Source organism: Roseobacter sp. AzwK-3b, assembly GCF_000170875.1.
Classification (GTDB): domain Bacteria; phylum Pseudomonadota; class Alphaproteobacteria; order Rhodobacterales; family Rhodobacteraceae; genus Roseovarius; species Roseovarius litoreus.
The window spans coordinates 1-55,718 of record NZ_ABCR01000005.1; the positions used below are offsets into that span (position 1 = coordinate 1).

Sequence of the window (55,718 nt, forward strand, 5' to 3'; positions counted from 1 at the left end):
AGCGGATGATGTTGAGCCGGAGCTTGAGCCGTCGCCGCGCTTCTTTGGGGAGATGCCGGTTCAGACGGCTGTTGATCAGGCCGAACAGGCCGAGGATAATCAGGGTAAGCAGAATGAAGTAGCCGGCGAGGATCGGGTAGGGCACGAAGGGGTTGAACGTCTTGTCCGCGAAGTAATTGGCGTAATAAAGCGCGTCGCCGCGTTGCTGCCAGGCGGGAAAGCCCGAGAAGAAGACCAGTGTCGTGGCGTGAAAGAGAAAGATCGCCTCGTTGGTATAGGCGGGCCATGCAAGGCGCAGCATGGTGGGCCAGATGATCCGGCGAAAGCGCGCCCAGCCGGAAAAACCATAGGCGTCGGCGGCGTCCACATCGCCTTTGGCGATTGAGCGCAGCGCGCCGTAAAAGATCTCGCCGGAATAGGCGGCGGTGTTGAAAAACAGCACGATCAGCGCGCCTGCCCAGGCCGAGGTGAAAGGATCGAAGATCGGGCTCACGGATTTGAGCGACAGAAATGCGAAATAGGCAAAGAAGAACTGGATGAAGAGCGGCGAGCCGCGGAAGATGAAGATGAACCATGTGCTGGCGACACGTATAGCCCGGTTGCGCGCGCCCTTGCCGATGGCCAGCGCGGTTGCCAGAAAGAACCCCGCAAGCAGCGCCAGCGTGCCGAAATAGATGTTCCAAAGCAGGCCTGAGCCGATCAGGGTGACTTGCTCGCAAAGGGTGAAGTCTTCGCGGGGCAGCAGACGTTCGCCGATGCCGAGGCTGCGCAGGCCGTAATCCTGAATGGTCTGCCAGCAGCTCATGCGGCGGCCTTTCGCTGCGCGTCGCCGCCGGTGGTGGCCTGCCCATGAGTTAGTTTCTGCATGAGGCGTTCGAGAAACACCTCGGAAATCCGGGTGAAGCCGAGATAGAACACCAGAAGTGCAAGGAAATACCACACGCGCCAGTCGCCGTGCGGGTAGTCGGTGAAACGTGGATTGGCCGTGCCGCCCAGTTCGCGCGCCCAATAGACGATATCCTCGATTCCCAGCAGGAACAGCAGCGGCGTCGCCTTGATCAGCACCATCCAAAGGTTGCCCAGACCGGGAAGCGCATAGACCCACATCTGCGGCACCAGAATGCGCCAGAAGATCTGGCGCCGCGTCATCCCGTAAGCAGCGGCGGTTTCAAGCTGGGCCTGGGGCACGGCGCGCATGGCGCCGTAGAGCACATTCGCTGCGAAGGCGCCGAACACGATTGCAAAGGTCAGCACCGCCAGCGAGAAGCCGTATATTTCATGGACCCATTGCGGCGCATTGCCGAGCGGCAGCTTGGCCTGGGTGCAGACCACGAAATCATTGCCTTGCCGGATCGGCTGATCCCAATCGGGGCAGAGCAGCTGGTGGCGCATCAATTCGAAGCCCTGATCCAGGGCGATCACGAAGAACATGAAGAAAGCGATATCCGGGACGCCCCGGACGATCGCGATATAGCCCTTGCCCAGCCAGGTGACCGGCCAGATCCGCGACCGTGCCGCCGCCGCTCCGCCGAAGCCGAACAGCAGCGCCGTGGGGGCGGTGATCGCCAGCAGCAAAAGCACAACCCCGAAGGAGATATAGAACTGCATGTGCTTGCCGGTCGTCAGGTAGCACGACAGCCATGTGAGCCCTGACAGCGTTTGGGGGTCTGTGCAGTAGGAAAACATGCCGGTGCATCCTGCAGGGGTCGGCCCCGGTCTGAGGAGCGGGACGAGGGAGGGCCGGGTTCTATGCCCGGCCCATCAGAGGATCAGAAGGTCGAGGAAACCTCCCATTTGGTTATCAACTCGTTCAGGCTGCCATCGTCCTTCATCGACTGGATGGCGGCATCGAACGTGTCGCGCAATTCGGCATCCGATTCCCGGATGCCCATGCCGACGCCACCGCCAAGCGGCACATCGGGGCCGACGATCATCAGCTCGGCATCTTCCTCGGCGATGGGTGTGAGGAACGACTTGTCGGCCAGAACCGCGTCCGCCTCGCCGTTGCGCACGGCGGCGATGGTTTCCTCGGGCGTGGCGAATTCGACCAGCGTGGCGCCCTGCTCGGCGATATAGGCGGCCTGAATCGTGCCGGATTGCGCGGCGATCACACCGGCTGTCAGGTCGATATCTTCCGACATCGCCAGATAGGCCGAGGGATCGGGCGGCGTGTAGTTCTGAGTGAAGTCGATGACTTGATCGCGCTCGTCGGTGATCGACATGCCGGCGATGATCGCATCGTAGTTGCCCGAGACAAGGTTGGGAATGATGCTGTCCCAATCATTTGTGACCCATTGACAGGTCAGCTGAGCGCGATCACACAGCTCGTCCCCCAACTCGCGCTCGAAGCCGTCAACCTGGCCCGCGTCATTGAGAAAGTTCCACGGAGGATAGGCGCCCTCGGTGCCGAGGCGAACGACGTCCTGAGCCATCGCGAGATTGGCCGAAAAGGCCAGTGCTGCAGTGGAAAGGATGATTTTTTTCATATGGTTGCTCCCGTTAATTGATGTTTTACGCGGCCATTGTCGAGTTGAGAAACTGCCGCAGACGTTCGGATTTTGGGGCTTTGAACAGGATGTCGGGTGCGCCTTCTTCCTCGATCAGGCCCTGATGTAAAAAGACAACGTGATCAGAGACATCCGCCGCCATCTTCATGTCATGGGTGACGATCATCATGGTCCGGCCTTCCGAGGCCAGATCCTTGATGACGCGCACCACTTCCTGTTCCAGTTCCGGATCGAGCGCGCTGGTGGGTTCGTCGAAGAGCAGCGCCTCGGGCTCCATGCAGAGCGCGCGGGCAATCGCGGTGCGCTGTTGCTGGCCGCCCGAAAGCTGTGCCGGGTAGGCGTCGCATTTGTCGCTGATGCCCACCTTGTCGAGATAGGCGCGCGCGGCCTTTTCGACGTCGGCACGGTCACGGCCCAGCACGGTCACCGGGGCTTCCATCACGTTCTGCAGGATCGTCATATGTGCCCAGAGATTGAACTGCTGAAAGACCATCGACAGATTCGTGCGGATGCGAAGAACCTGATTGAAATCAGCAGGATGGCGATCAAGGCCCTGACCCGTCCACTTGACCGGTTCGCCCTTGAACAGGATATCGCCCTGCTGGCTGTCCTCGAGCAGGTTGGCGCAGCGCAGGATGGTGGACTTCCCGGATCCCGAGGATCCGATCAGCGAGACGACGTTGCCGCGGTGGGCGGTGATATCAACGCCCTTGATCACTTCAAGCGCCCCATAGGCCTTGTGAAGGTTGCGGATTTCTATGACAGGCGTGTCTTTGGTCAAATGCTGGGTCCGTCGGTTGGGCCACGTGATTGCGAAAGTAGAAAGAAAAAACTGCATGTTGCAACTTGCAAAACGAAAGATATGCCCGATTGGGCACCGTTTTGACGTTTGGTCATGCCGCTTCGGGCGGTAGCGGCGAGCGATTGGGCGGGATGAGGGCGGTTCGTACGAATATGCAGGCGATTTCGTACGAGTCTGGAATTAGCCTTTCAGCCGATCCAATCGCCACGGCGCACGGATCATCGGCGGCCACCGTTGGGGGGCGGTTCGGCTTCGCCTCGCCTTCGGTCAGGGGCGTTGATCGACCCGTCGGCGTGCCAAGGCGCTGTCGCGGTCGTTCACACCCAGAAGGTTGGCCACGAGCCGCACCAGGGCGTCTTCGTTCTGATCGCGCGCCCCGTCGGCCAGAGCGACTTCCCACAGCGCCTCGATCACGCCGACACGCTCGTCATAGGGAACGGCGTCCTTGATGGCGCGGGTGAAGCGCACGGTGTCGGGCGCTTCGGACTCCAGTTGTTCGGCCTCGGCGCGCAGGGCGGCGGCGGCGGATTTGTCCAGATGATACCGGGCCGAAATGATCCGGTCGATGCGGATGATCTCGGAGGCGGCGTAATGGCTGTCGGACCGCGCCAGACGCACCAGAAGGGCGGTCAGGGCGCGGCGCGCGTCGGCGTCGTCAAGCGGTTCGGGTTCGGGTTGGACGAGCTTTTTGAGAAGATCTGCGAACATGGGGGGAATATAGGCTTTCGTGTCGGGGGCGAAAAGGGCTATCGGGTTTCGTTGAGCGCACGGTCGCGGGCGGCGTCGCTGTCGGCCTCGGACAGGCCCAGTGCCTCTTGTGCGGTCTGGATGACGGCGATTTCCTCGTCCTGCCCGACATCGTCGGACAGAACCACCTCCCACAGGGCCTCGAGCGCGTCGATGCGCGCCTCATGCGGCACGGCTTCGCGGATGAGATGCGCCAGCGCCCCGGTATCGGGAAACGCATGTTCCAGCTTTTCGCAGGTGGCGCGCATCTTGGCCGCCTCGATCGGGCCGATTGCATTGACGCGGGACAGCAACCGGTCGATGCGGCGGATTTCCTCGAACCGGTAGAGGTGATCGGATTTCGCGACGCGGACCATCAGCGCGCCGAGCGCCAGCTTGGCGTCCGGTTCCGGCAGGGGTTGCGGCTTGGGGGCGAGCAAGGCGGCCAGCAATCGGTTCAAGATGTCACTCCCCGTAGCCCTCGACGATCACCAGATCGCCGGTCGAGACCGGGTCGCGCAGCGCTTTGGCGGCCTGGTACCCTGGTGAGTCGTAGCAGGCCAATGCGGCGGCATAGCTGGGAAATTCAATCACCACGGTGCGGGCGCGGACCTGCCCCTCGCGGGTGTCGCAGGGGCCGCCACGCACCAGAAAGCGCGCGCCGTATTCTGCGAAGGGCGCGGCATTGGCGGCTTTGTAGTCCTCGTAAGCTTGCGGGTCCTCCACATCGACATGCGCGACCCAATATCCTTTCGGCATGACCTATCCCTTTGTTGTCAAAACGCCATGGGCGCAGTTTGATAGAGGATATCGTCCAAGGCAATCCCGCCCGGATCGTCATTCGTGACGGTGATCGCGGCGATATCGGCCATACCGTCGCTGCGCCGAAAGCCCAGCTCGGTGATGCCGGTCTCCAGCCTGCGGCGGACCTGTCCGATCAGCGCGCCGTCGCGCCGGTAAAAGGCGAGGGTGAGTGTGCCTTGTGGTTGCGCGGCGCCAAGCGGGGCGGCGTAATCGCTGTGAATGCGCAGGCCGATGGCGCGCTGGCCGTGATCGAAGAGAAGTGCCACCGATCCTTCGCCGCGCGCGGCGAGCGCGGGAAACCCGGCGGGGCCAAGTGGAAAGAGCGCGTTGGAGCCAAATCCGCGGTGATGCGCAACCGAAAGCGCGGCGCCCGGCAGGCCCGCGGCGATCGCCAGCGGCGCTGTCGGGAGACCCTGCAAGACGTCATGCGGCTCGCCTGTGACCTGCTGGCCTGCAAGCCGTTCGCCCAGCCAAACAAGGCCTTCGCGCATGGGGGCATCCAGCCGGATGCCCGGCTCGGCGCGGCGCGGCAGGGTCTCGAAATCAAGTTTGGCGTCAAGCTCGACTTCGAGCAGGGCATATGCCGCGTTTATCAGGGCCGCATCTGCCCGGGCAGGGCCGGCCAGCGCATGCGCCAGCGCCAGCATGGCGAGAAAACTGGCAATATTGCGTTTGTTTCGGAATGGCCTCAGAACGGACACAATTGCTCCCAAGAAATTGCGATATCCGGGGACAATCTAAACGCGACTGTCACCGGGTGACATGGCAATATAGCTTGCGGAGCGATTTCATGCAGAATTTTGAGGAGTTCGACTGGCTTACCGGGTCAGAGGACGAGCACCTTGCCATGGCCTGGCAGGCGGACCCCGCGCAGCTGCGCGATCTGGCGCGGCGCTATGATTGGTCGATGTATCCCGAAGCTGTCATGGGATGGGTCATGGCGCAGGCCTGCATTGATCTGGGATCGGCGCTCACGGCGTTCTTCAATGGCGACCCCGAGCGCTTCAACTATATTCCGAAGCGGCAGGTTACCAAGGAATATCAGCCTGTTGCGGTGTTGCTGGATAATATCGTGCGCCGGGTGAACAGCGGGTTTTACCTGGTAGATCCGGGCCGGGACGTGGCCAGCCGCAAGACGCTGGCGAAATGGCTGACCTATCAGGAGGCGGATCGGCTGGAGGGGCGGCAGGGCCGCTATGTGCTGGACGAGAAAATCCTGAGCACGCTTCTTGACGATACGCTGCGGCTTGACCGCGTGACCGAGACCGCCAGCTACAATTCCGATCCGAGCCTGTGGCGCGATCTTTTGAGCCCGGTGATGGATCTTGGCGTGCCACGCCGATTCTTGCGGTTCAAATCTGGGGATCGGTGAGGGGGCGCGTGTCCGCGCGCCTCGAAGGAAAGGTCAGACGGCCTTGCGCCCCTTGGCTGGCGAATAGCCGAAACGCGCCCGAAAGCTTTTGGTGAACACCACCGGAGAGGTAAAGCCCGACGCCACGGCGATTTCGGTCACGCTGAGATCGGTTTCGCGCATCAGGCTGCGCGCATGATCCAGACGCAGATCGCGGAAATAGCGGTAGGGCGTTTGATGCAGGTATTTGACGAAGAGGCGTTCCATCTGTCGGCGCGAACAGCCTGCGGCCTCGGCCAGGTCATCCATGCTCACGGGTGTTTCGATATTGGCCTGCATCGCCTTGATCGCGCGCACAAGCAGCGGGTTGCGGCTGTCGAGTGCATTGCTGATCGAGGCGCGCTGCGGGGCGCGTTGGGCGCGGCGTTGCGTGTGCAGGCACATATCGGCGACCACATCGGCAAAGCTTCGGCCGTAATCGGCTTCGATCCGGTCGAGCATCATGTCGGCCGCACCGACCCCACCGCCGCAGGTGAAGATCGGGCCATCCACTTCGCAGGTATTGGCAGTCACCTCGACGCCGGGAAATGTCTCGCGGAAGGCGGGTTGGTTTTCCCAATGGAGCGTCGCGCGCCTGCCCTCGAGCAGGCCGGCCTGTGCGAGTGCTATGGCGCCGGTGCAGATGCCGCCGATACGCCCTCCGAAGCGCGCGTGCTGGCGCAAGAGAGCCAGCAGATCCCGGCTGACGCGTTTTGGGCGCACGGTGCCGCCGCAGACCACGATATCGGTCTCGCGGGGCAGGGGGGCGAGCGGTTGATCGACATTCACGGACATGCCGCAGGAACTGACCACGGGGCTGCCATCGGCGGACATCACCGTCCAGCGATAGAGCGGTTGTTGGGCCAGCTGGTTGGCGATGCGCAGCGGATCGATCGCGGCGCTGAAGGCCAGAAGCGTGAAATCCGGCAGAAGGTGAAAGGCGAAATGCCGAACGCCTGTGGTGGGCTTGACCGCAAAGAACGCGGCCCCTTACGGAATGATGGGCGCGCGGGCGGCGAAGGTGTCATTCTCCAGGCAGGACATGGCAGCATTCCGGGGTCCAATGCAGGATATGTTTGCTTCCGGGGCGCAGATCGAGGCTGGCCAGCTCGTGATGGCTTTTCTGGACCTTCAATTCGGTGCCGCTGTCGGTTTCGAGAAAGATGACGGCAGAGGCGCCGACGAATTCCTCACCTACCACACGTGCGGCGATGCCGGGCACGCCCGAGGCGACGGGGCTGATCGCCATGTTTTCGGCGCTGACGATGAAGCTTACGGTGTCGCCCTTGGCCCTTGAGGGCGCGGCGGTCGAGCCGATGGTGAAGCGGCCATGCGCGGTTTCGACCGTCCATGTCTTGTCCGATGTGTCGGCCAGCGTGCCGCTGAAGATATTGGCCGATCCGAGGAATTCCGCGACGAAGCGGTTGCGCGGGGCATGGTAGATCTCTTGCGGGGTGCCGATCTGTTCGATCTTGCCGCGGCTCATGATCACGACGCGGTCGGCCATGGAAAACGCCTCGGACATGGAATGGGTGACATAGACGAAGGTGATGCCCAGTTCCTTTTGCAGATTGGACAGCACAGCCTGCATCCGTACCTTGAGATGGGCATCCAGCGCCGAGAGCGGTTCATCCAGCAGCAGGATCTTGGGTTCGGTCACAAGCGCACGGGCCAGAGCGACGCGCTGGCGCTGGCCGCCGGAAAGCTGGGCGATGTTGCGGTCCGCGAATTCCAGGATCTGCATCCTGTCCAGCCATTTGCGGGCGCGGGTGACGCGCTCGGCCTTGGCGACGCCGCGCATCTTGAGGCTGAATTCGACGTTTTCCTGCACCGTCAGCAACGGAAAGAGCGCCAGGCTTTGCCAGACCATCGGCGTGTCGCGTTCCCATGTGGCCTTGCCGTTCACGCGCACCCCATCAAGATAGATATTGCCTTCGGTGGGGTCCTCGAGACCGGCCAGCATCCGCAAGGTCGTGGTCTTGCCGCAGCCTGACGAGCCCATGATCGCGAGAAACTCGCCGCGTCCGATCTCGAAATCGGCCCGCTCGACGGCGGTGAAGTCGCCGAATTTCTTGACCACGCCTTCAAGCTTCACGATGGCGTCGGATTGGATGATGGAACGCATGTTCATGGCCTGTCCTTTGAAGAATTGCGCAACAGCATCTGCGCCAGGATGATGAGGGTGATCGAGCTGAGAAACGCCAGCGATCCGATCGCGTTGATACGCGGGCTGACCTGGCCCTGCAGAAAGCCGAGGATCTTCACGGGCAGCGTTTCGTTGAGACCGGAAACGAACCAGGCCACGGCGAATTCATCGAAGGACACAGCCATCGTGATGAAGAGTGCGGCAAGGATCGCGGGCTTGGTGAAGGGGATGATGACATGGCGCAACGTGGCCCATTCATTGCCGCCGAGATTCCACGACGCCGCTTCGAGGTCGCGGTCCATCTGCGACAGGCGCAGGCGGATGATCGCCATGGCGAAGGGGCTGCACATCACGCCATGCGCGATGATGACGGAAACGGTGCTGCCCGAAAGGTTGACCCGCGACAGAAAGGCCAGCATCGCAAGCCCCATGATGACCACCGGGATCGTGGGCGGCAGAAGGGCGAGGGCGAGATAGACCTTCTTGCCGAGAAAGTTGTAGCGAAAATCGGTATAGGCGCCACCGAAGCCCAGCACAGTGGCGATCACCGCCACGATCAGGCCGACGATCACGGTATTGAAGAACCCGGCCCAGACGAAGGGATCTTCCCAGATCAGCCGATACCACTCGGTCGAGACGTCCCCGAGTGGGAGCGAGGGAAAACGATCCGAGTTGAGTGAAAAGACGAAGCTTCCAAGGATCGGCGCGAAAATGAAGAGCACGCAGACCAGAATATAAAGCTTGAGACCTGCATTGATGAGACGGTTTCGGTTGCCAGTCATTTTCCACGCTCCTTGTAGGCAAAGCTGATGGCGGCGAAGGCGACTGTCAGCAAAGTGACGATCATCATGAGGGCCACCACGGCGGCCCGCGGCCATTGCTGGCCGGATTTGGTGATGTCGGTAATCATGATCGACAGGGTCGGCGGGTTGCCTCCGCCCAGATAGAGCGGGCTTACGAAATCGCCGAAGGACAGGATGAAGGCGAAGAGTGCGGCGATGACCAGCCCCACCCGCGCCGAGGGCACGATCACCGACAGCACCGTGCGCAGCCGTCCGCAGCGCAGGTTATGCGCCGCCTCGACCAGATCGCGGTTCACGAAATTCAGGCTGAAGACCTGCAGCAGGATGACCAGCGGCAGGCACAGCGTCACCATGCCGACCAGCGTGCCGAAGGTGGTGTTGAGCATGGCGAAGGGTCCGATCCCCAGCGTTCCGAGTGCGGCATTGATGATGCCCGCATCCGACAAAAAGACCTGCAGCGCGTAGACGCGCACAAGGTAGCTGGTGAAAAACGGGATGATGAGCACGAAGATCACCCATTGCTTGGCCCGCTCCGACAGCTTGAAGGAAATCGCATAGGCGGCGGGAAAGGCGATGGCGCTTGTCAGCACGGCGCTTGCCGTGGCCAGAAGCGCCGAGCGCGTATAGGCGTCCCAGAAGGTGTTCCGTGTCAGGATGCGCTCCCAGTTGCCGAAATTCAGATCCGGCGTCATCTGGAAATTGCGCACGCTCCAGAAGCTGATGGCGATCAGGAACAGCAGCGGAAAGGCGAAGAAGGCCAGTTGCCAGATCAGCAGCGGCAAGGACAACACGAGCGAAAACAGGCTGGGGCGGGATCGGGTCATGTGTTCGGGCTTTCACTGGGGCAGGAACGAGGCCGCCGGACGCCGCGAGACGGGCGCCCGGCATCACTCGGATCAGGCGCCCTTGTAGTCGGACCAGAAGTCGTTCCAGTCCTCGAGGCTTTGTTGCACGGGCAGTTGGCGATACTGGATGCGACCCTCGCGAATCATGTCCATGGCGTTGCGGGCACCCAGAACCATGTTCTGGCGCTTGGCTTCGGCGAGGTTGTCGGCGTTGAGCACCTCCCAGCCCTTCTTGTTGGGCACCAATGCGGGATAGGCGGCCATGTCGGCTGATTTCGCCTGTCCCTCGGCCGAGGTGATCCACTGGATCCATTTGCGGGCCATCTCGTAATTGGCCGTGCCCTTGCCGATCGAGAAGGACTCGGTCCACTGTAGCCCGCCTTCTTCTGGGATGGTGGTGCGGACCTTGGCGCCGTTCTTTTCCAGCACGCCGGTGATCCAGTCGCCGATCCCGGCAAAGGCCAGCATCTGCCCGTCATTGAGCGACGAGAACGTGCCGCCATAATCGAAGAACCCGCCGACCTGACCGCGCATGGCCATCGTGGCCTCTTGCAGCTTGTCCCAGCCGGCGTCGTCGATGTCATAGGCAGAGCCATTGCCGGCGGCGAGGCTCATTTGCCCGAGATTGGGCAGATGCCAGTCGAAATGGCCGACCTTGCCGGTCACGCGCGGATCGGAGAAGACCGAATAGCTGGCGGCGTCCTTTTCGCTGAGAACATCGGTATTATGCGCGACACCCAGAAAGCCGAAGCGGGTGATGACCGAATAGAGCGTGTCACCCTGCCAATGGCCGGGGAATTTCTGAAATTCGGGGAAGAAATCGTCAAAGGCGTAATCGGCGGCATCGAGCGGCTCGATATAGCCTGCGGCATTGAGCTGCTGCACATATTCTGCGTCCGACAGGATCACGTCATAGGTGCCGGGCGGGGACTGGGCGATGAGGCCCAGCATGTTGTCGCCGCCGGTATAGTATTTGGGCGTGAACTTGACGATGTTGGCCTCTTCAAACGCGCCGACGATGTCGGGTTCGGCATGGCCATACCATGCCAGCATTGACAGGTTGACGGTCTGGGCCGCGGCGCGGATCGACAGGAACGGCGTGGCAAGTGCGGCTCCGGCGGTCATCTGCAGAATTCGGCGGCGGCTATGTGTGGCAGAGGGGCGTGTCATGGGGTGGTCTCCGTGTTGGTCTTTGTTTTGGTCTTGATTGGCTGGGCCGGTCACTCTGCGGCGACGCGGGCCTTGGTGCGAAACTCGGTCTGAAGAGCCGCGACGATGCCGCGCGTGCAGACATCGAGCAGGATGTCGCCTTTTTCGGCGCTGGCGTTCCTTGGTGAAGAGAGCGTGCCACTCGCCGGGGTCCATTCGGGATGCGGGGGGTAGACATCATAGGGTGGAAAGCTGGCGGGGGCGTGATCGACAGCGCGTTCCAGCGACACCAGATCGGGATAAAGGCGCAGCATCAGCGAGGTTTCCAGCACCCCGCCATGTTCGATGTCCCAGCCCAGGAAGCCTTCGGGATAAAGCCGGTCGATGGCGGGCTGATCGACGAAATCCCAATAGGACAGCACCACCACCTTGGTGTCGTGAATGCCCGACCAGCCCAATTCGCGAAGCGCAAGATCGATCCCTTCGGCAATGAACCACGAGTTTTCGAAATGTCCGTTGACGATGCAGATCTGGCGGTTGCCGTGCCGCGCGAATTCGCGGATCACGTCGCGCAGCGCATGCACAAGGCTCATGCCATCCAGGCTTGTGGTGCCGGGGAAGAAATTGCCGCCGCCGCATTTCTGCTGGGATTTGTAGCCATAGGTGAAGGGCGGGGCCACGAGGCCGCCGACCTCAAGCGCCACGCGGCGGGCGAATTCCGTGGGCAGCAGCACATCGACATGCATCGGCATGTGGTGGCCGTGCTGTTCCATCGAGCCGAAGGGAATGAGAATCGGGACATTTCCCTGACGGACGCGTCTCTGATAGTCCGGCCAAGGTAATTCTGCCGCAAAAACGGTATCTTGGGCCATTTGGTCCTCATGTCTTGAAGGTATGGGGACCGTAGAACAGCTTGCTCTATGCGCAAAATTCATAGTACCAATGTATGAATAAGGATTCTTAATCATGCGCCATTTCGTCAATCTTCAAACCGACCTGATCCGCACCTTCGTGACCGTGGTGGATTTGGGGAACTATACCGAAACCGGCCAGGTTCTTGGCCGAACGCAGCCTGCAATCTCTCTGCAAATCAAGAGGTTGGAGGATCTGGTGGGGGCCAAGCTCTTGCAGCACAAGGGTAAGGTGCTGGAGTTGACGCCGCAGGGGCATGCATTGATCGGCTATGCGCGCGAGATGCTGCGCCTGAATGATCGGGCGGTGGCCAATCTGCAGGAGGCCAAATTCATGGGCACTCTGCGGGTCGGCCTGCCTACGGATTACGCGATTGGATATTTCCAGCGCCTGATCGCGGATTTTGCGCGGGCGCATCCCGATGTGAGCCTTGATATCCGCTGCGACTGGAGCCGGAACATCCTGAGCCAGCTGCATGTGGACGAGCTGGACCTGGCCATCGCCATCACCGACACGATGCCGGCGCCTTACGTGTCGCTTTACTGGTCCGAGCGGCCCTTCTGGGTCTGCGGGCGGGAGTATCAGTTCAGCCCCGACAAGCCGGTGCAGGTGCTGGCCCATCCCAAGGGCTGTTTCTATCGCAAGCGGATGATCGACGCGCTGAATACCGAAGGGCGGGAATGGCGGATCTGCTTCGAAAGCCCTGGCATCTCCGCGCTTCAGAATGCGGTTCTTGATGGTATGGGGGTCACGGCGCTCACGAAAAAGACGTTGTTGCCGGGGATGAGGGTGCTGACGCCCAAAGAAGGGTTTCCGCCGCTGGCGAACCTGCATGTCGGCTTGTTCTACAAGCATATCAAGGCATCGGATGCGGCGCTCAAGCTGATCGAGCAGATCACCGAGGGCGTCAGCGCATTCCGCAAGCCGACACTGGCGCGCGGATGACATGCATTTCCAAATCTAATTCTCAGATCAGAACTATTAATTTTATTTCAAAATGCTTTGCTGTTAGCGGATTGGATATCCACCACATCAAGGAGATCCTCGAATGCTTGACGACATGCTCCACGTGACCGAATGGCACAATGGAGAAAAGGAATTTTCGCCTTTTTCCGACAACGAAATGGCGCGCAGGCAGAATGAACTGCGCGACTGGATGGCCAAGAACGACGTCGATGCGGTGCTGCTCACGTCTTATCACTGCATTACATATTACTCAGGCTGGCTGTATTGCTATTTCGGTCGCAAATACGGAATGGTGATCGACCAGAAGACTGCCACCACCGTTTCGGCGGGCATCGATGGCGGTCAACCCTGGCGCCGGAGCTTTGGCAACAACGTCACCTATACCGATTGGCGGCGCGACAATTTCTATCGTGCAGTGCAGGGGCTTACCCAGGGCGCGCGGCGTGTGGGCATCGAGTTCGACCATGTCTCGCTGGAATATCGCGATCTGTTGCAGGATGCGCTGCCGGGTGTGGACTTCGTCGATGTCAGCCAGCCGTCGATGTGGATGCGCACGATCAAATCAGACGAGGAGATCAAGCTGATCCGCGAAGGCGCACGGGTGGCGGATGTCGGCGGTTATGCCGTGGCCGCCGCCGTGCAAGCGGGCGTGCCGGAGCATGAGGTCGCCATCGCGGGCACCAATGCGATGATCCGCGAGATCGCCAAATCCTTCCCCTTTGTCGAGTTGATGGACACCTGGACCTGGTTCCAGTCAGGTATCAATACCGACGGTGCGCATAACCCGGTGACGAACCGCGTGGTGCAATCGGGCGATATCCTCAGCCTCAACACCTTTCCGATGATCTTCGGCTATTACACCGCGCTGGAGCGCACGCTGTTTTGCGACTCGGTGGATGATGCGAGCTTGGATGTCTGGGAAAAGAACGTGGCAGTGCATCGTCGCGGACTCGAGCTTATGAAGCCGGGTGCGCGCTGCATGGATATCGCGATCGAACTGAACGAGATGTATCGCGAATGGGACCTGCTGAAATACCGCTCGTTCGGCTATGGCCACAGCTTTGGCGTGCTCAGTCACTATTACGGGCGCGAGGCCGGGGTCGAACTGCGCGAGGATATCGACACGGTGCTCAAGCCCGGCATGGTCGTGTCCATGGAGCCGATGGTCATGATCCCCGAAGGGGCGCCCGGTGCGGGCGGCTACCGCGAGCATGATATCCTCGTGATCGGCGAGGATGGGGCGGAGAACATCACCGGGTTTCCCTTCGGCCCCGAGCACAACATCGTCGGCTCCAACTGATCGCGCGAGATGCGCGGCGGACTTTCGGTGATGATTGCGGCGGCCAGCGTTTTTCTGACGCTGGCCGCCATTGCCTGTGCGCCGCCCGGGGGCGGGGTGACGTGCCACGAGATTTTTCGCTCCATTTGGAATTAGGGTCCGGACCTACGAAGGGACGGACCATGAAGCGAACGCGCTATACAGAAGAAAAGATCATCGGCATTTTGACCGAGCATGAGGCCGGCGCGAACTGCGCTGATCTGTGCCGCGGTCCCTTTCCTGTGGCGGCGCGCCGGTGATGGGCGGGGGCCTCCGGCGGGGATATTTGAGGCCAGAAGAAGCGCCGGGATGCGAGATTAGAGACGCATGAGCCATTTGCGCAGGTGACACCGCAGGACGCGCGCCGAGGTCGTCTTGTGCTGCTCCTGCGTGGTCTGCCTGTGATGTCGGCTTGGATGGAGATCTGGCGGAGTTTGCGAAGCGGGCTCGAGGTCAGACCCTGTGGCGCGCGGGGCAGACAGGTGTCAGCGCGACTCATCCTCGGGTCGGGCGTCAGGGTCGGGTTGGCCGATGCCCTTGAAGATGAATTTGAACGGCGTGATCCACAAGACACCGAGGCCCACATAGATCGCGAACTCCAGCCAGAGCGGAGGGCGGTCGAAGAGATCGACGAGGTTGACGGCTGCCACGATATAGAGCGGCAAGCCGATCAGCAGGATCACCAGAGACCAGCGCTTGCGCGCCTTGTAGCTCAGCTGCATGTGCCCTCCGCTTCGGGGGTGGATCGGATCAATCGGCGAACGGGTCGGTCACGAGGATCGTGTCTTCGCGCTCGGGTGACGTGGAAAGTAGGGCAACGGGGCAGTCGATCAACTCTTCGACGCGGCGCACGTATTTGATCGCGTTGGCGGGCAGGTCGGCCCAGCTGCGCGCGCCTTCGGTCGACTCGCTCCAGCCGGGCATTTCCTCGTAGATGGGGCGGCAGCGGGCCTGCTGATCGGCGGCTGTCGGAAGGTAGTCCATCCGCTGGCCGTCAAGCTCGTAGGCGACGCAGATCTTGAGCGTCTCGAACCCGTCGAGCACATCGAGCTTGGTCAGGGAAATGCCGTTGACGCCGCTTGTCGCGCAGGTCTGACGCACGAGGGCCGCATCGAACCAGCCGCAGCGGCGCTTGCGGCCGGTGACCGTGCCGAATTCATGCCCGCGCGTGCCGAGCCGCGTGCCGTCTTCGTCTTCAAGTTCGGTCGGGAAGGGGCCTTCGCCGACGCGGGTGGTATAGGCTTTGACGATGCCCAGCACGTAATCGATCGATCCCGGTCCCAGCCCGACGCCGGTGGCGGCCTGTCCCGCGATCACATTCGAGGAGGTGACGAAAGGGTAGGTGCCGAAATCGATATCCAGAAGCGCGCCCTGAGCGCCTTCGAAGAGGATGCGCTGACCGGCCTTGCGCCGCTCTCCCAGCACCTTCCAGACGGGCGCCGCGAAAGGCAGGACCTGTGGTGCGATCTCCTTGAGCTGCGCGATCAGGGCGTCGCGGTCCACCGGGGCGATGCCAAGGCCGCGGCGCAGCGGATCGTGGTGCTGCAGCGCCCGGTCGACCCGCGCCACCAGCGTCGCCTCGTCCGACAGATCGGCCACCCGCACCGAACGCCGGCCCACCTTGTCCTCATAGGCCGGCCCGATCCCGCGACCGGTCGTGCCGATCTTGGTGCCTTTGTAGGCGGCTTCCTCGCGGGCGCGATCCAATTCGCCATGGATGGGCAGGATCAGCGGCGTATTCTCCGCGATCATCAGTGTTTCGGGCGAGATCTCGACGCCCTGGTCGCGGATCGACGCGATCTCTTTCACCAGGTGCCACGGATCGAGCACCACGCCATTGCCGATCACGCTCAGCTTGCCGCCCCGCACCACACCCGAGGGCAGCGCGTTGAGCTTGTAGACCTTGCCATCGATCACCAGCGTGTGCCCGGCATTGTGCCCGCCCTGAAAGCGGACGATCACATCGGCGCGCTGGCTGAGCCAGTCGACGATCTTGCCTTTTCCCTCGTCGCCCCACTGGGCGCCCACGACGACGACATTTGCCATGATGATCCTCTCGGTGATGGTCTTCGGACGAAACCCGCGCCGGTATAGCGGGCTGCGCGGCTGCGTGAAACAGCAAATTGACACCGTCTGGCGGGTGTGGGCCGATTGTCGGGTTGCGGGGTGCGCCCGAATTGCATAGATAGCCCGTCAGACGCCACTACCCGTATCCGACAAAGGCCGCCCTCAATGGAAAACGTCGTCCTCACTGTGCATCTCCTTCTGGCCCTCGCCCTGATCGGCGTGGTGCTGCTGCAGCGCTCCGAAGGCGGGGGGCTTGGCATGGGCGGTGGCGGCGGTGGCGCCATGACAGGCCGGGCCGCGGCCACGGCTCTGGGCAAGGTCACCTGGATCCTGGCGATCGCCTTCATCATCACGTCGCTGACGCTTACTGTTCTGGCTGCGCAAAAGGCGGGGGGATCGTCCGTGCTCGACCGGATCACCGACGCGCCGCTGCGCGAAGAGCCGGCCGATCCTGTTCTGCCCGGCACGGGCGGCGATCTGTTGCCGCCGTCTGCGGACGATACTGCGCCGCTCACGCCGACAGCTGACTGACCACAATGGCTTGATGAATGGCCGACAGCCGCAGCAGCATCTTGCGGTGAGCTTGCGCATGTCGCGAGAATCCATTATACGTCGAGTCCCGTGATGCCATGGCCGAATCCGGCTGGACAGGGCTCTGAACTGGCCTGATATCAGGCTGACACTCACGGGGGATCGCCAGCGCATGGCACGGTATATTTTCATCACGGGCGGCGTCGTTTCCTCACTCGGCAAGGGGCTGGCCTCGGCGGCACTGGGCGCGCTGTTGCAGGCGCGCGGCTTCTCTGTCCGCCTGCGCAAGCTCGATCCCTATCTCAACGTCGATCCCGGCACGATGTCGCCCTTTGAGCATGGCGAGGTGTTCGTCACCGATGACGGGGCGGAAACCGATCTCGATCTGGGCCATTACGAACGCTTCACGGGTGTGCCTGCCAGGATGAGCGACTCGGTCAGCTCGGGGCGCATCTACTCCAACGTGCTCGAGAAAGAGCGCCGCGGCGATTACCTGGGCAAGACGATCCAGGTCGTGCCGCATGTGACCAACGAGATCAAGGACTGGCTCGCCATCGGCGATGACGAGGTCGATTTCATGCTCTGCGAGATCGGCGGCACGGTGGGCGACATCGAGGGGCTGCCCTTCTTCGAGGCGATCCGTCAGTTCGGCCATGACCGTCCGCGTGGCAATTGCATCTACATGCATCTGACGCTGTTGCCCTATCTTGCCGCCAGTGGCGAGCTCAAGACCAAGCCGACCCAGCATTCGGTCAAGGAGCTGCAATCCATCGGCATCGCGCCCGATATCCTTGTCTGCCGCTCCGAGCAGCCCATTCCCGACAAGGAACGCGAGAAGATCGCGCTGTTTTGCAATGTGCGCAAATCCGACGTGATCCCGGCCTATGACCTCGGCTCGATCTACGAGGCCCCGCTTGCCTATCATCACGAGGGGCTCGATCAGGCGGTGCTCGACGCGTTCCAGATTTCTCCCGCGCCCAAGCCCGACCTCAGCAAATGGCTCGATGTGGTGGACCGCATCCACCATACCGACGGCGAGGTGACGGTGGCCATCGTCGGCAAATACACCCAGCTCGAGGATGCCTACAAATCCATCAAGGAGGCGCTGACCCATGGCGGCATGGCCAACCGCGTCAAGGTGCGGGTGCAATGGGTCGATGCCGAGATCTTCGATACAGAGGATCCCGCCCCCCATCTCGAGGGCTTCCATGCGATTCTCGTGCCTGGCGGCTTCGGCGAGCGCGGCACCGAAGGCAAGATCAAGGCGGCGCAATTCGCCCGCGAGCGCAAGATCCCCTATCTCGGCATCTGCCTCGGCATGCAGATGGCGGTGATCGAGGCGGCGCGCAATCTCGCCGGATTGACCGATGCCGGCTCCGAGGAATTCGACCACGAAGCCGGAAAGAAACGCTTCACACCCGTCGTCTATCACCTCAAGGAATGGGTGCAGGGCAACGAAAAGGTCAAGCGCAACGTCTCGGACGACAAGGGCGGCACCATGCGTCTTGGCGCCTATGATGCCACCTTGAAAGAAGGCAGCCGCGTGGCCGGGGTCTATGGCACCACCGCGATCGACGAGCGTCACCGCCACCGCTACGAGGTGGATATCAAGTATCGCGAAAAACTCGAAGCGGTCGGCCTGTGCTTTTCCGGCATGTCACCCGATGGCCGCCTGCCCGAGATCGTGGAATGGTCGGATCACCCCTGGTTCATCGGCGTGCAGTTCCACCCCGAGCTGAAATCCAAACCCTTCGCGCCGCATCCGCTGTTCGCCGATTTCATCCGCGCCGCGCTGGAAACCTCGCGACTGGTCTGACCCCGGCCGATCGGCGCGGCGCAATCGGCGCTTCTTCTGGCCTCAAATATCCCCGCCGGAGGCCCCCGCCTCACATCGGCACCACGCCGCAGGATTACAGCAGGTGGCCGGATTTCGCCGCCTTGGTGGCCAGATAGGCGCGGTTATGGCTGTTCTCGCCCACCTTCAGGGGCACGCGTTCGGCCACGGTGACGCCGCAGTGCTCCATCATGGCGATCTTGCCGGGATTGTTGGTCAGCAGTCGGACCGACGAAAAGCCCATCCGCTTGAGAATGTCGGCGCCGATGCGGAAATCGCGCTCGTCATCCTCGAAGCCCAGCCGGTGATTGGCTTCGACCGTGTCAAAGCCCTGATCCTGCAGGCTATAGGCGCGCATCTTGTTGGCAAGGCCGATGCCGCGCCCTTCCTGATTGAGATAGAGCAGCACGCCCGCGCCCTCGGCGCCCATCTGGGCGAGGGCGCCGCGCAATTGCGGGCCGCAATCGCATTTCAGACTGCCCATCAGGTCGCCGGTGAAACAGGCCGAATGCAACCGCGCCAGAACCGGGGCGTCGCGGCGGGGCTGGCCGATCTCGATGGCGTAATGCTCCTCGCCGCCATCCTCGGGACGGAAGATATGCAGCCGGCCCGCCTCGGACACGGCCAGCGGCAGCCGGGCGCTCACCACCGGATCGAGCGGGCTTGACCGCGACATGAGCGCTGCCGCCTCCACGCCGGGGATCCGGGTCAGGTGGTGGGCCTCGGCAAACGCTTCGGCGGCTGTCAGATCCAGCATCAGCGCCGCGGGCAAGAGGCGCGCGGATTTCACCAGATCGAGCGCCAGACGGTGCAGATCCGCCGATCCGTCACGCGCCGTCATCAGCGGGCCTTTCATCGGGGTCTTCAGATCGTCGGCGGGATCGGCCACCCCCAGAACCCATGACAGGCTGGCATCGGGGGGCACGATCACCCGCGCCAGATCGCCGTCATAGGCCCGCGCCTTGAGCGTCTGCGCGCGTCGCGCGCTGATCGCCAGAACCGGCTGCTGGCCAAGCGCGCGCAGATCGGCCAGACGCTGCGCATCCAGCGTTTCGGCGGCCAGCACCAGCGCGGCCTCGCGGTCGTTCTGCAGCACCACGGGCACGCCCATGCGCAGATCGGCTCTGGCCCGGGCGAGCGTTTCGATCAGGTCGGGGGCAAGGGTCATGGCGGGCCTTTCCAGATTTCGGCCCGTCAGATGTAGGGCTTTTTGAAACGAAATGAAATATTCCCTCGCAACCCAACACGTGGGCGTGAAGGGGATGTTGCAAATCTTGCTCTTTCGCATCTTCGGGCGCATCTGTGATCAAACAGCGCGAGGATGATTGTGATGGGACAGCTCAAGAAAATACTTCTGGTGGACGATGACGAGGATCTGCGCGAGGCGCTGAGCGAGCAGCTCGTGATGACCGAGGATTTCGATGTCTTCGAAGCCGGCACCGGCGCGGATGCGATGGCCCGCGCACGCGACGGCATCTATGATCTGGTGATCCTCGATGTCGGCCTGCCCGATACCGATGGCCGCGAATTGTGCCGGCTCATGCGCAAGCAGGGCGTGAAAGCGCCGATCATGATGCTGACGGGCCATGACGGGGATGCCGACACGATCCTCGGGCTTGATGCGGGCGCCAATGACTATATCACCAAGCCCTTCAAGTTCCCGGTTCTGCTGGCGCGGATCCGTGCACAGTTGCGCCAGCACGAGCAGTCCGAGGATGCGATTTTCCACCTTGGACCCTATACGTTCAAGCCCGCGATGAAGATTCTCATAGACGAAAGCGACCGCAAGATCCGGCTGACCGAGAAGGAAACCAATATCCTGAAATTCCTGTATCGCTCGCCGGATGGCGTTGTGGCACGTGATGTGCTTCTACATGAGGTGTGGGGCTACAATGCCGGTGTGACGACGCATACGCTGGAGACGCATATTTACCGCCTGCGCCAGAAGATCGAGCCGGACCCCTCGAATGCGCGCCTGCTGGTCACGGAATCGGGCGGTTATCGTCTTTTGATGTGACATTGGCACGCAACCTGCAGGGTTGATTGATATTGACCCAGATCAATGCAGGCGGTCGCGCTTTGCGGCATCCTGAACCCAATCCCGTCGCATGTGCGGGTTATCACATGCAACCTCCCTGTTGGACTGGCCCCGGCTTCGTGCCGGGGCCTTTTTTTGTGTCCCTTGGCCGCGCCCGCGCGATATGCGGGTGGCATCCCGGCCCCTCCGCGGTATAGACCAAGGCAATCGGGAGATGACCACGAAAGGGGCGACAGATGGCATTCACGCTGGCCACATGGAACATCAATTCGGTCCGTCTGCGCGAGGGGCTGGTGGCCAGGCTCTTGCGCGAGGAAGCGCCGGATATCCTGTGCCTGCAGGAATGCAAAAGCCCGGTCGACAAGATCCCCGCCGAAAGCTTTGCCGCACTTGGCTACCCCTATATGGTGGCGCGCGGGCAAAAGGGCTATAACGGCGTGGCGATCCTGTCGAAACTGCCGATCGAGGATGCGGGCGACATGGATTTCGCCGCATTGGGCCATGCAAGGCATGTGGCGGGGCGTCTGGAAAACGGCGTGGTGATCCATAATTTCTACGTGCCTGCGGGCGGTGATATCCCGGATCGCGAGAAGAACGAGAAATTCGGCCAGAAGCTGGATTATCTGACCGAGATGCGCGACTGGTTCCGCGACGGGCGCCCGCAAAAGGCGATCCTTGTGGGCGATCTCAACATCGCCCCGCGCGAAGATGATGTCTGGTCGCACAAGCAACTTCTCAAGGTGGTGAGCCACACCCCCATCGAAGTGGCGCATCTGGGCGATGTGCAGGAGGCTGGCGGCTGGGTAGACGTCACCCGAAGCGACATTCCCGAGGGCCAGTTGTACAGCTGGTGGTCCTACCGCGCCAAGGACTGGGACGCCGCCGACAAGGGGCGGCGGCTGGATCATGTGTGGGCCTCAGCCGATTTGCGGCACGCATTTCATTCGAGCCGCGTGTTGCGCGCTGCGCGCGGGTGGGAGCAACCCAGCGATCACGCCCCGGTTTTCGCGACATTCGACTGCTGAACGCCGCGGCCCGCGTGACAAAGGGGCCAAAGGTAAGGTTTTCCATACTTATATTTAAATGCTGCTATGTAACAACAGCGTCAGAAGGGCGGACAATGTTAAGTGTTGTCTGTGTACGATTGCCAGGGGTCTTGTCCTTCAGGGCGGCAAACCTGCCACGGTAGGATTGCTGCCCGCCCTGGGCACGCTCGGCGGCGATGGTCGCGTCCGGATGATGCGGCACGGACACTCCGCGCAATCCCCGATACGGGGGTCCCCCCTTGCAACACCATCCGCGCTGCGCCATTTAGGCGCTATAGGGATCGCAACAATCTGGAGTCCGCGACATGATCGAACTTGGTGGCAAGGCACCGTCCGCACAGGATCTGATTAAGGATGTCTCGGAGGCCGATTTCATGGCCGAGGTTGTCGATGTCAGCCGGACCGTTCCGGTCATCGTCGATTTCTGGGCGCCGTGGTGCGGTCCGTGCAAGACGCTCGGTCCGGCGCTAGAGGCGGCTGTGACCAAGGCAGGCGGCGCGGTGAGGATGGTCAAGGTCAATGTCGACGAAAACCAGATGATCGCAGGGCAGCTGCGGGTGCAGTCGATCCCCACGGTCTATGCCTTCTGGCAAGGCCAGCCGATCGACGGGTTTCAGGGGGCGGTTCCGCCGTCGGAACTTGAGGCTTTCATTGATCGTGTGATCGCCGCGTCGGGCGGTCAGGCGCCGGGCGATGAGCTGGCCGAGGCTGTGGCCGCCGCCGAAGAGATGCTCGAGCAGGGAGCTGCGGCCGATGCGGCGCAGACCTTTGCGGCGATCCTTCAGGAAGACGCGCAGAATGCCGCCGCTTATGGCGGGCTGGTGCGGTCCTATATCGCGCTCGATGATCTGGATCAGGCCGAGGCGATCCTGAACGGCGCCCCGGCCGAGATTTCCAAGGCGCCGGAACTGGAAGCGGCCCATGCGCAGCTGGAACTGGCCCGACAGGCCGCCAGCGCCGGCCCGGTCAGTGACTTGCGCGCCCGTGTGGACGCCGCCCCGGAGGATCATCAGGCACGATTCGATCTGGCGCTGGCCCTGCAGGCGAGCGGTCAGACCGCCGAGGCGGTCGACGAATTGCTGGAGCTTTTCCGCCGTGATCGCGAGTGGAACGAAGCCGCCGCCAAGCAGCAGTTGTTCACCATTTTCGAGGCCCTGAAACCGAACGATCCCGTTGTTCTGAACGGTCGGCGAAAATTGAGCTCGATGATATTTGCCTGATCGCCGGTGTGGGCTAGTTCCAACCCATGTTCAACAAGGCCGATCTTCCCGAGGTGATCCCCGTCTTTCCGCTGCCCGGTGCGCTGCTTCTGCCGCGCTCTCGGCTGCCTCTGCACCTGTTCGAGCCGCGCTATCTGGCGATGCTCGATGACGCCTTGAAGACGCCGGGACGTCTGATCGGGATGGTGCAACCCAATCCGGGCCGCGATGGCGACCGCGCGGGACTGCATACGATCGGCTGTGTCGGTCGTGTGACGCAGTTTTCCGAAACCGAGGACGGGAGATACATGATCACCCTGACCGGCATTTCGCGCTTTCGCGTGCTCGAAGAGGTTGAAGGCTTTCAGCCCTACCGCCGGACCCGTGTGTCGTGGAGCGGGTTCGAGCGGGACATGAGCCCTCCGGAGCCCGACACCTGTTTCGACCGCGCGCGGTTTCTCGATCTGCTGAACCGCTATTTCAGGTCGCGCGAGCTGCAGACGGATTGGGAGTCGCTCGAGCAGGCGGATGACGAATTGCTCATCAACTCGCTCTCCATGCTTCTGGGGTTCGAGCCCGAGGACAAGCAGGCGCTTCTCGAGGCGCCGTCGCTGAGCACGCGCCGCGAAACATTGGTGACGCTGATCGAATACGCCCTGCGCGGCGGCGATGACGAGGAGATCATGCAATGACCGCGACGACGGAGGGACCGGGGTTCGATCGTCGGATGCTGGACGCGCTGATCTGCCCGCAGACACAGGCCACGCTGAGCTATGATGCCGACCGGCAAGAGCTGGTCAGCACCGCGGCGGGTCTTGCCTATCCCATTCGCAACGGTATTCCGGTGATGCTGGTCGACGAGGCGCGCGCGCTACAGGAGTGAGTGCCGCGCGTTGAGGGCCAGAGGCGAGGGAAAAGCCCCCGCACCCCCCGGGATATTTTCAGCCAGAAGAAACAGGTGCCGATTTGCGCGCATGGGCGGCCATCACGTCGCGCCCGAGGGTGAGCGTATAGGCTTCGAGCTCGTGCAGGGCGGTTTCGGCGGCGGTGGCGTTCTGCGCCTGCAGCGCGTCGGCGATCCTTGTGTGAAGATGTTCGATCACCTCGCGCGAGCGGGCGGTGAAGGTGATCATGTTCATCAAGGGCTGCATCGCCTCGACCGCGCCGGCCAGATGGTAGCTGAGCACCGGGTTGCCGGCCGCATCCACGAGCGCGCGGTGAAAGGCCACATCCGAGGCGCAGAAGGATTCATCCGACAGGCCTGGCTGTGCCTGGCGGTGGATTTCGGCCCGCATGGTGGCCAGATGATCGGCGGAGCGGCGCGCGCAGGCCAGCGGCGTGCAGGCGCGTTCGAGTGCGTAGCGCGCCTCGCAGGCGGTCTCGAAGCTGACCGCGTTCATCGACAAAAGCAGCGTTGAGGTGGTGATATGCTGGCCGTAGGCGCCTTCATAGCTGAGCCGGTTGACGAAGGCGCCGCCGAACGCGCCCCGCTGCGTGCGAATGAGCGATTGCGCGGCCAGCCGTTTGAGCGCTTCGCGCACCGTGGGGCGCGACACCTCGAACTGGTCGGCAAGCTCTGCCTCGGAGGGCAGGCGCTCGTCCACGATCATGCGGCCCTCGACAATGGCGTCGCGGATCGCTTCGGCGATCTGGGCCGAGAGATCGGCTTTGTTGGAGGGATCAATTTTCATTTGTCTTACATTTAAATGTCTGACAATTTCGGCGCAAGCATCGAGTCGCGGAGAGGGCGCATGATTTCGGCACGTATCAGGCGGATGGCTGGGGGGCATTGGCTGATGCTCTTTGGCCTGATTTTGCTGGCCTGGGGCGCGCTTTACGTGATGGCGCTGCCGACGGATCTGCGGGTTGCGGGGCGCATTTATGGCGCTGAATTTCTGGCCAGCCTGTGTGTGGTCACCCCCGATGCGGCGGGATTTGCGCGAATCACCGTGATGTGGGCGCTGATGTCGGCGGCGATGATGGCGCCCACGGCGCTGCCGGCGCTGGCCACATATGACGAGCTTGGCCATAGCGGCGAGACCAGCTTCGGGCGGCTTCTGGCGGGGTATCTGGCGGTCTGGCTGGGCTTTTCGGTGGTGGCGGCCGCGGCGCAGATGGCGCTCTTCCGGGCGGATCTGGTCAGCGCTTTCGGAGACAGCCGCTCGGGCTGGTTGTCGGCGGGGCTGCTGGCGCTGGCGGGGGGCTATCAGTTCAGCGCCCTGAAGGAGGCGTGTCTGGCCAAGTGCCGCGCGCCGCTTTCGTTTTTCATGCAGCATTGGGACGAGGGGCCGTGGCGCAACGGCCTGCGGCTTGGCGCGGTCTGTCTTGGCTGTTGCTGGGCGCTGATGGCGCTGGCCTTCGTGGGGGGGGTCATGAACCTGGCGTTCATGGGCCTTGCGACGGTGGTCATGGTGATCGAGAAACTGCCCGATCTTGGCCGCTGGCTGACGCGCCCCTTGGGTGTCGTGCTGCTGGCGGCGGCGGGCTGGATGGCGCTTGGCGCCGGGATTTGAGCAAAGGGAGGGCCGCAGATGGCCGCTGACAGACTGGACACACCCGCCAAGATCGACAACCGGATGCCCGGTGTGCCGAAATCGGGCCATGGCACCGTGCCATGGGCGATCAAGGGGGAACTCATCCTGAACTGCAATTGCACGGTGTTCTGCCCTTGCGTTGTCTCGCTTGGTCAGCATCCGCCGACCGAGGGCTATTGCCAGGCCTGGTCTGGGGTGCGCATCGACGAGGGGCATTATGGCGACACGGATCTGTCGGGGCTGAATGTCGGGCTGATGCTGGAGATCCCGGGCCTGATGGCACGGGGCAACTGGAAGGCCGCGGCCTATATCGACGAGCGCGCCAGCAATGACGCCTATACCGCGCTGGTGGATATCTTCAGCGGCAAGGCGCGCGGCACCACGGGGCTGTTCGGCATTCTGGTCAGCGAGTTTCTGGGCGCCGAGCGCGCGCCGGTGGTGTTCGAAACCGAAGGCAAGACACGCCGGTTGATGGTGGGCAAGAAGATCCAGGGCGAGGTCGTGCCGGTCTCGGGCCATAATGGCGAGGATATCGTGGTGACCAACACGGAATACTGGATGGGCCCCGACATCACCGTGGCCACCGCCACCAAGGGTCGGGTCCGTGCCTTTGGCCGGGTCTGGGATTTCGATGGCCGCAGCGCCGAGATCTGCCAGATCGACTGGAAAGGCCCGCGCTGATGATCCGCCCGGGCCTGATGGCCCTGCCTGTCTTGCGATCCGTTCGTCATGCCCAAGGAGAGTGACTGATGTCCGCGCCGCTTTTGTCCCTGTCGCGCAGGTTGCGCCGCACGCCCTTTTCCGAAGGGGTCGAGGCGGCGGGCGTGAAGGCCTACACGGTCTATAACCACATGCTGCTGCCGACGGTGTTTCGCAGCATCGAAGAGGATTACCGCCATCTCAAGGAGGCGGTGCAGATCTGGGACGTGGCCTGTGAGCGCCAGGTCGAGCTGCGCGGGCCGGATGCCGGACGGCTGATGCAGATGCTGACGCCGCGCGATCTGCGGGGGATGACGCCGGGGCAGTGTTTCTATGTGCCGATCGTCGACGAGACGGGTGGCATGCTGAACGATCCGGTGGCGGTCAAGCTGGCCGAGGATCGGTGGTGGATTTCGATCGCCGACAGCGATCTGCTCTATTGGGTGCGCGCCACGGCGCATGGCTGGCGGCTGGATGTGCTGGTGGATGAGCCGGACGTGTCGCCGCTGGCGGTGCAGGGGCCGCGCGCCGATGATCTGATGGCGGCGGTCTTTGGTGACAAGGTGCGCGATATCCGCTTCTTCCGCTTTGGGGTGTTCGATTTCCAGGGTCGCGACATGGTGATCGCGCGATCGGGCTATTCCAAGCAGGGTGGCTTCGAGATCTATGTCGAGGGATCGGATATCGGTATGCCCTTGTGGCATGCGCTGATGGAGGCGGGGGCGGGCATGGATGTGCATGCAGGCTGTCCCAACCTGATCGAGCGGATCGAGGGCGGATTGCTGAGCTATGGCAATGACATGACGGATGACAACACACCGCATGAATGCGGGCTTGGCCGGTTCTGCAACACCCATACGGCGATCGGATGTATCGGACGGGATGCGCTGTTGCGGGTGGCCAAGGAAGGCCCGGTGCAGCAGATCCGCGCCGTGGCGATCGACGGTCCGAAAGTGCCGCCCTGCGATCACTGGTGGCCGCTTCTGGCACAGGGCAAGCCGGTGGGGCGGATCAGCTCGGCGGCCTGGAGCCCGGATTTCGGCACCAACGTGGCCATCGGCATGGTGCGCATGACCCATTGGGATGCGGGCACGCGGCTGCAGGTGCAGACGCCTAACGGGATTCGGGAGGCGGAGGTGCGCGAGGCCTTCTGGGCCTGAGCGGCGGTTGCAAGCGTGGGAGCGAGGGGCCAGCCCCTCGCGCTCCCCGGGATATTTGAAGCCAGAAGAAGCAGGGCGATGGCCCTGCGCAACGCAAGGGAGAACAGCATGTTCAATGCATTGATCGTCGAGAAGGACGAGGACACCGGCAAGACATCGGCGTCGGTGGCGCAGATCGGCGAAAGCGATCTGCCGCATGGGGAAGTGCTGGTGGCGGTCGAGTATTCCACGGTGAATTACAAGGATGGTTTGTGCATCGGGCCGGGGGGCGGGCTGGTGCGCAAATATCCGCATGTGCCGGGGATCGATTTCGCCGGCACGGTCGAAGAGAGCACGGATGCGCGCTACAAGCCCGGCGACAAGGTTGTGCTGACCGGCTGGCGCGTGGGCGAGGCGCATTGGGGCGGCTATGCGCAAAGGGCGCGCGTGCTGGCCGATTGGCTGGTGCCTCTGCCCGAGGGGCTGGACACACGTCAGGCGATGGCGGTGGGCACCGCGGGTTTGACGGCGATGCTGTCGGTGATGGCGCTGGAGGATCACGGGCTGCGCAAGGATCACGGACCGGTTCTGGTGACCGGGGCCGCGGGCGGCGTCGGGTCGGTGGCCACGGCGATCCTGGCCAATCTGGGCCATGAGGTGGCTGCGGTGACGGGGCGTCCCGAGACGGGCGAGTATCTGAAGGATCTGGGTGCCACGCAGATCGTGGCGCGCGAGGAGTTCGCCGAGGCGACCCGCAAGCCGCTCGAGTCCGAGCTTTGGGCCGGCTGTGTCGATGCGGTGGCGGGGGCCATGCTGGGCCGGGTGCTCAAGCAGATGAAATACGGCTGTTCCGTCGCGGCGGTGGGTCTTGCGGGTGGGGCGGCGATCGAGGGGGCGCTGATCACGCCGTTCATCCTGCGTGGGGTCAATCTTCTGGGGATCGACAGCGTGATGCAGCCCTATGAGGCGCGCCTTCGGGCCTGGCAGCGGATCGCCAGCGATCTGCCGATGGCCAAGCTCGAGGCGATGGTCCAGCCGGCGACTCTGTCGGATCTGCCGCAATTGGGGCGCGATATCCTTAAGGGGCAAGTGAAAGGCCGTGTCGTCGTCGATGTGAACGCCTGACGATGGATGGATGGCACCGGGGGCGGTCCTGCCGTTTCCGGCGCCTCTTGCGGCGCGGTTGATTGATTTCCGGGCCGCGGCCGCGTTATCGTTGCTGTAAGGGGCATCCTGCGGACCCGCCGCAGGCCCCCGGTCGGTGCGGTGCGCTGCGGGCCATATTCAGGCCCATCCCGAGCGGCAGCCGCGCGAAAGGAGGATATTTTATGTTCAAGAAGATCATGACACCTGTTGATCTGGCCCATCAGGGCGATTTGCAAAAAGCCCTGGCCGTGACGGCCGATCTGGCCAAGCATTATGGTGCATCGGTCGTGTTCGTGGGGGCCACCAGCTCGACCCCGAGCGCGACCGCCCACACCCCCGAGGAATACCGCAAAAAGCTCGAGGCTTTTGCCAAGGACCAGAGCGAGGCGCATGGCTTCGAGGCAAGTGCCGACATGGTGATCGCGCATGATCCCACCACGGATGTGGATGATGTGCTGCTCAAGGCGGTCAGGGAGACGGGCGCCGATATCGTCGTGATGCAAAGCCATATGCCCAATATCCTTGACTATGTCTGGCCTTCGAATGGCGGCAAGATCGCCGAGCACGCCAAAGTGTCGGTGTTCGTGGTGCGCGGCTGAGCGGAACGCGGCCCGGTCCCGCAGGGGCGGCTCCGGGCCCGGCGCGGCTTGCTCTTTGGCGGTCGCCGGATATGGTCGTGACGGGGCAGCCGCCCGGGAGGAGCCTTCGGTGACATATGGCGACGATCTGGTGATCCGCGCGGTGCGCGACAGCGACGAGGATGCGCTCTGGCCGATCCTGCGCCGGGTGATCCGCGCAGGCGAAACCTATGCGATCGATCCCGGCCTGACACGCGAGCGCGCGCTTGACCTGTGGATCCGGCAGCCGCGCGGTTGCTATGTGGCCGAACATGACGGCGAGATTGTCGGCACCTATTACATCAAGTCGAACCAGGCCGGCGGCGGGGCGCATGTCTGCAATTGCGGCTACATGACCGCTCAGGCAGCGCGCGGGCGCGGCGTGGCGCGCGCCATGTGTCTGCATTCCCAGTCCGAGGCGCGCAAACTGGGCTATCTCGCGATGCAGTTCAATCTGGTGGTTGCGACCAATACCGCCGCGATCGGCCTCTGGGACAATCTGGGATTTCGCACCATTGGCCGTTTGCCGGGAGCGTTTGCCCACCCCAAGGCCGGTTTCATCGATGCGCTGGTCATGTACAAGTGGCTCGATGAGGGCGCGTCGGCCTGACAGGGCCGGCGACCACATGCGCGCGGGCCTGTCATCCGGGCCGGGATGGGCGATGACGGGGCATGGGAAACCATGGGCCTGATCTGCGGGAAATCATGGGAGACCCTTGGGTAAACCCCGAATCACGGGCAATTGCGGCGTGGAGCATGGGTGATTTGCGGTGCGATCCGGCGCTCAATGGGGGTGGATTGCAAATTATTTCGAAATCGCCGGGAAATCGTGGGAAAAATTTCAATCCAAGACTGACTACCATATTTAGTATAAAAAAGCTCAGCAATAGCTAGGTTCTGCGTTTGATGCCTCCAAATAGACACATCATGTTGAGTGGGGCAGGGTGCTCACTCAAGATGATGTGCCTTTTTCCCTCAAAAAGTTATTGATTTCCATGAATTCCCATGGCATCCCTTAACTCACGATGAGGACGGGAAATCAGGGGCGGACAAAAGACCCCGAACAAAAAATCCCAAGTCAGGTTTCATACAGGCCCCGCTTTCATCGAAACACGAGATCCGGCGCGCGGGCGAGCAGACATCCCCCCAGGTGGCGCGCGCAGTCGGACGCCCCGCACAGCGGGACGAGGGCGGCGGATTGGGCAGTGGCAGCAGCTCAATCCGTCGTTTCGTTTCAGGGGCTTGAAGACCCGGGCAAGATATTTCGGGGGGCATCAGAGAGGCGGACGGGACAGTGGTTCGCAGGTTCAGAGGCGAGAGCCAGCACAAGGTGGACAGCAAGGGCAGGGTGTCGATCCCGGCCTCGTTTCGCCGTGTGCTCGAAGCGTCCGACCCCAACTGGACCGAAGGTCTGAGCCCCGAGCTGGTCATCGTCTATGGCGATCACCGCCGCAATTACCTTGAATGCTACACGATGGAGGCGATCGCCGAGGTGGACGCCAAGATCGACGCGCTGCCGCGCGGCTCGATGGAGCGCCGGATGCTGCAGCGTCTTTTCCATGGGCAGTCCTATCCCACCAATGTCGATGAAACGGGCCGGCTCGTGCTGCCCGCCAAGCTGCGCCAGAAGATCGCGCTCGATGCCGAGGCGTTTTTCATCGCCGCGGGGGACACGTTCCAGATCTGGAAGCCCGAGACCTACGAGTCCGAAGAACTGGCGCGCACCGAACAATGGCTCGAAGAGCTGCCCGAGGATGTCGATCCGCTGTCCTTCCTGGACGGTCCGCAAGGGGCGTGACGGATGGCTGCCGCTGCCCAAGCCCCCGATCCCTCCGCCCCGCATATTCCCGTTCTGTTGCGCCCGCTTCTCGAGGCGGTGGCCCCGGTCGAAGGGGTCTGGATCGACGGCACGCTCGGCGCAGGGGGCTACACGCGCGGCCTGCTCGAGGCCGGGGCGCAAACCGTGATCGGCGTGGACCGCGATCCGCTCGCACTTGAAATGGCCGCGCTCTGGGGTGCGGCCTATGGTGACCGGCTCGTGCTGGTGCAGGATATTTTTTCCAACATGGATGCGCATGCGTCGGACGTCGATGGCGTGGTCCTGGATCTGGGCGTCTCGTCGATGCAGCTTGACCGCGCCGAGCGGGGGTTTTCCTTCATGAGGGACGGCCCGCTCGATATGCGCATGAGCCAGCAGGGCCCGACCGCCGCCGATCTGGTCAATACCGCCGATGAGGGTGAATTGGCCGATATCCTTTATCTTTATGGCGAAGAGCGCGCCAGCCGCCGGATCGCGCGGGCCATCCTGCGCGAGCGTGCCTCGGGTGATATCGACACGACGCTGCATCTGGCGCGGATCATCGAATCCTGCCTGCCGCGCCCCAAACCCGGGCAGGTCCATCCCGCAACCCGCAGCTTTCAGGCGTTGCGCATCGCGGTGAATGACGAATTCGGCGAACTGGTCGCCGGGCTGGAAGCGGCCGAACGTGCGCTCAAACCCGGCGGCAAGCTTGCGGTGGTCACCTTTCATTCGATCGAGGACCGGATGGTCAAGCGCTTCCTTCAGGCCAAATCGGCAGGCGGCGGAGGTGGCAGCCGCCACGCGCCCGCCATGCGCCCCGAACCGGCCGAATTCGATGTCACGCAGCGCAAGGCCATCGGCCCGGACAAGAGCGAACTGGCTGAAAATCCGCGCTCGCGCAGCGCCAAGCTGCGGGTCGCCATCCGTACCGATGCGGCGGCCACGCCCGCTGATCGCAAAGCTATCGGGATGCCATTGCTCAAGGGGAAACGTTGATGCGCAGCCTGTATTTCATTCTGACTGCACTGTCGGTGATCGGCCTTGCCTTCTGGGCCTATCACGAGAATTACGAAACCCAGGAGGCGCTGTCCGAGGCCGAGGATCTGCAGACCCAGATCAGTGATGCCCGCCAGCGCCTGCGTGTTCTCAATGCCGAATGGGCCTATCTCAACCGGCCCGACCGTCTGCGCGAACTGGCCGACATCAATTTCGACCGGCTGGGTCTTTTGCCGCTGCAGCCCAATCAATTCGGTCGGATCGATCAGGTGGCCTTTCCTCCCGAGGACACACTGCTGCCGATCCTTGACCCGATCGAAGTCTCCGAAACCGAGGCCCGCCCATGATCCGCACGCCGCTTCGTCCGCTCGCCCGCATTCTGGAGGCCCGCTCCAACGGGGAAAACCCCGACGCGATCGAGCGCGAGAATATCCGCATCCGTCATGAACAGATGCGCGACCGCGCGCGCAAGCGCGCCGAGGGGCGGCTGTTCGTGCTGGGTATCATGTTCACCTTGTCCTTCGTCCTGATCGGGGGGCGGATGGGCGTTCTGGCCAATAGCGAACCGACCGAGCCGCGCAGCTCGGTCGCGGGGGCGCAGATCGTCGCGCAGCGGGCCGATATCGTCGACCGCCAGGGGCGTATCCTCGCCACCAATTTCGAAACCCACAGCCTTTATGCTCAACCCGAACAACTCGTCGATCCAGAGCGCGCCGCCGACGAGCTGGTGCGCATCTTCCCCGATCTTGATCGCGCAAGGCTGGTGAAGGACTTCACCGGCAAGCGCAAGTTCTTGTGGATCAAGCGAAAAATCAGCCCCGAACAGAAGCAGGCCGTGCATGATATCGGCGAGCCTGGCCTTTTGTTCGGCCCGCGCGAGATGCGGCTTTATCCCAACGGGCGGCTGGCCTCGCATGTTCTGGGTGGCGCCAGTTTCGGGCGTGAAGGCGTGCATGCCGCCGAAGTCATCGGCGTGGCCGGCATCGAAAAGGAATTCGACGCCCGTCTGCGCGACCCGGCCCAAAGCCACGAACCGCTGCGGCTGTCGCTTGATCTGTCGGTGCAGGCGGCGATCGAACGCGTGCTCTATGGCGGCATGAAGCTGATGAACGCCAAGGGTGCCACGGCGATCCTGATGGAGGTCAAGACCGGCGAAATCGTCGCCGTGGCCTCGCTGCCCGATTTCGATCCCAACGACCGGCCGCGCCCCCCCACCGAAGGCGATCCGACCGACAGCCCGCTTTTCAACCGCGCGGTGCAGGGCGTCTACGAGCTGGGCTCGACGCTCAAGATCTTCACCGTGGCGCAGGCGCTCGATATGGGGCTCGTCAATCCGACCACCATCATCGACACCAAGGGCCCGCTTCGCTGGGGCAAGCACCGGATCAGCGATTTCCGGAATTACGGCAACGAAATGAGCGTCACCAAGGTGATCGTGAAATCCTCGAATATCGGCACCGCCCGGATCGCCCAGATGATCGGCGGCGAGCGTCAGAAGGCGTTCCTCGAGGATCTCGGCTTTCTCGATCCGCCCCCCGTCGAGATCGTCGAGGCCGATGGCGCGCAGCCGCTTTTGCCGCGCAACTGGTCCGAATTGTCGACCATGACGATTTCCTACGGCCACGGCATCTCGACCAGCCCCATGCATCTGGCGGCGGGCTATGCAACGCTGGCCAATGGCGGGCGCAAGGTCACCCCGACGCTCTTGCATGGGACCACGACCGCACCCGGCCCGCAGGTCATCTCGGAGCAGACCGCGCGCGTCTCGATGGACATGCTGCGCAAGGTGGTCACCGAAGGCACCGCCAGCTTCGGCGAAGTGCCCGGCTATGCGGTGGGCGGCAAGACCGGCACCGCCGACAAGCCCAAGGCGCGCGGCGGCGGCTATTACGAAGACAAGGTGCTGGCCACCTTCGCCAGCGTCTTTCCGGCGCATGACCCGGAATATGTCCTGGTGGTCACGCTGGACGAACCTGTTGAGACCTCGGGCGACGAGCCGCGCCGCACCGCAGGCTGGACAGCCGTGCCGGTTGCGGCTGAAATCATCCGCCGTGTGGCCCCTCTTCTGGGGCTCAGACCGCAGATTGAACCCGGCGAACTGGCTGGTATAACGCTCACATCAAATTAGGCCGGAACGCGGGGCGACATGGTGGCGGGGCAGCGCAAATCACTGACGGATCTTGGCCTGACCGCTCAGGGCGGGCGGCGCGCCGACATCACCGGGCTTGCCGTGGACAGCCGGCAGGTGCGCGACGGCACGCTTTTCGCGGCCCTTCCCGGCACCCGCGTGCACGGCGCAGAGTTCATCCAGTATGCCTTGCGCATGGGGGCCGCCGCGATCCTGACCGATGCAGCAGGCGCGCGGATCGCCGCCGATGTGCTGGCTCAAAGCGACGCCGCCCTGATCGTTGCCGAAGACCCCCGCCAGACCCTGGCCTATACCGCCGCTCTCTGGTTCGGCGCGCAGCCCGAGATCATGGTCGGGGTGACCGGCACCAACGGCAAGACCTCGGTCGCCAGCTTCTGCCGCCAGATCTGGTGCGAGCTGGGATACGAGGCGGTCAATATCGGCACCACCGGTGTCGAAGGCGCCTATGAGGCGCCTCTGGCTCATACAACGCCCGAACCGATCACCCTGCACCGCGTGCTGGCCGAATGCGAGGTCGCAGGCGTCACCCATGCGGCGATGGAGGCGTCGTCGCACGGGCTGGAACAACGCCGGCTGGACGGGGTGCATCTGGTGGCGGCGGGCTTCAGCAATTTCAGTCAGGATCACCTCGACTATCACGCCACGTTTGACGAGTATTTCGCCGCCAAGGCCGGGCTCTTTGCCCGTGTCCTGCCCGAAGACGGCGTGGCCGTCATCAATATCGACGACCCCAAAGGCCCCGCCATGGCCGAGATCGCCCGCGCCCGCGGGCAGGATCTGATCACCGTCGGGCGCAAACCGGGCAGTGATCTGCACATTCAGGCGCAGCGTTTCGCCCCCACCGGGCAGGATCTGCGCTTCGAATGGAAGGGCCGCGCCCATCAGATCCGGCTCAACCTGATGGGTGGGTTTCAGGGGGAAAACGTGGCGCTCGCCGCAGGCCTCGTGATCGCCGCCGGCTCTGATCCGGACAGGGTGTTCGACACCCTGCGCCATATGAAAACCGTGCGTGGCCGGATGCAACTCGCGGCCACCCGCCGCAACGGGGCGGCGGTATTCGTGGACTACGCCCATACGCCAGATGCCGTCTCGACCGCCCTGAGCGCCCTGCGCCCGCATGTGATGGGCCGTCTTGTGGCGATCATCGGCGCAGGCGGCGACCGCGACACCGCCAAGCGCCCGTTGATGGGGGCGGCTGCCGCGCAAAACGCGGATCTGGTTATCGTGACCGATGACAACCCGCGCAGCGAAGACCCCGCCGCGATCCGCGCCGCCGTCATGGCTGGCGTGCGCGACGCAGGCGGCGCCGATTGGGCGACCGAGGTGGGCGACCGCGCCGAGGCGATCCTTCGCGGCGTCGACATGCTGGGGCCGGGGGACGCGCTGCTGATCTGCGGCAAGGGCCATGAAACCGGGCAGATCGTCGGCGATGATGTCTTTCCCTTCGATGATTGCGAACAGGCCAGCGTCGCGGTCTCGGCGCTTGACGGGGGGCTGGCATGACGCTCTGGACCGCAGCCGAGGCCGCGCGCGCCACTGGCGGGCGCGCCTCGACCGACTGGGAGGCGACCGGCGTTTCGATCGACACCCGCACGCTCCGGCCCGGTGATCTTTTCGTGGCCCTCAGCGCCGCCCGCGACGGGCATGACTTCGTGGCGCAGGCGCTCGACAAGGGGGCCGCCGCCGCCTTGGTCAGCCATGTGCCGCCCGGTGTCGATGCCGCACGCGCGCCGCTGCTGATCGTCGATGACGTCCAGACGGCGCTCGAGGCGATGGGCCGCGCCGCGCGGGCGCGCACGCAGGCGCGCGTCGTGGCGATCACCGGCTCGGTCGGCAAGACCTCCACCAAGGAGATGCTGCGCGACGTGCTTTCGTCGCATGGCCGCACCCATGCCGCCGAAGCCAGCTACAACAACCATTGGGGCGTGCCTTTGACATTGGCGCGGATGCCCGCCGACACCCAATTCGCGGTGATCGAGATCGGGATGAACCACCCCGGCGAGATTGCGCCGCTGTCGCGCATGGCGCGCCCGCATGTGGCGATGGTCACCACCGTGGCGCCCGCCCATCTGGCGGCCTTCGAAAGCCTCGAGGGGATCGCCCGCGAAAAGGCCTCAATCTTTGAAGGGCTCGAAGAGGGCGGGGCCGCCGTCTATAATGGCGATCTTGCCGTCAGCCCGATCCTCGCCGACACCGCCGCGCGCCATGCCGCGCATCTGCTGTCCTTCGGCGAAAGCCCTGCCATGCATCACCGCGTCACGCGCATCACGCTCAAGAACGCCTGCACCGTGGCCGAGGGGCGCGCGTGGCGCAGCCCGGTGCTGTTCAAGATCATGGTTCCGGGGCGGCATTTCGCGGTCAATGCCATGGGCGTGCTGGCAGTGACCCATGCGCGCGGCCTTGACCGCGCCAAGGTCGTCACATCGCTTGGCCAGTGGCAGCCGGGATCGGGGCGCGGTGCGCGCGAACGGATCGTTCTCGACATCGTCGATGCGCATGTGGTGGTCGAACTGATCGACGACAGCTACAACGCCAACCCTGCCTCGCTTGGCGCGGCCCTCGAAGTGCTGGCCGCCGCCGTGCCCAGCAACGATATGGGACGGGTCTCCAAGGGGCGGCGCATCGCCTATCTGGGCGACATGAAAGAGCTGGGCCGCACCGAAGCGGCGCTGCATGCCGCCTTGGCCGAGCATCCCGCCATGGCGCTGATCGACCGGGTGCATTGCGTAGGCCCGCTGATGCGCCACCTCTGGGAGGTGCTGCCCGACGGCAAACGTGGCCGCTGGACCGAAACCGCCGACGAGATGGCCGCAAATGTGGCGCGTGACCTGGATGCCGGCGATGTCGTGCTTGCCAAAGGGTCGCTTTCCATGGGATTGGCCCGGGTCGTTGCCGCGATCCGCAAGATGGGTCGTGCCTCGGCCTCCACGGACGTGTAAGGATGGTACTATGCTTTTCTGGTTGACCGAGCTTTCGGATGGCGGGGATTTCTTCAACCTCTTCCGCTATATCACGTTCCGTGCGGGCGGCGCGTTCCTGACCGCGCTGTTTTTCGGCTTCCTCTTCGGTCCGCCCCTGATCAACGTGTTGCGCAAGCGGCAGGGCAAGGGCCAGCCGATCCGCGCCGACGGTCCCGAAACGCATCTGGCCAAATCGGGCACGCCCACCATGGGCGGTCTGCTGATCGTGGGCGCTCTGGTCACGTCCACGCTGTTATGGGCACGGCTTGATAACGCTTATGTCTGGATCGTGCTCTTCGTGACCCTGTCTTTTGCCGCGATCGGCTTCTGGGACGATTACGCCAAGGTGTCCAAGCAGAATGTGACCGGTGTGCCGGGGCGGCTTCGGCTGGCGCTCGGCTTCCTGATCGCGGCGATAGCGGCGGTCTGGGCCGCATGGTATCATCCGCCCGAGCTGCAGTACCAACTGGCCTTGCCGGTGTTCAAGGATGTGCTGCTCAATCTTGGCTGGTTCTTCATCCCCTTCGCCATGTTCGTGATCGTCGGCTCTGCCAATGCCGTGAACCTGACCGATGGTCTGGACGGGCTGGCCATCATGCCGGTGATGATCGCGGGCGGCGCGCTCGGCATCATCGCCTATGCGGTGGGCCGGGTGGATTTCACCGAATATCTCGATGTGCATTACGTGCCCGGGACCGGCGAGATCCTGATCTTCGCGGCGGGGCTGTTCGGCGGCGGGCTTGGCTTTCTATGGTATAACGCGCCCCCGGCGGCGGTGTTCATGGGCGATACCGGATCGCTGGCCCTTGGCGGCGCGCTCGGCGCGATTGCCGTGGCCACCAAGCACGAGATCGTCCTTGGCATCATCGGCGGTCTGTTCGTGGTCGAGGCGCTGAGCGTGATCGTTCAGGTGCTCTATTTCAAGCGTACCGGCAAGCGGGTGTTCCTGATGGCGCCGATCCATCATCATTACGAAAAGAAGGGCTGGGCCGAGCCGCAGATCGTCATCCGCTTCTGGATCATCGCGCTGATCCTCGCGATGATCGGATTGGCGACTCTCAAGGTGCGCTGACCGGGGTGGAATGCGGTCCTGTGCCGCCTCTTCGGCACCGACCGCCGCACCGACACAATACCGACGTGATACCGAAGGCCGAAAACGGCCCCCAAAGCCGCTTGCACAGCCCGGCGCAAGGGGGCAATCTGCGCGCCGATGACAGCAAGGAAACAGCCATGATACCGGTAACTGGATATGACGGGCAGCGCGTCGCGGTTCTGGGATTGGGCCGGTCCGGTCTGTCGGCGGGCCGTGCCCTGCGGGCCGGCGGCGCGCATGTTTTGGCCTGGGATGACAACCCCGAGGCGCGCGATATGGCCTCCGAAGAAGGGTTTGAAATCAAGGACTTGTCCCGCGATGGTGCGTTTGACGACATCGCTTGCCTGATCGTCAGCCCCGGTATCCCGCATCTCTATCCGCAGCCCAACAAGGCGGTCGCCAAAGCGCTGCAGGCGGGTGTGCCCGTGGACAATGACATCGGGCTGTTTTTCGCCTCTCTCGGCGGCGCGGACTGGGCTGTGCATGACGTGGCGCCGCGGGTGGTCGCGGTGACGGGAAGCAATGGAAAATCAACCACTTCGGCCCTGATCCACCATGTCCTGCACGAGGCGGGCAAGGACGTGCAACTCGCTGGCAATATCGGCCGCGGCGTTCTGGACATCGACCCTCCGGGCGATGGCGGCGTGGTGGTTCTGGAACTCAGCAGCTACCAGACCGAACTCGCCCGGGCTTTGACCCCTGATGTCGCTGTTTTCACGAACCTTTCTCCCGATCACCTGGACCGGCACGCGGGTCTGGGCGGCTATTTCGCGGCCAAGCGGAGGCTCTTTGCCGAAGGTGGCCCGGATCGCGCCGTGATCGGCATCGACGAGCCTGAGGGGCTGTTCATGGCAGGCCAGCTTGCCACCGCGCCGGGCGATGACCGGGTCATCCGCATCTCGGTGGACCGCAAGCTGGCCGGGCCGGGCTGGTCGGTCTTTGCCCGCAAGGGGTTTCTGAGCGAATACCGCAAGGGCAAGCAGCAAGGCGCCATAGATCTGCGTGAGATTAAGGGCTTGCCGGGGCAGCACAACCACCAGAATGCCTGCGCCGCCTATGCCGCCTGCCGCAGCCTGAGCCTGTCGCCCAAGGTGATCGAGCGGGCCTTCCACAGCTTTGCAGGCCTGCCGCATCGCAGCCAGGTGATCGCCGAGAAAGACGGCGTCACCTTCGTCAACGACAGCAAGGCCACCAACGTGGATTCCGCCCTCAAGGCCTTGAATGCATTTGCCAATATCCGCTGGATCTGTGGCGGTCTGCAAAAGGAAGGTGGGCTTGCCGGGCTGGAGCCGGGCCTGCGCAATGTGCTCAAGGCCTATGTGATCGGGCGGGAGGCGGCGCAGTTCGCCCTGCAGCTGACCGGGACCGAGGCCGAGACCTGCACCACGATGCAAACCGCCGTCGCGCATGCCATGGCTGACGCCAAGCCGGGCGAGACCGTGCTTCTGGCTCCGGCGGCGGCCAGTTTCGACCAATACGACAATTTCGAAAAGCGTGGCGAGGATTTCATCGCTCAGGTCAGAGCGCGGCTCTGACCCGGGTCAGCGGGATGCAATCGCCGTTCCCGCGGCCCAGCCCGAGGACCAGGCCCATTGGAAGTTGTAGCCCCCCAGCCATCCGGTCACATCGACAGCTTCGCCTATGAAATAAAGGCCCGGAACGGTCTGGGACATCATCGTGCGCGACGACAGCCCGTCGGTCGCCACGCCGCCAAGTGTGACCTCTGCGGTGCGGTAGCCCTCGGAGCCGGTGGGTTTCAGCGGCCAATGGCGCAGATGATCCACGATCCCGCACAGGGCAGTGTCGGAGTGATCGGCAAGGTTACCTTTTGGTAACATTTCGGGGGCAAGGTGATCGACAAGCCGTGTGGGCAGATGTTTCGCCAATTCATTCGCGACGCTGCGACGTCCCGAAATCTTACGCTGCGCACGCAAATCGTTCAGAAGCCGCGCCTCGGGGTCCAGATCGATCACGATCTCCTCGCCCTCGCGCCAATAGGACGAGATTTGCAGGATCGCGGGGCCGGACAGGCCGCGATGCGTGAACAGCACCGCCTCGTCGAAGCTGCCGCGCGCGTTCGACACCCGCGCCGGTGCGGCGACGCCCGAGATCGCGGCAAAGCGCTGATCCGAAAAGGTCAGCGGCACCAGTGCGGGCCGCGTGTCGGTCACCTGATGGCCGAATTGCGCGGCGATGTCATAGGCCAGCCGCGTCGCACCCATCTTGGGGATCGACTTGCCTCCCGTGGCCACCACGAGGTTGCGCGCCTCGATCATCACGCGGCTGCCCTCATGGTCGATCTGCGCGTGAAAGGCGCTCCCGTCATGCGACAGATCGACAAGCGCGCTGCGCAGCCACAGCCGCGCGCCCGCGCGGTCCATCTCGGCGCGCAGCATGTCGATGATCTGAATGGATTTTCCGTCGCAGAAAAGCTGGCCAAGCGTTTTTTCGTGCCACGCGATGCGATGACGGGCGACCAGATCGAGGAAATCCCACTGCGTATAGCGTTTCAGCGCCGATTTGCAGAAATGCGGGTTGTCGGACAGGAAATTGTCCGGACCGGCATGCAGATTGGTGAAATTGCATCGCCCGCCACCCGAAATCCGGATCTTCTCGCCTGGGGCCTTGGCGTGATCGATCACCAATGTGTCCGACCCCGAATGGGCCGCGCACATCATGCCAGCCGCGCCGGCCCCCAGAATGAGCGTTTTGACCTTCATGCGCCGTGCATTGGCCCATGAGGCAGGCGGGGTCAATCCGTTTCGCGCGCCGGTGCGCGGTGGTTGCTGTCGGATGCCTCCGGCGGGGATATTTTCGGCCAGAAGAAGCGCCGGGTTGCGTCAAGATGGCTTCCCACGGAGCGGTTCTGCTGCTAAGATAAAGGCCAAGATCCCGAAAACGGGACACTCACGAGGCAGTTGCGGCGGTTCATATGACAGAGATGGTCTATGGCACGATCCCGGTCAGGGAAACGGAGCCAGTACTTCCCAAATGGTGGCGGACGATCGACAAATGGTCGATGTCCTGCATTCTCATTCTTTTCGGGATCGGTATCTTGCTGGGGCTCGCGGCCTCGCCGCCGCTGGCCGAGAAGAACGGGTTTTCGCCCTTTCATTACGTCGAGCGACAAGCCCTGTTCGGGACGCTTGCTCTGAGCGCGATGTTGCTGACCTCGATGATGAACCCGCATCTGGTCCGGCGCCTTGCGGTGCTCGGGTTTCTGGTTGCGTTCGTGGCGCTGTGCCTGCTGCCGTTTTTCGGCACCGATTTTGGCAAGGGGGCGGTGCGTTGGTTCAGCCTCGGGTTTGCCAGCGTTCAGCCGTCGGAATTTCTCAAGCCGGGATTTGTGGTCGTGGCGGCGTGGATGATGGCAGCCAGTCAGGACATCAACGGGCCGCCGGGGCTGACTTGGTCGTTCGGCCTGACGCTGGTGATCGTGACGCTTTTGGCGATGCAGCCGGATTTCGGGCAGGCCTGTCTGGTGCTGTTCGGCTGGGGTGTGATGTATTTCATTGCGGGGGCACCGATCCTTCTGCTTCTGGGGATGGCGGGATGCGCGGTGCTGGCTGGCAGTTTCGCCTATTCGAATTCCGAGCATTTCGCACGCCGGATCGACGGCTTTCTCAGCCCGGATGTCGATCCCAATACGCAGCTTGGCTTTGCCACCAATGCCATTCGCGAAGGCGGCTTTTTCGGGGTCGGCGTGGGCGAGGGCGAGGTGAAATGGTCGCTGCCCGATGCGCATACGGATTTCATCATCGCCGTGGCTGCCGAGGAATATGGCCTGGTGCTGGTGCTGTGCATCATCGCGCTTTACGGGATCATCGTCGTGCGCTCCCTGTTGCGTCTGGTGCGTGAACGCGATCCGTTCATCCGGCTGGCCGGGGCGGGGCTGGTGGTGATGTTCGGCGTGCAGGCGATGATCAATATGGGCGTGGCGGTCCGCTTGCTGCCGGCCAAGGGCATGACGCTGCCCTTCGTGAGTTATGGCGGCTCGTCGCTGATCGCCGGGGGCATCGCGATCGGGATGCTCTTTGCCTTCACGCGGACCCGCGCTCAAGGGGAGATCGGCGATATCCTGAGAGGGCGCGGCAGATGAGCCGGGGCATCCATCGGGGCGAGGTGTGGGCGTGACGGACAGGCGGCCATTGCTGGTGATCGCCGCAGGTGGCACCGGGGGGCATATGTTTCCCGCGCAGGCACTGGCGGAGGTGATGTTGCGGCGCGGCTGGCGGGTCAAGCTGAGCACGGATGCGCGCGGGGCGCGCTATACCGGGGGGTTTCCCCATTCCGTCGAGATCGAGCAGGTGTCCAGCTCCACTTTCGCGCGCGGCGGGGTGATCAACAAGCTTCTGGCGCCAGCCCATATTCTCGGGGGCGTATTGGGGGCAAGCCTCAGGATGCTGCGCGAAAAGCCCGACGTGGTGGTGGGCTTTGGCGGTTACCCGACCATTCCGGCGCTCGGGGCGGCATGGCTGCTGAGGGTGCCGCGCATGGTGCATGAACAGAACGGCGTTCTGGGCCGGGTCAATCGGCTGTTTGCCAAAAAGGTCGACCGGGTGGCCTGCGGGACATGGCCCACCGCCTTGCCCCAAGGCGTCGAGGGCGTGCATGTCGGCAACCCGGTGCGCGCGGCGGTGCTCGAGCGGCAGGCGGCGGGCTATATTCCGCCGGGCGATTATCCAATGTCGGTGCTGGTGATTGGCGGCAGTCAGGGGGCACGTATCCTCAGCGATGTGGTGCCCGAGGCGATCGCGGCGCTGCCCGATGCGCTGCGGCGCAATATCCGCGTCAGCCATCAGGCGCGCGAAGAAGACGGCGCGCGGGTGGCCGAATTTTATGCCGGGCACTGTATCGATGCCGATGTGGCGGCCTTCTTTCGGGATGTGCCGCGCCGGATGAGCGAGGCGCAATTGGTCATCAGCCGTGCAGGGGCTTCGAGCGTGGCCGATATCAGTGTGATCGGGCGACCCGCGATCCTTATCCCCTATGCCGCGGCCGCCGAGGACCACCAAAGCGCCAACGCCAAGGGGCTTTCCCAGGCGGGCGCTGCCATCGTCATTCCGGAATCGAAACTTGCGGTCGAAACGCTTTCGGAGCAGATAGCCAGCGTCCTGACGAATCCCCAAGGAGCCGAGCAGATGGCGCGCGCGGCTCTTGGTGTGGCGATGGTCGATGCACCGCAGAAACTGGCCGATATGGTCGAGGACTTGGCGCAAGGGACAAAGACATGAGAGATTTCCGGGCCGAAGGAGACAAGGTGATGAATGCGGCGACCAAGCTGCCGGGAGATGTGGGCCCGATACATTTCGTGGGCATCGGCGGCATCGGCATGTCCGGCATCGCCGAGGTGCTGCTGAACCACGGCTACACGGTACAGGGCTCGGATCTGAAATCCTCGCCGATCACCCGCAGGCTGGCGGAGATGGGGGCGCTGGTCTTTGAAGGGCAGCGGGCCGAAAATCTTGATGACGCGCAGGTTGTCGTGATCTCATCAGCAATCAAGCCGGGCAATCCCGAGCTGGACGAGGCGCGCAAGCGCGGGTTGCCGGTGGTGCGCCGCGCCGAGATGCTGGCCGAGCTGATGCGCCTGAAATCCAATGTGGCCGTGGCCGGAACCCATGGCAAGACCACCACCACCACGATGGTCGCGGCCCTTCTGGATCGCGGCAAATTTGATCCGACCGTGGTAAATGGTGGCATCATCCATGCCTATGGCAGCAATGCGCGCGTGGGGCAGGGCGAATGGATGGTGGTCGAGGCCGATGAAAGCGACGGCACGTTCAACCGCCTGCCGGCGACCATCGCCATCGTGACCAATATCGACCCCGAGCACATGGACCATTGGGGCACCGAGGAAAACCTGCATCGCGGCTTTTACGAGTTTGTCAGCAACATTCCCTTCTACGGGCTGGCGGTCTGCTGCACGGACGATCCCGATGTGCAGGCGCTGGTGGCCAAGCTGACCGACCGGCGCGTGGTCACCTATGGGTTCAACACGCAGGCCGATATTCGCGCGGTCAATCTGAGGTATGAAAAGGGCGTGGCGCATTTCGACGTGGCGCTGCAGGCCGAAGGTACGATGATCGAAGGCTGCACCTTGCCGATGCCGGGCGATCACAATGTCAGCAACGCGCTGTCGGCGGTGGCGGTGGCGCGGCATCTGGGCATGAAACGCTCGGAGATCCGTGAAGCGCTGGCGGCGTTCGGGGGCGTCAACCGGCGATTTACCAAGGTGGGCGAAGTGAACGGCGTGACCATCATCGACGATTACGGCCACCACCCGACCGAGATCGCCGCGGTTCTGAAGGCCGCCCGTCAGGCGTGCGACGGGCGTGTGATTGCCGTGCATCAGCCGCACAGATATTCCCGGCTGCACCATCATTTCGCCGAGTTCTGCACCTGTTTCAACGAAGCCGATGTCGTCGCTATCGCCGAGGTGTTTGCCGCAGGCGAGGATCCGATCGATGGCGCAACGCGCGACGATCTGGTTGCGGGGCTCATTCGGGCGGGTCATCGCCATGCTCGGGCGTTCAATGATCTGGATGATCTTGTGCGGTTGGTGCGCGAACAGGCGCGTCCCGGCGACATGGTCGTATGCTTGGGTGCAGGCACCATAAGCGCATGGGCCAACAGCCTGCCGGAGCGCATGCAGTCGGCTTGAGCCCGCTGGCGCCGCCGGCGTCATCGTGCTACCTGATGCGTGTTGGTCGTGTGTTCCGGGCCGGGTGGCGAATGGATCATGGGGGCTGCAATGGCAGAAGACCTCAAGCGACGTATTGGGCTTGGTCTGCTGACCGCTTACGGTGTGGGCGTCATGGTGGGCGCGGGCATCTATGTGCTGGTGGGCGCCGTTGCCGCCGAGGCGGGTATCTGGGCGCCACTTTCCTTTCTGATCGCGGGTCTCATCGCGGCGCCTTCGGCGCTGAGTTATGCCGAGTTCTCGACCCGTCTGCCGGAAGCGGCGGGCGAGGCGATTTTCGTGGCCAAGGGGCTGCGCCGCCCGTGGCTGGCCAATGTGGTTGGGCTTGCGGTGGTGGCGGCGGGAACGGTGTCAGCGGCGGCGGTGCTGCGCGGCGGCACGGGGTATCTCACATCGGTGGTCGATCTGCCTTTCAACGCGACGGCGGTGGTCATCGGTCTTTTGCTCGTCGGTGTGGCGATCGCGGGAGTTCTGGAAAGCTTGACCGTTGCAGCAGTGTTCACCGTGATTGAGGTGGCAGGCCTTGCGCTGGTTGTCTGGGCCGGAGCGAGTGGCGAGCCTGTTGCTGATTACAGCATGCCGCCGACCGTCGTGTGGTCGGGCGTGGCCTCGGCGGCGGTTCTGGCGTTTTTTGCGTTCATTGGCTTCGAGGATATCGTCAATATGGCCGAAGAGGTGCGAGATCCGACGCACACCATGCCGCGTGCGATCCTGTTGGCGCTGGTGATAACCAGCCTGCTATATATGCTGGTTTCGTGGGCTGCGGTGCGGGTTGTCCCGCTCGATAGGCTTGCGGGCAGCGAACAGCCGTTGGCACTGGTCTGGAGCCACGGGCAGGGCGGTGGGGCCGGTTTTCTGTCGATCATCGCGGTGGCGGCGGCTATGAACGGCATTCTCGCCCAGATCGTGATGGCCAGCAGGGTTCTGTTCGGTGTGGGCAAACGCACGACATGGCTTGCAGTTTTCCATCACGCGCATCCGCGCTTCGGCACGCCGGTTCTGGCGACCTCGTTGATCGGCGTATTGGTGATCGGCATGGCGGTGCTCTTGCCGATCGCGAACCTTGCCGAAGCGACATCGGCCATTCTTTTGTCCGTCTTCGTGCTGGTCAATGGCGCGCTGATCGCCGTCAAGAGGACCGATCCCCATGCGCCGTTTCGGGTGCCCATGGCGGTGCCGGTGTTGGGGCTTCTGGGGTCTCTGGCCGCGCTGGCCATCAGTTTCGGAGCGGGCGGATGATGAACCTGTCGCTGATCCTTGCCTGTCTGTGGGCAATCCTTGCCAATGTGCTGGCCATGATCCCGAGCCGGAACAATCACTGGCGACGGGCCGCGTTTCTGGTGGTGATCGGGGTTCCCCTTCTGGGCTACGTGACGTATCAGAACGGTCCATGGTGGGGGCTGGCGGTGCTGGCTGCGGGGATGAGCGTGCTGCGCTGGCCGATCATCTATCTGGGACGCTGGCTGCTGCGCTTTGTTAAGGTGAGATGACGCGATGCACATGCCTGAAACGCGAGGCAAGCTGACCGAAAACCGGTCATTGTCCGATCTGACCTGGCTGCGCGTTGGTGGTCCTGCCGACTGGTTGTTCCAGCCTGCCGATATCGACGACCTCGCCGGCTTCCTTGCCGCCCTTGACAGGGATGTTTCGGTTTTTCCGATGGGCGTCGGCAGCAACCTGATCGTGCGCGACGGCGGGTTGCGCGCCGTGGTGATCCGGCTTGGCCGGGGCTTCAATCAGATCGATATCGACGGATCCCGCGTCACGGCAGGGGCCGCGGCTCTGGATGCGCATGTCGCCCGCAAGGCCGCTCAAGCCGGGCTGGACCTGACCTTTTTGCGTACCATTCCGGGGTCCATCGGCGGGGCGGTGCGCATGAATGCGGGCTGCTATGGCACCTACACCGCCGATCGTTTCGTATCGGCCCGTGCCGTTTCCCGCGACGGCCAAATCGTCACGCTGCAGGCCGAGGACCTGAATTTCGGCTACCGCCACACCGATCTGCCGGATGGCTGGGTGCTTGTCGAGGCGACCTTCGAGGCGCCATCCGGCGATCCCGCCGCGCTTCAGGCGCGCATGGATGAGCAGCTGGCGAAACGCGATGCGACCCAGCCCACCAAGGACAGGACGGCGGGCAGCACGTTCCGCAATCCCTCGGGGCACTCGAGCACCGGGCGGGCAGATGACGTGCATGATTTCAAGGCCTGGAAGGTGATCGATGATGCCGGGATGCGTGGCGCCCGACGGGGCGGCGCGCAGATGAGCGAGATGCATTCCAACTTTCTCGTGAACACCGGAAATGCCACCGCTGCCGATCTCGAAGGTTTGGGCGAAGAGGTGCGAAAAAGGGTTTTCCAAAACAGCGGAATAGAGTTACATTGGGAAATCATGAGGGTGGGCGAAACTGCCCCATGACGCCAAGGCAGGCGAAACAAGAATAAGTGGATCGGCGAACGATCCGGGACTTTGAGGCACATGTTGGGACTTTCGAGCAGAAAATCCCCGACTGTAGCGGTGATAATGGGTGGCCCTTCGGCAGAGCGCGAGGTTTCTCTGTCGACAGGACATGAATGCGCCGCCGCATTGCGGGAAGCTGGATATCAGGTGGTCGAGGTGGATGCCGGGCCTGACCTGTATCTTCAGCTTTCCGAAGTCTCTCCCGATGTCGTGTTCAACGCCCTGCATGGTCGATGGGGTGAGGATGGCTGCGTGCAGGGGCTGCTGGAATGGATGGGGCTGCCCTATACGCATTCCGGGGTTCTGGCCTCGGCCTTGGCGATGGACAAGCAGAAGACCAAGGATATCTACCGCGCTGAGGAGCTTCCGGTGGTGCACAGCCTTCTGGCCCGGCGCGATGATGTGCGCCGCGCGCATGTCATGGCGCCGCCCTATGTGGTCAAGCCCAACAACGAAGGGTCGTCCGTGGGTGTCTATCTGGTCCAGGACGCCGCCAGTGCGCCGCCTGATCTGTCTGACGACATGCCCGAGCAGGTGATGGTCGAGGCCTTCGCGCCGGGGCGTGAACTCACCGCCACAGTGATGGGCGACAAGGCTTTGACGGTCACCGATATCCTGACCGATGGCTGGTACGATTATGATGCCAAATACACGCCCGGCGGCTCGCGTCACGTGGTGCCCGCCGATATTCCGGCCGATATATTCGATGCCTGCATGGACTATGCCCTGCGCGCCCACCGGGTGCTTGGGTGCCGTGGGCTGAGCCGTACGGATTTCCGCTGGGATGAGGCGCGTGGTCTTGACGGGCTCGTTCTGCTCGAAACCAACACCCAGCCGGGGATGACGCCGACCTCGCTCAGCCCCGAACAGGCCAAGGTCATGGGCATTTCCTTTCCCGACCTGTGCCGCTGGATGGTGGAGGATGCCTCATGCAACAGGTGATCCGACCCGATCCCGCGCCATCGCGCTGGTCTTACAGGCTTCAGCGCCTGATGCTGACGCCCGGATTGCGCCGACTCTTGCGCATCGGTGTGCCGGTGACCGTATTGGCCGCGGTGGCGTTTACCTATTTTTCGGACGAGACACGGCGCGAGGCGATCGCCTTGCAACTGGCCGATCTGCGCGATCAGATCGAAACGCGGCCTGAATTCATGGTTGACCTGCTCGCCGTCGAGGGCGCGAGCGAGAGCGTCGAGACGGATATCCGCGAGATTTTTCCCTATGATCTGCCGGCAAGTTCTTTCGATCTCGATCTGGAGCATGTCCGCGAGATGATCGAAGGACTGCCCGGCGTCGCTAAGGTGGATTTGCGGATCCGGCAGGGCGGCGTTCTCATGGCCGAGATCCTTGAGCGCCAGCCGGTCGTCCTGTGGCGCACCCGCGAAGGTCTTGGAGCCCTGGATATCGAGGGCATCGTGGTCAGTGAGCCGGCATTGCGTGCCGACCGGCCGGACCTTCCCTTGATTGTGGGCGAAGGTGCCGACAAACGGGTCGCCGAGGCGTTGGAGATCTTGCGCGCTGCAGCCCCGCTCGAGGCGCGCGTGCGCGGGCTGGTGCGCATGGGAGAGCGCCGGTGGGATCTGGTGCTGGACCGCGATCAGCGCATTCTACTGCCGGAAACCAACCCGGTGCAGGCCCTTGAACGCGTGCTGGTGCTGAATGACGTGCACGACATGTTGGCGCGCGATCTGGCGGCAGTGGACCTGCGGCTGTCGGGACGCCCGACGATCCGGATGACACCCCGCGCTGTCGAGGACTGGTGGCGCGTGACGAAAATGACAATCGGGACACAATAAAAAGATGATCGAGCTCTACGAAACCCAACGGGCGATGCGGAACATGCGAAAGGCGGCCATGCAGCGTGGCGTGGTCGCAGTTCTGGACGTGGGCACATCCAAGATCGCATGTCTGGTTTTGCGCTTTGACGGAACCGAGCGGTTGACCGAAAGCGACGGCATCGGCGCGATGGCAGGGCAGGCCGGCTTTCGGGTGATCGGTGCTGCAACGACCCGGTCTCGTGGCGTACGCTTTGGCGAGATCACCGCGATGGTCGAGACCGAGCGCGCGATCCGCACCGCCATTCAGGCGGCACAGAAGATGGCGAATATTCGTGTCGACCACGTGATCGCCTGTTTTTCTGGCGCAGGTCCGCGTTCTTACGGGCTGGCGGGGTCTGTCGATCTGGAGGGGCACACCGTCACCGAACAGGATATCGGTCGTGTGCTCAGCGCCTGTGATGTGCCCGATTACGGAGAAGGGCGTGAGGTCCTTCATGCCCAGCCGGTGAATTTCGCGCTGGATCATCGCTCGGGTCTGGCCGACCCGCGCGGTCAGATGGGTCAGACGCTGTCCACGGATATGCATATGCTGACGGTCGAGGGTGCGGCCATTCAGAACATCGCCCATTGTGTCAAACGCTGTGACCTTGAATTGGCGGGGCTGGCCAGCTCGGCCTATGTCAGTGGCATCTCGGCGCTGGTCGAGGACGAGCAGGAACTCGGGGCCGCCTGCATCGACCTGGGCGGTGGCACCGCCGGCGTGTCGATCTTCATCAAGAAACACATGATCTTCGCCGACAGTGTCCGCATGGGCGGCGATCACGTCACCGGCGATATCTCCATGGGTCTGCAGGTGCCGCAGGCCACCGCGGAACGGATCAAGACCTTTTATGGCGGCGTTGTCGCAACCGGCATGGATGACCGCGAAATGATCGAGATCGGCGGCGAGACCGGCGATTGGGAACATGATCGCCGCACCGTGAGCCGCGCCGAACTGATCGGCATCATGCGGCCTCGTGTCGAGGAAATCCTCGAGGAAGTGCGCGCACGCCTCGACGCCGCGGGGTTCGATCATCTGCCAAGCCAGCAGATCGTGTTGACAGGCGGCGGCAGCCAGATCCCGGGTCTAGATGGTCTGGCCAGCAAGATCCTTGGCCATCAGGTCCGGCTGGGTCGGCCCTTGCGGGTGCATGGCCTGCCGCAGGCCGCCACCGGGCCCGGCTTTTCCAGCGCCGTGGGCATGTGCCTTTTCGCAGCCAATCCTCAGGATGAATGGTGGGACTTTGAGATTCCCGTAGATCGCTACCCCGCCCGCTCTTTGAAGCGGGCTGTCAAATGGTTCAAGGACAACTGGTGAACGCAATATGTGGTCATATCGGCGAAATCCCGCGTGCAGGGGCAAAAATATGGGCATATTTTGTGTCATTTCGTTGTTTTTTGGGTGACGCAAGGGGCAACCATCGGTAAGAATGGTTGGGAATAGGCGGAAAAATGGCCTGTCTGGCAGAGGCAGGCGCAACAGCAGGCGGATGATAGAGCAATGACTTTGAACCTCACGATGCCAGGACAGGATCAGGAACTGAAACCCCGCATCACCGTGTTCGGTGTCGGTGGCGCCGGTGGTAACGCGGTCAACAACATGATCGAGAAGCAGCTGGACGGGGTTGACTTCGTTGTGGCCAACACCGACGCGCAGGCCTTGCAGCAGAGCAATGCCGAGCATCGCATCCAGCTTGGCGTGAAGGTGACCGAGGGGCTTGGCGCGGGCGCCAAGGCATCCGTCGGCGCCGCGGCTGCCGAAGAAAACATCGAGCAGATCGTCGACCATCTGGCTGGCGCGCATATGTGCTTCATCACTGCAGGCATGGGCGGCGGCACCGGCACAGGCGCCGCGCCGATCATCGCGCAGGCCGCACGCGAACTTGGCGTGTTGACCGTGGGTGTCGTGACCAAGCCGTTTCAATTCGAGGGCGCGAAGCGGATGCGCCAGGCCGAAGAAGGCGTGGAAGCGTTGCAGAAGATGGTCGACACCCTGATCATCATTCCCAACCAGAACCTGTTCCGTCTGGCCAATGAAAAGACCACCTTTACCGATGCCTTCTCGATGGCGGATGATGTTCTTTACCAAGGCGTCAAGGGTGTGACCGACCTGATGGTGCGGCCCGGCCTGATCAACCTCGATTTCGCCGATGTGCGCGCTGTTATGGACGAGATGGGTAAGGCGATGATGGGCACGGGCGAAGACTCGGGCGAGGATCGCGCGATTCAGGCTGCCGAGAAGGCCATCGCGAACCCGCTGCTCGACGAAATCAGCCTGCGGGGCGCGAAGGGCGTGCTTATCAACATCACGGGCGGTCATGATCTGACCTTGTTCGAGCTGGACGAAGCCGCGAACCGCATCCGCGAGGAAGTGGACCCGGATGCCAACATCATCGTGGGCTCTACCCTCGATACCAGCATGGAAGGCACGATGCGGGTCAGCGTTGTGGCGACCGGGATCGATGCGCAGTCCGACCGTATGGAGCCGCCGATGCCGCGCCGTTCGATGGCTGCGCCGCTGCGCCCGGCCGTGCATCAGGATCATGAAGAGGACATGGTCGGCGAATACGAGGAAACACCCGTCGCGGCACATCGTGCCGAGCCTGAACCCAGCCTGTTCCAGGATGATGATCTGGACGCGCAGCGTGCTGCCGCCGAAGAGCAGATGGAAGACATCTTCGAAGAGCAGACGGCCGCCCGGTTCGAAGACGATGATTTGCCGCCGCCGGCCTATGCACCGCGGGTCGAGGAGTTTGACCCCGCAGCGCATCACGCGCAAAGAGCATCTGAGCGGGAAGAGTTTGTTGCGCCTTCACCGACACGCCCGACACCGGGCACCCCTACGCCCGAGGCAATGGCCCGGCTGCAAGCTGCGGTGAGCAAAGCGCCGGAAGCGAGCGAGCGTCAGCAACAGCCTGCCGCCCCGCAAGAGCAGAGCCATGATCCGCGGCCGCGCTTTGGTATCAATTCGCTGATTAACCGGATGACCGGCCATGGCGAGGCCGATGCCACGCGCACAGCGCGCCAACAGCCGACAGTGCAGGCTCCGCAAACCCGGCAAGTCGCTCCTGAACCGCGCAGCGAAGACGACGAGCAGATCGAGATTCCAGCATTCCTGCGGCGTCAAGCCAACTGATCCGGCCAAAAAGTGAGAGAAAAGAGCTGCCATTTGGCGGCTCTTTTTGTTTTGAAATCAGCCATTTGCAGGTGTCGATTTTGATTTGGGCAAGAATTCGCCAACGCATCACGGAAGATGTTTCAACACGTTGCAAAGATTGAGTTGAGCCTTGGGTTTCCCGGATTTAAACCCCTTGTTAATCATCAAAGGCGTGGCCCGTCCACGACGTGAGGGACATCTTGCAGACAACGATCAAGACACCAGTTTCGTTCGAAGGCGTCGGCCTGCACTCCGGCAAGCCTGCTCGTGCGACGATCCTGCCCGCTGCCGCGGGGAACGGTATCGCCTTTCGCCGGAGCGACATGGTGCTGGATCACGCCATGATTCCTGCTCTTTGGAGCAACGTCCGTCAGTCGCCGCTCTGTACCTTGCTGGAAAATCGCTATGGCGCGACCGTATCGACGGTCGAACATATCATGGCAGCTTTGATCGGTTGCGGAATCCATAACGCCATTGTCGAAATCGACGGCCCGGAAATTCCGATCCTCGATGGAAGTTCTGCTGCTTTCGTTCGTGGCATCCTGTCGCGCGGCGTCCAGCATCTCGGTACGCCCGTCCGTGCCCTGAGGGTGCTCGAGACGGTCGAGGTGCGGCGCGGGCAGGCATGGGCGCGTTTGACGCCGCATGACAGCCTCATGATCGAGTTCGATATCGAGTTCGAGGATGCCGCCATCGGCAATCAGAAGAAAATCCTGAACATGTCAAATGGCAGTTTTGTGCGCGAGCTCAGCACGAGTCGCACCTTTTGCCGCAAGGCAGATGTGGACATGATGCGGTCGAACGGTCTGGCGCTTGGAGGAACACTTGAAAACGCGGTCGTCGTGGATGGCGCGCGCGTTCTCAGCCCGGGAGGCCTGCGTCACGACGACGAGGCTGTGCGCCATAAGATGCTCGACGCGGTCGGCGATCTTGGTCTGGCCGGCATGCCGATCCTTGGGCATTATCACGGCTTCCGCGCCGGTCACGCTTTGACGAACGATCTTCTGTGTGAACTCTTCTCCCGTCCTCGGAGCTTCGAGACGCTTCTGTGCGACGAGACCACAGCTGCGCGCTTGCCCGGAGTGGGCGTCCATTGGGGTGAAATTCCCGCAGTCGCCTGACGTTCAAAAAACGCCCAAAGACGTTTTGCACCGGAAATTTATGTGCTAGGACCAGACGAGATAGATAGGGTTTCGGTCCGAAATCGCGCAAGATAGGTGAGTTCCAGCATGACAATCGGCAAGTCCCGGGCAACACTGGTCGGTGCAATCGTCGTTGGCCTTGGTCTTGCAGGGTGCAGCGAGAATTCACGTGTCGAACGGGGCGAGGTCGATTTCGAGAACTACACCGCGGAACAGATATTCGAACGCGCGGAATACGATCTTTCGAGAAACGATCCCGACCTTGCGGCCGAGGTGTTCGGCGAGGTTGAGCGTCTTTATCCATACTCCGAATGGGCCAAGCGTGCGCTCATCATGCAGGCTTTCTCGTATCACCAGGCCGAAGACTACGAAAACAGCCGTGCCTCGGCGCAGCGGTTCATTGATTTCTACCCGACCGATGAAGACGCGGCCTATGCGCAGTACCTGCTTGCACTGAGCTATTATGATCAGATCGACGAGGTCGGGCGCGATCAGGGCCTTACGTTCCAGGCGTTGCAATCCCTGCGCGAAGTCATCGAACGGCATCCAGATAGCGAATATGCCCAGTCTTCGGTGCTCAAGTTTGACCTGGCCTTCGATCATCTGGCGGCCAAAGAGATGGAAATCGGTCGCTACTACCTGCGCGGGGATCATTTCTCGGCGGCGATCAATCGCTTCCGTGTCGTGGTCGAAGATTTCCAGACCACCAGTCACACGGCCGAGGCGCTCCACCGCTTGGTCGAGGCGTATCTGTCGCTTGGCCTCACGGACGAGGCGCGCACAGCCGGTGCGATCCTTGGCTACAATTTCCGCGGCACCCAATGGTACGAGGACAGCTACACGCTGCTGACGGGGCAGGGGCTGACGCTGGAAGCCGCCGGAGACAGCTGGCTGCGTCAGATCTATCGCCAGATGATTCAGGGCCGCTGGCTGTAATGCGGCGACGGAAATGCCGGCGTCACCGGGACATATTCAATGCTGCGCGCACTTGATATCCGCGACATTCTCATCATCGACCATCTGGAACTGGCCTTTCAGCCGGGGCTGAATGTTCTGACCGGCGAAACCGGTGCGGGAAAATCCATCCTGCTCGACTCGCTCGGGTTCGTTCTGGGCTGGCGCGGCAGGGCAGAACTGGTCCGCCAGGGCGCCGATCAGGGCGAGGTGGTGGCCGAATTCGATCTGCCCAAGGATCATCCAGCCCGCGCCGTTTTGCTGGATGCGGGCCTGCCTGAAGAGGATCAATTGATCCTGCGCCGGGTCAATACCAGTGACGGGCGCAAGACCGCCTGGGTCAATGATCGCCGATGTTCGGGCGAGGTGCTGCGCCGTCTTTCGGATACCTTGGTGGAGTTGCACGGCCAGCACGATGATCGCGGTCTTCTGGACCCCAAGGGACACCGTGCCTTGCTGGACGCTTTCGGCGCCTTGAACGACCTGAAATCGCGGACAAGGACCGCTTGGCGCGCTGTGGCCGAGGCGGGCAAGGTGCTGTCTCGCGCCGAGGCTGCCTTGCAGGAGGTGCGCACCGAAGAAGAGTTCCTGCGTCATGCGGTCACCGAGTTGGATACGCTTGATCCGCAACCTGGCGAGGATGACGCGCTCGATGCGCGCCGCCGCTTGATGCAACAGGCCGAGCGTATCCGGGAAGACATCCTGCGCGCTCAGGCGGCGCTTGGCTTCGAAGGGGCCGAGGGCGCCGCGGGGGACGCGTTGCGCTGGCTTGAGGGGGTCGCGGATCGCGCCGAAGGGCAATTGGACGAGCCGATTGCCGCGCTGAGCCGCGCCATGGTGGAGCTTGACGAGGCGGCGCAGGGCGTGACCCGCTGTCTTGACGGGTTGACCTTCAATCCGCTGGAACTCGAAGAAACCGAGGAACGTCTGTTCGCGATCCGCGCGCTTGCCCGCAAACATGGCGTGGCCCCTGATGATCTGGCGAGTTTCGCGGCTGAACTGCGCGGAAAGCTTGCGGCTTTGGATCAGGGAGATGCGGATATCGCCGCGTTGCGCGCAGCCCTTGCGCAGGCTCAGGCGGAGTATGACGCGACCGCCGATGCTCTGACCGCCGCGCGCAAAGAGGCCGCAGATCGTCTGGATCATGCGGTGACCGCAGAACTTGCGCCGCTCAAGATGGAACGTGCGGTCTTCTCGACCGAGATCACGCGCTCGGATCCCGGACCCGACGGGCGTGACAACGTGACATTCACGGTGGCAACCAATCCCGG

Annotated in this window: 56 protein-coding genes (1 of these 56 running past the window's edge); 37 read left to right on the forward strand and 19 right to left on the reverse strand. The window is 63.0% G+C overall.

The window, feature by feature from the left end; all coding sequences use genetic code 11:
• From RAZWK3B_RS09945 to RAZWK3B_RS09980, 8 genes are all read right to left on the reverse strand, one after another.
• Nucleotides 1–805 (reverse strand): ABC transporter permease (locus tag RAZWK3B_RS09945; RefSeq protein WP_007814696.1); only part of this gene is annotated, 805 nt, incomplete at its 3' end.
• Nucleotides 802–1,686, reverse strand: coding sequence for an ABC transporter permease (locus tag RAZWK3B_RS09950; RefSeq protein ID WP_007814697.1), 885 nt, complete (start codon nucleotides 1,684–1,686; stop codon nucleotides 802–804). The genes RAZWK3B_RS09945 and RAZWK3B_RS09950, both read right to left, overlap by 4 nt.
• 83 nt (nucleotides 1,687–1,769) lie before the next feature.
• The gene (locus tag RAZWK3B_RS09955) at nucleotides 1,770–2,486 is read right to left on the reverse strand and encodes a transporter substrate-binding domain-containing protein (protein WP_007814698.1); all 717 of its coding nucleotides are present in this window, start codon (nucleotides 2,484–2,486) and stop codon (nucleotides 1,770–1,772) included.
• A 25-nt stretch (nucleotides 2,487–2,511) separates the two neighbouring features.
• Nucleotides 2,512–3,288 (reverse strand): ABC transporter ATP-binding protein, encoded by a 777-nt coding sequence (locus RAZWK3B_RS09960; protein WP_007814699.1) that lies wholly within the window; start codon nucleotides 3,286–3,288, stop codon nucleotides 2,512–2,514.
• Between the two features lie 288 nt (nucleotides 3,289–3,576).
• Nucleotides 3,577–4,017 (reverse strand): tellurite resistance TerB family protein, encoded by a 441-nt coding sequence (locus RAZWK3B_RS09965; protein ID WP_007814705.1) that lies wholly within the window; start codon nucleotides 4,015–4,017, stop codon nucleotides 3,577–3,579.
• A 38-nt stretch (nucleotides 4,018–4,055) separates the two neighbouring features.
• Nucleotides 4,056–4,499, reverse strand: coding sequence for a tellurite resistance TerB family protein (locus RAZWK3B_RS09970; RefSeq protein ID WP_037295586.1), 444 nt, complete (start codon nucleotides 4,497–4,499; stop codon nucleotides 4,056–4,058).
• Nucleotide 4,500: 1 nt separating this feature from the next.
• Nucleotides 4,501–4,794 (reverse strand): DUF1330 domain-containing protein, encoded by a 294-nt coding sequence (locus tag RAZWK3B_RS09975; protein ID WP_007814709.1) that lies wholly within the window; start codon nucleotides 4,792–4,794, stop codon nucleotides 4,501–4,503.
• Between the two features lie 17 nt (nucleotides 4,795–4,811).
• Nucleotides 4,812–5,540, reverse strand: coding sequence for a hypothetical protein (locus RAZWK3B_RS09980; RefSeq protein ID WP_198133276.1), 729 nt, complete (start codon nucleotides 5,538–5,540; stop codon nucleotides 4,812–4,814).
• Between the two features lie 89 nt (nucleotides 5,541–5,629).
• On the opposite strand from RAZWK3B_RS09980, the gene RAZWK3B_RS09985 reads away from it, so the two are divergent.
• Nucleotides 5,630–6,211: a hypothetical protein gene (locus RAZWK3B_RS09985; RefSeq protein ID WP_007814712.1), complete on the forward strand. Its 582-nt coding sequence runs from the start codon at nucleotides 5,630–5,632 to the stop codon at nucleotides 6,209–6,211.
• 33 nt (nucleotides 6,212–6,244) lie between these two features.
• Here RAZWK3B_RS09985 and RAZWK3B_RS09990 read toward each other — a convergent pair whose 3' ends face one another.
• The 6 genes from RAZWK3B_RS09990 to RAZWK3B_RS10015 form a co-directional block, all read right to left on the reverse strand.
• Nucleotides 6,245–7,066 carry a GlxA family transcriptional regulator gene (locus RAZWK3B_RS09990; RefSeq protein WP_286131803.1) on the reverse strand — a complete coding sequence of 274 codons (822 nt, stop codon included), beginning with the start codon at nucleotides 7,064–7,066 and terminating at the stop codon, nucleotides 6,245–6,247.
• 187 nt (nucleotides 7,067–7,253) lie between these two features.
• Nucleotides 7,254–8,360, reverse strand: coding sequence for an ABC transporter ATP-binding protein (locus RAZWK3B_RS09995; protein WP_007814725.1), 1,107 nt, complete (start codon nucleotides 8,358–8,360; stop codon nucleotides 7,254–7,256).
• On the reverse strand, nucleotides 8,357–9,157 hold the full coding sequence (locus RAZWK3B_RS10000) for an ABC transporter permease (protein ID WP_007814727.1): 801 nt from the start codon (nucleotides 9,155–9,157) through the stop codon (nucleotides 8,357–8,359). The genes RAZWK3B_RS09995 and RAZWK3B_RS10000 overlap by 4 nt, the downstream gene beginning before the upstream one ends.
• On the reverse strand, nucleotides 9,154–10,002 hold the full coding sequence (locus RAZWK3B_RS10005) for an ABC transporter permease (RefSeq protein ID WP_007814729.1): 849 nt from the start codon (nucleotides 10,000–10,002) through the stop codon (nucleotides 9,154–9,156). Before RAZWK3B_RS10005 ends, RAZWK3B_RS10000 begins: the two co-directional genes overlap by 4 nt.
• Nucleotides 10,003–10,074: 72 nt before the next feature.
• Nucleotides 10,075–11,193, reverse strand: coding sequence for a polyamine ABC transporter substrate-binding protein (locus tag RAZWK3B_RS10010; RefSeq protein ID WP_007814731.1), 1,119 nt, complete (start codon nucleotides 11,191–11,193; stop codon nucleotides 10,075–10,077).
• Between the two features lie 50 nt (nucleotides 11,194–11,243).
• On the reverse strand, nucleotides 11,244–12,044 hold the full coding sequence (locus RAZWK3B_RS10015) for a creatininase (RefSeq protein WP_007814732.1): 801 nt from the start codon (nucleotides 12,042–12,044) through the stop codon (nucleotides 11,244–11,246).
• A 94-nt stretch (nucleotides 12,045–12,138) separates the two neighbouring features.
• Between RAZWK3B_RS10015 and RAZWK3B_RS10020 the strand changes: the two genes are divergently transcribed.
• Both RAZWK3B_RS10020 and RAZWK3B_RS10025 read left to right on the forward strand, forming a co-directional pair.
• A complete protein-coding gene (locus RAZWK3B_RS10020; RefSeq protein ID WP_007814734.1) occupies nucleotides 12,139–13,029 on the forward strand; it encodes a LysR substrate-binding domain-containing protein in 891 nt (296 codons plus the stop codon).
• A gap of 103 nt (nucleotides 13,030–13,132) precedes the next feature.
• Nucleotides 13,133–14,350, forward strand: coding sequence for a M24 family metallopeptidase (locus RAZWK3B_RS10025; protein WP_007814735.1), 1,218 nt, complete (start codon nucleotides 13,133–13,135; stop codon nucleotides 14,348–14,350).
• Between the two features lie 503 nt (nucleotides 14,351–14,853).
• On the opposite strand, the gene RAZWK3B_RS10030 is transcribed toward RAZWK3B_RS10025, so the two are convergent.
• Nucleotides 14,854–15,090 (reverse strand): DUF2842 domain-containing protein, encoded by a 237-nt coding sequence (locus tag RAZWK3B_RS10030; RefSeq protein ID WP_007814740.1) that lies wholly within the window; start codon nucleotides 15,088–15,090, stop codon nucleotides 14,854–14,856.
• Nucleotides 15,091–15,118: 28 nt separating this feature from the next.
• Nucleotides 15,119–16,414, reverse strand: a complete 1,296-nt coding sequence (locus RAZWK3B_RS10035) for an adenylosuccinate synthase (protein WP_007814742.1) — start codon at nucleotides 16,412–16,414, stop codon at nucleotides 15,119–15,121.
• 186 nt (nucleotides 16,415–16,600) lie between these two features.
• On the opposite strand from RAZWK3B_RS10035, the gene secG reads away from it, so the two are divergent.
• On the forward strand, nucleotides 16,601–16,966 hold the full coding sequence (secG, locus tag RAZWK3B_RS10040; protein WP_007814743.1) for a preprotein translocase subunit SecG: 366 nt from the start codon (nucleotides 16,601–16,603) through the stop codon (nucleotides 16,964–16,966).
• A 172-nt stretch (nucleotides 16,967–17,138) separates the two neighbouring features.
• Nucleotides 17,139–18,782: a CTP synthase gene (gene pyrG / locus RAZWK3B_RS10045; protein ID WP_007814745.1), complete on the forward strand. Its 1,644-nt coding sequence runs from the start codon at nucleotides 17,139–17,141 to the stop codon at nucleotides 18,780–18,782.
• A 94-nt stretch (nucleotides 18,783–18,876) separates the two neighbouring features.
• Here pyrG and ribA read toward each other — a convergent pair whose 3' ends face one another.
• Nucleotides 18,877–19,968: a GTP cyclohydrolase II gene (gene ribA, locus RAZWK3B_RS10050; protein ID WP_007814753.1), complete on the reverse strand. Its 1,092-nt coding sequence runs from the start codon at nucleotides 19,966–19,968 to the stop codon at nucleotides 18,877–18,879.
• Nucleotides 19,969–20,130: 162 nt separating this feature from the next.
• On the opposite strand from ribA, the gene RAZWK3B_RS10055 reads away from it, so the two are divergent.
• The 5 genes from RAZWK3B_RS10055 to RAZWK3B_RS10075 all read left to right on the forward strand — a co-directional run bounded on the left by RAZWK3B_RS10055 (nucleotide 20,131) and on the right by RAZWK3B_RS10075 (nucleotide 23,966).
• Entirely contained in the window at nucleotides 20,131–20,817 is a 687-nt protein-coding gene (locus tag RAZWK3B_RS10055; protein WP_007814754.1) for a response regulator transcription factor, read from the forward strand.
• 257 nt (nucleotides 20,818–21,074) lie between these two features.
• Nucleotides 21,075–21,863 (forward strand): exodeoxyribonuclease III, encoded by a 789-nt coding sequence (locus RAZWK3B_RS10060; RefSeq protein WP_007814755.1) that lies wholly within the window; start codon nucleotides 21,075–21,077, stop codon nucleotides 21,861–21,863.
• Nucleotides 21,864–22,189: 326 nt separating this feature from the next.
• Complete coding sequence (locus RAZWK3B_RS10065) at nucleotides 22,190–23,104, forward strand: thioredoxin family protein (protein ID WP_007814756.1); 915 nt, start codon at nucleotides 22,190–22,192, stop codon at nucleotides 23,102–23,104.
• A 26-nt stretch (nucleotides 23,105–23,130) separates the two neighbouring features.
• On the forward strand, nucleotides 23,131–23,775 hold the full coding sequence (locus RAZWK3B_RS10070; RefSeq protein ID WP_007814757.1) for an LON peptidase substrate-binding domain-containing protein: 645 nt from the start codon (nucleotides 23,131–23,133) through the stop codon (nucleotides 23,773–23,775).
• On the forward strand, nucleotides 23,772–23,966 hold the full coding sequence (locus RAZWK3B_RS10075; protein WP_007814758.1) for a Trm112 family protein: 195 nt from the start codon (nucleotides 23,772–23,774) through the stop codon (nucleotides 23,964–23,966). The genes RAZWK3B_RS10070 and RAZWK3B_RS10075 overlap by 4 nt, the downstream gene beginning before the upstream one ends.
• Nucleotides 23,967–24,024: 58 nt before the next feature.
• Here the strand turns inward: RAZWK3B_RS10075 and RAZWK3B_RS10080 are convergent, their stop codons facing one another.
• Nucleotides 24,025–24,774, reverse strand: a complete 750-nt coding sequence (locus RAZWK3B_RS10080) for a FadR/GntR family transcriptional regulator (protein WP_007814760.1) — start codon at nucleotides 24,772–24,774, stop codon at nucleotides 24,025–24,027.
• 60 nt (nucleotides 24,775–24,834) lie between these two features.
• Between RAZWK3B_RS10080 and RAZWK3B_RS10085 the strand changes: the two genes are divergently transcribed.
• From RAZWK3B_RS10085 to murD, 14 genes are all read left to right on the forward strand, one after another.
• The gene (locus tag RAZWK3B_RS10085; RefSeq protein ID WP_007814761.1) at nucleotides 24,835–25,596 is read left to right on the forward strand and encodes a DUF2182 domain-containing protein; all 762 of its coding nucleotides are present in this window, start codon (nucleotides 24,835–24,837) and stop codon (nucleotides 25,594–25,596) included.
• Between the two features lie 63 nt (nucleotides 25,597–25,659).
• Nucleotides 25,660–26,298, forward strand: a complete 639-nt coding sequence (locus tag RAZWK3B_RS10090) for a DUF1326 domain-containing protein (protein ID WP_037295613.1) — start codon at nucleotides 25,660–25,662, stop codon at nucleotides 26,296–26,298.
• A gap of 68 nt (nucleotides 26,299–26,366) precedes the next feature.
• On the forward strand, nucleotides 26,367–27,476 hold the full coding sequence (locus tag RAZWK3B_RS10095; protein WP_007814764.1) for a dimethylsulfoniopropionate demethylase: 1,110 nt from the start codon (nucleotides 26,367–26,369) through the stop codon (nucleotides 27,474–27,476).
• A 108-nt stretch (nucleotides 27,477–27,584) separates the two neighbouring features.
• Complete coding sequence (gene acuI, locus RAZWK3B_RS10100) at nucleotides 27,585–28,580, forward strand: acryloyl-CoA reductase (protein WP_037295616.1); 996 nt, start codon at nucleotides 27,585–27,587, stop codon at nucleotides 28,578–28,580.
• A gap of 203 nt (nucleotides 28,581–28,783) precedes the next feature.
• Nucleotides 28,784–29,200 (forward strand): universal stress protein, encoded by a 417-nt coding sequence (locus RAZWK3B_RS10105; protein WP_007814767.1) that lies wholly within the window; start codon nucleotides 28,784–28,786, stop codon nucleotides 29,198–29,200.
• A gap of 109 nt (nucleotides 29,201–29,309) precedes the next feature.
• On the forward strand, nucleotides 29,310–29,828 hold the full coding sequence (locus RAZWK3B_RS10110) for a GNAT family N-acetyltransferase (RefSeq protein WP_007814769.1): 519 nt from the start codon (nucleotides 29,310–29,312) through the stop codon (nucleotides 29,826–29,828).
• 684 nt (nucleotides 29,829–30,512) lie between these two features.
• A complete protein-coding gene (gene mraZ / locus RAZWK3B_RS10115; RefSeq protein ID WP_083799090.1) occupies nucleotides 30,513–31,016 on the forward strand; it encodes a division/cell wall cluster transcriptional repressor MraZ in 504 nt (167 codons plus the stop codon).
• A 3-nt stretch (nucleotides 31,017–31,019) separates the two neighbouring features.
• Nucleotides 31,020–32,015 carry a 16S rRNA (cytosine(1402)-N(4))-methyltransferase RsmH gene (rsmH, locus tag RAZWK3B_RS10120; protein WP_007814772.1) on the forward strand — a complete coding sequence of 332 codons (996 nt, stop codon included), beginning with the start codon at nucleotides 31,020–31,022 and terminating at the stop codon, nucleotides 32,013–32,015.
• A complete protein-coding gene (gene ftsL / locus RAZWK3B_RS10125) occupies nucleotides 32,015–32,362 on the forward strand; it encodes a cell division protein FtsL (protein WP_007814774.1) in 348 nt (115 codons plus the stop codon). The genes rsmH and ftsL overlap by 1 nt, the downstream gene beginning before the upstream one ends.
• Nucleotides 32,359–34,143: a peptidoglycan D,D-transpeptidase FtsI family protein gene (locus tag RAZWK3B_RS10130; protein ID WP_007814776.1), complete on the forward strand. Its 1,785-nt coding sequence runs from the start codon at nucleotides 32,359–32,361 to the stop codon at nucleotides 34,141–34,143. Before ftsL ends, RAZWK3B_RS10130 begins: the two co-directional genes overlap by 4 nt.
• 18 nt (nucleotides 34,144–34,161) lie before the next feature.
• Entirely contained in the window at nucleotides 34,162–35,667 is a 1,506-nt protein-coding gene (locus RAZWK3B_RS10135; protein WP_007814778.1) for a UDP-N-acetylmuramoyl-L-alanyl-D-glutamate--2,6-diaminopimelate ligase, read from the forward strand.
• On the forward strand, nucleotides 35,664–37,103 hold the full coding sequence (locus tag RAZWK3B_RS10140; RefSeq protein ID WP_007814779.1) for a UDP-N-acetylmuramoyl-tripeptide--D-alanyl-D-alanine ligase: 1,440 nt from the start codon (nucleotides 35,664–35,666) through the stop codon (nucleotides 37,101–37,103). The genes RAZWK3B_RS10135 and RAZWK3B_RS10140 overlap by 4 nt, the downstream gene beginning before the upstream one ends.
• 10 nt (nucleotides 37,104–37,113) lie before the next feature.
• A complete protein-coding gene (mraY, locus tag RAZWK3B_RS10145; protein ID WP_007814781.1) occupies nucleotides 37,114–38,196 on the forward strand; it encodes a phospho-N-acetylmuramoyl-pentapeptide-transferase in 1,083 nt (360 codons plus the stop codon).
• 158 nt (nucleotides 38,197–38,354) lie between these two features.
• Nucleotides 38,355–39,752 (forward strand): UDP-N-acetylmuramoyl-L-alanine--D-glutamate ligase, encoded by a 1,398-nt coding sequence (gene murD, locus RAZWK3B_RS10150; RefSeq protein WP_037295621.1) that lies wholly within the window; start codon nucleotides 38,355–38,357, stop codon nucleotides 39,750–39,752.
• A 6-nt stretch (nucleotides 39,753–39,758) separates the two neighbouring features.
• On the opposite strand, the gene RAZWK3B_RS10155 is transcribed toward murD, so the two are convergent.
• Nucleotides 39,759–40,937 carry a BaiN/RdsA family NAD(P)/FAD-dependent oxidoreductase gene (locus tag RAZWK3B_RS10155; protein WP_007814785.1) on the reverse strand — a complete coding sequence of 393 codons (1,179 nt, stop codon included), beginning with the start codon at nucleotides 40,935–40,937 and terminating at the stop codon, nucleotides 39,759–39,761.
• Nucleotides 40,938–41,149: 212 nt separating this feature from the next.
• On the opposite strand from RAZWK3B_RS10155, the gene ftsW reads away from it, so the two are divergent.
• The 13 genes from ftsW to recN all read left to right on the forward strand — a co-directional run.
• Nucleotides 41,150–42,316 carry a putative lipid II flippase FtsW gene (gene ftsW / locus RAZWK3B_RS10160; RefSeq protein WP_007814787.1) on the forward strand — a complete coding sequence of 389 codons (1,167 nt, stop codon included), beginning with the start codon at nucleotides 41,150–41,152 and terminating at the stop codon, nucleotides 42,314–42,316.
• Between the two features lie 31 nt (nucleotides 42,317–42,347).
• Entirely contained in the window at nucleotides 42,348–43,451 is a 1,104-nt protein-coding gene (murG, locus tag RAZWK3B_RS10165; RefSeq protein WP_037295622.1) for an undecaprenyldiphospho-muramoylpentapeptide beta-N-acetylglucosaminyltransferase, read from the forward strand.
• Nucleotides 43,452–43,480: 29 nt separating this feature from the next.
• Nucleotides 43,481–44,881: a UDP-N-acetylmuramate--L-alanine ligase gene (murC, locus tag RAZWK3B_RS10170; RefSeq protein ID WP_037295623.1), complete on the forward strand. Its 1,401-nt coding sequence runs from the start codon at nucleotides 43,481–43,483 to the stop codon at nucleotides 44,879–44,881.
• Between the two features lie 90 nt (nucleotides 44,882–44,971).
• Nucleotides 44,972–46,159, forward strand: a complete 1,188-nt coding sequence (locus RAZWK3B_RS10175) for an APC family permease (protein ID WP_007814792.1) — start codon at nucleotides 44,972–44,974, stop codon at nucleotides 46,157–46,159.
• Complete coding sequence (locus RAZWK3B_RS10180; protein WP_037295624.1) at nucleotides 46,159–46,410, forward strand: DUF2484 family protein; 252 nt, start codon at nucleotides 46,159–46,161, stop codon at nucleotides 46,408–46,410. The genes RAZWK3B_RS10175 and RAZWK3B_RS10180 overlap by 1 nt, the downstream gene beginning before the upstream one ends.
• A gap of 4 nt (nucleotides 46,411–46,414) precedes the next feature.
• Nucleotides 46,415–47,335: a UDP-N-acetylmuramate dehydrogenase gene (gene murB / locus RAZWK3B_RS10185; RefSeq protein ID WP_007814797.1), complete on the forward strand. Its 921-nt coding sequence runs from the start codon at nucleotides 46,415–46,417 to the stop codon at nucleotides 47,333–47,335.
• Between the two features lie 105 nt (nucleotides 47,336–47,440).
• The gene (locus tag RAZWK3B_RS10190; protein WP_007814798.1) at nucleotides 47,441–48,319 is read left to right on the forward strand and encodes a D-alanine--D-alanine ligase; all 879 of its coding nucleotides are present in this window, start codon (nucleotides 47,441–47,443) and stop codon (nucleotides 48,317–48,319) included.
• Nucleotides 48,307–49,173, forward strand: coding sequence for a cell division protein FtsQ/DivIB (locus RAZWK3B_RS10195; protein ID WP_007814800.1), 867 nt, complete (start codon nucleotides 48,307–48,309; stop codon nucleotides 49,171–49,173). Before RAZWK3B_RS10190 ends, RAZWK3B_RS10195 begins: the two co-directional genes overlap by 13 nt.
• Before the next feature lie 4 nt (nucleotides 49,174–49,177).
• Nucleotides 49,178–50,512 carry a cell division protein FtsA gene (ftsA, locus tag RAZWK3B_RS10200; RefSeq protein WP_007814802.1) on the forward strand — a complete coding sequence of 445 codons (1,335 nt, stop codon included), beginning with the start codon at nucleotides 49,178–49,180 and terminating at the stop codon, nucleotides 50,510–50,512.
• A gap of 183 nt (nucleotides 50,513–50,695) precedes the next feature.
• The gene (gene ftsZ, locus RAZWK3B_RS10205; RefSeq protein WP_007814804.1) at nucleotides 50,696–52,330 is read left to right on the forward strand and encodes a cell division protein FtsZ; all 1,635 of its coding nucleotides are present in this window, start codon (nucleotides 50,696–50,698) and stop codon (nucleotides 52,328–52,330) included.
• A gap of 221 nt (nucleotides 52,331–52,551) precedes the next feature.
• Entirely contained in the window at nucleotides 52,552–53,472 is a 921-nt protein-coding gene (gene lpxC / locus RAZWK3B_RS10210; protein ID WP_007814806.1) for a UDP-3-O-acyl-N-acetylglucosamine deacetylase, read from the forward strand.
• 108 nt (nucleotides 53,473–53,580) lie between these two features.
• Nucleotides 53,581–54,429, forward strand: a complete 849-nt coding sequence (locus tag RAZWK3B_RS10215) for an outer membrane protein assembly factor BamD (protein WP_007814808.1) — start codon at nucleotides 53,581–53,583, stop codon at nucleotides 54,427–54,429.
• 39 nt (nucleotides 54,430–54,468) lie between these two features.
• Nucleotides 54,469–55,718, forward strand: the 5' portion of a protein-coding gene (gene recN / locus RAZWK3B_RS10220; RefSeq protein ID WP_007814810.1) for a DNA repair protein RecN. It continues 400 nt past the right edge of the window; the window shows 1,250 of its 1,650 coding nt (coding positions 1–1,250); its start codon is at nucleotides 54,469–54,471; the stop codon falls past the right edge of the window.

Bases quoted from the DNA above. Each gene is read 5' to 3' on its own strand.
- RAZWK3B_RS10195 (WP_007814800.1), top strand. From the start codon at position 48,307: ATGCAACAGGTGATCCGACCCGATCCCGCGCCATCGCGCTGGTCTTAC.
- murB (WP_007814797.1), top strand. From the start codon at position 46,415: ATGCACATGCCTGAAACGCGAGGCAAGCTGACCGAAAACCGGTCATTG.
- RAZWK3B_RS10140 (WP_007814779.1), top strand. From the start codon at position 35,664: ATGACGCTCTGGACCGCAGCCGAGGCCGCGCGCGCCACTGGCGGGCGC.
- murC (WP_037295623.1), top strand. From the start codon at position 43,481: ATGAATGCGGCGACCAAGCTGCCGGGAGATGTGGGCCCGATACATTTC.
- ftsZ (WP_007814804.1), top strand. From the start codon at position 50,696: ATGACTTTGAACCTCACGATGCCAGGACAGGATCAGGAACTGAAACCC.
- ftsL (WP_007814774.1), top strand. From the start codon at position 32,015: ATGCGCAGCCTGTATTTCATTCTGACTGCACTGTCGGTGATCGGCCTT.
- RAZWK3B_RS10035 (WP_007814742.1), bottom strand. From the start codon at position 16,414: ATGGCAAATGTCGTCGTCGTGGGCGCCCAGTGGGGCGACGAGGGAAAA.
- RAZWK3B_RS10015 (WP_007814732.1), bottom strand. From the start codon at position 12,044: ATGGCCCAAGATACCGTTTTTGCGGCAGAATTACCTTGGCCGGACTAT.
- RAZWK3B_RS10070 (WP_007814757.1), top strand. From the start codon at position 23,131: ATGTTCAACAAGGCCGATCTTCCCGAGGTGATCCCCGTCTTTCCGCTG.
- RAZWK3B_RS10020 (WP_007814734.1), top strand. From the start codon at position 12,139: ATGCGCCATTTCGTCAATCTTCAAACCGACCTGATCCGCACCTTCGTG.
- RAZWK3B_RS10105 (WP_007814767.1), top strand. From the start codon at position 28,784: ATGTTCAAGAAGATCATGACACCTGTTGATCTGGCCCATCAGGGCGAT.
- ftsW (WP_007814787.1), top strand. From the start codon at position 41,150: ATGACAGAGATGGTCTATGGCACGATCCCGGTCAGGGAAACGGAGCCA.
- RAZWK3B_RS10005 (WP_007814729.1), bottom strand. From the start codon at position 10,002: ATGACCCGATCCCGCCCCAGCCTGTTTTCGCTCGTGTTGTCCTTGCCG.
- RAZWK3B_RS09975 (WP_007814709.1), bottom strand. From the start codon at position 4,794: ATGCCGAAAGGATATTGGGTCGCGCATGTCGATGTGGAGGACCCGCAA.
- RAZWK3B_RS10025 (WP_007814735.1), top strand. From the start codon at position 13,133: ATGCTTGACGACATGCTCCACGTGACCGAATGGCACAATGGAGAAAAG.
- RAZWK3B_RS10130 (WP_007814776.1), top strand. From the start codon at position 32,359: ATGATCCGCACGCCGCTTCGTCCGCTCGCCCGCATTCTGGAGGCCCGC.
- RAZWK3B_RS10080 (WP_007814760.1), bottom strand. From the start codon at position 24,774: ATGAAAATTGATCCCTCCAACAAAGCCGATCTCTCGGCCCAGATCGCC.
- RAZWK3B_RS10135 (WP_007814778.1), top strand. From the start codon at position 34,162: ATGGTGGCGGGGCAGCGCAAATCACTGACGGATCTTGGCCTGACCGCT.
- ftsA (WP_007814802.1), top strand. From the start codon at position 49,178: ATGATCGAGCTCTACGAAACCCAACGGGCGATGCGGAACATGCGAAAG.
- RAZWK3B_RS10090 (WP_037295613.1), top strand. From the start codon at position 25,660: ATGCCCGGTGTGCCGAAATCGGGCCATGGCACCGTGCCATGGGCGATC.
- RAZWK3B_RS10175 (WP_007814792.1), top strand. From the start codon at position 44,972: ATGGCAGAAGACCTCAAGCGACGTATTGGGCTTGGTCTGCTGACCGCT.
- RAZWK3B_RS10000 (WP_007814727.1), bottom strand. From the start codon at position 9,157: ATGACTGGCAACCGAAACCGTCTCATCAATGCAGGTCTCAAGCTTTAT.
- RAZWK3B_RS09985 (WP_007814712.1), top strand. From the start codon at position 5,630: ATGCAGAATTTTGAGGAGTTCGACTGGCTTACCGGGTCAGAGGACGAG.
- RAZWK3B_RS10055 (WP_007814754.1), top strand. From the start codon at position 20,131: ATGGGACAGCTCAAGAAAATACTTCTGGTGGACGATGACGAGGATCTG.
- pyrG (WP_007814745.1), top strand. From the start codon at position 17,139: ATGGCACGGTATATTTTCATCACGGGCGGCGTCGTTTCCTCACTCGGC.
- RAZWK3B_RS10030 (WP_007814740.1), bottom strand. From the start codon at position 15,090: ATGCAGCTGAGCTACAAGGCGCGCAAGCGCTGGTCTCTGGTGATCCTG.
- RAZWK3B_RS10065 (WP_007814756.1), top strand. From the start codon at position 22,190: ATGATCGAACTTGGTGGCAAGGCACCGTCCGCACAGGATCTGATTAAG.
- RAZWK3B_RS10010 (WP_007814731.1), bottom strand. From the start codon at position 11,193: ATGACACGCCCCTCTGCCACACATAGCCGCCGCCGAATTCTGCAGATG.
- RAZWK3B_RS10215 (WP_007814808.1), top strand. From the start codon at position 53,581: ATGACAATCGGCAAGTCCCGGGCAACACTGGTCGGTGCAATCGTCGTT.
- RAZWK3B_RS10075 (WP_007814758.1), top strand. From the start codon at position 23,772: ATGACCGCGACGACGGAGGGACCGGGGTTCGATCGTCGGATGCTGGAC.
- RAZWK3B_RS10095 (WP_007814764.1), top strand. From the start codon at position 26,367: ATGTCCGCGCCGCTTTTGTCCCTGTCGCGCAGGTTGCGCCGCACGCCC.
- acuI (WP_037295616.1), top strand. From the start codon at position 27,585: ATGTTCAATGCATTGATCGTCGAGAAGGACGAGGACACCGGCAAGACA.
- ribA (WP_007814753.1), bottom strand. From the start codon at position 19,968: ATGACCCTTGCCCCCGACCTGATCGAAACGCTCGCCCGGGCCAGAGCC.
- RAZWK3B_RS10155 (WP_007814785.1), bottom strand. From the start codon at position 40,937: ATGAAGGTCAAAACGCTCATTCTGGGGGCCGGCGCGGCTGGCATGATG.
- RAZWK3B_RS09950 (WP_007814697.1), bottom strand. From the start codon at position 1,686: ATGTTTTCCTACTGCACAGACCCCCAAACGCTGTCAGGGCTCACATGG.
- RAZWK3B_RS09965 (WP_007814705.1), bottom strand. From the start codon at position 4,017: ATGTTCGCAGATCTTCTCAAAAAGCTCGTCCAACCCGAACCCGAACCG.
- mraY (WP_007814781.1), top strand. From the start codon at position 37,114: ATGCTTTTCTGGTTGACCGAGCTTTCGGATGGCGGGGATTTCTTCAAC.
- secG (WP_007814743.1), top strand. From the start codon at position 16,601: ATGGAAAACGTCGTCCTCACTGTGCATCTCCTTCTGGCCCTCGCCCTG.
- RAZWK3B_RS10060 (WP_007814755.1), top strand. From the start codon at position 21,075: ATGGCATTCACGCTGGCCACATGGAACATCAATTCGGTCCGTCTGCGC.
- RAZWK3B_RS10190 (WP_007814798.1), top strand. From the start codon at position 47,441: ATGGGTGGCCCTTCGGCAGAGCGCGAGGTTTCTCTGTCGACAGGACAT.
- RAZWK3B_RS10180 (WP_037295624.1), top strand. From the start codon at position 46,159: ATGAACCTGTCGCTGATCCTTGCCTGTCTGTGGGCAATCCTTGCCAAT.
- rsmH (WP_007814772.1), top strand. From the start codon at position 31,020: ATGGCTGCCGCTGCCCAAGCCCCCGATCCCTCCGCCCCGCATATTCCC.
- murD (WP_037295621.1), top strand. From the start codon at position 38,355: ATGATACCGGTAACTGGATATGACGGGCAGCGCGTCGCGGTTCTGGGA.
- RAZWK3B_RS09955 (WP_007814698.1), bottom strand. From the start codon at position 2,486: ATGAAAAAAATCATCCTTTCCACTGCAGCACTGGCCTTTTCGGCCAAT.
- RAZWK3B_RS09995 (WP_007814725.1), bottom strand. From the start codon at position 8,360: ATGAACATGCGTTCCATCATCCAATCCGACGCCATCGTGAAGCTTGAA.
- RAZWK3B_RS10085 (WP_007814761.1), top strand. From the start codon at position 24,835: ATGATTTCGGCACGTATCAGGCGGATGGCTGGGGGGCATTGGCTGATG.